This window comes from Streptomyces agglomeratus (genome assembly GCF_001746415.1).
Classification (GTDB): Bacteria; Actinomycetota; Actinomycetes; order Streptomycetales; family Streptomycetaceae; genus Streptomyces; species Streptomyces agglomeratus.
In genome coordinates this window covers 5127145-5183809 of sequence record NZ_MEHJ01000001.1, presented here as the reverse complement: position 1 = coordinate 5183809, position 56665 = coordinate 5127145, and the positions used below count along the sequence as shown (strand labels likewise).

The 56665-nt window shown below is 71.0% G+C and carries 51 protein-coding genes, 1 tRNA gene and 2 pseudogenes (2 of these 54 running past the window's edge); 22 read left to right on the top strand and 32 right to left on the bottom strand.

The genetic code is table 11. The features are described from left to right. From AS594_RS22560 to AS594_RS22515, 9 genes are all read left to right on the top strand, one after another. Nucleotides 1-259: the end of a 6-phospho-beta-glucosidase gene (locus AS594_RS22560; protein ID WP_069930706.1), read on the top strand. 1007 nt of this gene lie to the left of the window's left edge; only the last 259 of its 1266 coding nucleotides appear in the window; the start codon falls outside the window, past its left edge; it ends in the stop codon at nucleotides 257-259. Further along, nucleotides 250-1230, top strand: a complete 981-nt coding sequence (locus tag AS594_RS22555) for an N-acetylglucosamine kinase (RefSeq protein WP_069928721.1) — start codon at nucleotides 250-252, stop codon at nucleotides 1228-1230. The genes AS594_RS22560 and AS594_RS22555 overlap by 10 nt, the downstream gene beginning before the upstream one ends. Before the next feature lie 217 nt (nucleotides 1231-1447). Then, complete coding sequence (locus AS594_RS22550; RefSeq protein WP_420877821.1) at nucleotides 1448-2794, top strand: hypothetical protein; 1347 nt, start codon at nucleotides 1448-1450, stop codon at nucleotides 2792-2794. A 20-nt stretch (nucleotides 2795-2814) separates the two neighbouring features. Continuing rightward, nucleotides 2815-3834, top strand: coding sequence for a glutamate ABC transporter substrate-binding protein (locus tag AS594_RS22545; protein WP_420877820.1), 1020 nt, complete (start codon nucleotides 2815-2817; stop codon nucleotides 3832-3834). Nucleotides 3835-3969: 135 nt separating this feature from the next. Continuing rightward, nucleotides 3970-5253, top strand: coding sequence for a coiled-coil domain-containing protein (locus AS594_RS22540; RefSeq protein ID WP_069930704.1), 1284 nt, complete (start codon nucleotides 3970-3972; stop codon nucleotides 5251-5253). Further along, on the top strand, nucleotides 5250-8156 hold the full coding sequence (locus tag AS594_RS22530; RefSeq protein WP_079148734.1) for a serine/threonine-protein kinase: 2907 nt from the start codon (nucleotides 5250-5252) through the stop codon (nucleotides 8154-8156). Before AS594_RS22540 ends, AS594_RS22530 begins: the two co-directional genes overlap by 4 nt. A 3-nt stretch (nucleotides 8157-8159) precedes the next feature. Further along, the gene (locus AS594_RS22525; protein WP_069928717.1) at nucleotides 8160-9479 is read left to right on the top strand and encodes a PP2C family protein-serine/threonine phosphatase; all 1320 of its coding nucleotides are present in this window, start codon (nucleotides 8160-8162) and stop codon (nucleotides 9477-9479) included. Nucleotides 9480-9623: 144 nt separating this feature from the next. Further along, nucleotides 9624-10997, top strand: a complete 1374-nt coding sequence (locus AS594_RS22520) for a vWA domain-containing protein (protein ID WP_069935316.1) — start codon at nucleotides 9624-9626, stop codon at nucleotides 10995-10997. 66 nt (nucleotides 10998-11063) lie between these two features. Then, nucleotides 11064-12275, top strand: coding sequence for an FHA domain-containing protein (locus AS594_RS22515; RefSeq protein WP_069928715.1), 1212 nt, complete (start codon nucleotides 11064-11066; stop codon nucleotides 12273-12275). A gap of 55 nt (nucleotides 12276-12330) precedes the next feature. Here AS594_RS22515 and AS594_RS22510 read toward each other — a convergent pair whose 3' ends face one another. Beyond that, nucleotides 12331-13299: a methyltransferase domain-containing protein gene (locus AS594_RS22510; RefSeq protein WP_069928714.1), complete on the bottom strand. Its 969-nt coding sequence runs from the start codon at nucleotides 13297-13299 to the stop codon at nucleotides 12331-12333. A 150-nt stretch (nucleotides 13300-13449) separates the two neighbouring features. On the opposite strand from AS594_RS22510, the gene AS594_RS22505 reads away from it, so the two are divergent. Further along, a complete protein-coding gene (locus tag AS594_RS22505; protein ID WP_069928713.1) occupies nucleotides 13450-13854 on the top strand; it encodes a globin in 405 nt (134 codons plus the stop codon). Between the two features lie 409 nt (nucleotides 13855-14263). On the opposite strand, the gene AS594_RS22500 is transcribed toward AS594_RS22505, so the two are convergent. The 7 genes and pseudogenes from AS594_RS22500 to AS594_RS22470 form a co-directional block, all read right to left on the bottom strand. Continuing rightward, a complete protein-coding gene (locus AS594_RS22500; RefSeq protein WP_069928712.1) occupies nucleotides 14264-15010 on the bottom strand; it encodes a DUF8185 domain-containing protein in 747 nt (248 codons plus the stop codon). Continuing rightward, entirely contained in the window at nucleotides 15007-15486 is a 480-nt protein-coding gene (locus AS594_RS22495) for an acyl-CoA thioesterase (protein WP_069932310.1), read from the bottom strand. Before AS594_RS22495 ends, AS594_RS22500 begins: the two co-directional genes overlap by 4 nt. Nucleotides 15487-15488: 2 nt before the next feature. Further along, nucleotides 15489-17153 (bottom strand): energy-dependent translational throttle protein EttA, encoded by a 1665-nt coding sequence (ettA, locus tag AS594_RS22490; RefSeq protein ID WP_079144463.1) that lies wholly within the window; start codon nucleotides 17151-17153, stop codon nucleotides 15489-15491. Between the two features lie 149 nt (nucleotides 17154-17302). Further along, nucleotides 17303-18751 (bottom strand): Cys-Gln thioester bond-forming surface protein, encoded by a 1449-nt coding sequence (locus tag AS594_RS22485; RefSeq protein ID WP_069928710.1) that lies wholly within the window; start codon nucleotides 18749-18751, stop codon nucleotides 17303-17305. A gap of 159 nt (nucleotides 18752-18910) precedes the next feature. Then, nucleotides 18911-19372: pseudogene (locus tag AS594_RS41225) on the bottom strand (single-stranded DNA-binding protein). Between the two features lie 113 nt (nucleotides 19373-19485). Next, nucleotides 19486-21357 (bottom strand): GTPase, encoded by a 1872-nt coding sequence (locus AS594_RS22475; RefSeq protein ID WP_107393269.1) that lies wholly within the window; start codon nucleotides 21355-21357, stop codon nucleotides 19486-19488. 56 nt (nucleotides 21358-21413) lie between these two features. Further along, nucleotides 21414-23023: pseudogene (locus AS594_RS22470) on the bottom strand (dynamin family protein). Nucleotides 23024-23352: 329 nt separating this feature from the next. Here AS594_RS22470 and AS594_RS22465 point away from each other — a divergent pair. Then, nucleotides 23353-23428 (top strand) — tRNA-Arg (locus AS594_RS22465). Nucleotides 23429-23606: 178 nt separating this feature from the next. Here AS594_RS22465 and AS594_RS22460 read toward each other — a convergent pair. The 14 genes from AS594_RS22460 to AS594_RS22405 all read right to left on the bottom strand — a co-directional run bounded on the left by AS594_RS22460 (nucleotide 23607) and on the right by AS594_RS22405 (nucleotide 34415). Continuing rightward, the gene (locus AS594_RS22460; RefSeq protein WP_069935314.1) at nucleotides 23607-24995 is read right to left on the bottom strand and encodes a tyrosine-type recombinase/integrase; all 1389 of its coding nucleotides are present in this window, start codon (nucleotides 24993-24995) and stop codon (nucleotides 23607-23609) included. Continuing rightward, nucleotides 24995-25165, bottom strand: a complete 171-nt coding sequence (locus AS594_RS22455; protein ID WP_069935972.1) for a helix-turn-helix transcriptional regulator — start codon at nucleotides 25163-25165, stop codon at nucleotides 24995-24997. The genes AS594_RS22460 and AS594_RS22455 overlap by 1 nt, the downstream gene beginning before the upstream one ends. A 26-nt stretch (nucleotides 25166-25191) precedes the next feature. Then, nucleotides 25192-27045 carry an ATP-binding protein gene (locus AS594_RS22450; RefSeq protein WP_206281720.1) on the bottom strand — a complete coding sequence of 618 codons (1854 nt, stop codon included), beginning with the start codon at nucleotides 27043-27045 and terminating at the stop codon, nucleotides 25192-25194. Then, on the bottom strand, nucleotides 27042-27878 hold the full coding sequence (locus tag AS594_RS22445; protein ID WP_069935313.1) for a bifunctional DNA primase/polymerase: 837 nt from the start codon (nucleotides 27876-27878) through the stop codon (nucleotides 27042-27044). Before AS594_RS22445 ends, AS594_RS22450 begins: the two co-directional genes overlap by 4 nt. A gap of 88 nt (nucleotides 27879-27966) precedes the next feature. Next, nucleotides 27967-28491, bottom strand: coding sequence for a hypothetical protein (locus AS594_RS22440; protein ID WP_069935312.1), 525 nt, complete (start codon nucleotides 28489-28491; stop codon nucleotides 27967-27969). Between the two features lie 19 nt (nucleotides 28492-28510). Then, nucleotides 28511-28642 (bottom strand): hypothetical protein, encoded by a 132-nt coding sequence (locus AS594_RS47285; protein ID WP_276207413.1) that lies wholly within the window; start codon nucleotides 28640-28642, stop codon nucleotides 28511-28513. A 3-nt stretch (nucleotides 28643-28645) separates the two neighbouring features. Beyond that, nucleotides 28646-29254, bottom strand: a complete 609-nt coding sequence (locus AS594_RS22435; protein WP_069935311.1) for a hypothetical protein — start codon at nucleotides 29252-29254, stop codon at nucleotides 28646-28648. Between the two features lie 10 nt (nucleotides 29255-29264). After that, entirely contained in the window at nucleotides 29265-29453 is a 189-nt protein-coding gene (locus AS594_RS22430; protein ID WP_069935310.1) for a hypothetical protein, read from the bottom strand. Between the two features lie 6 nt (nucleotides 29454-29459). After that, on the bottom strand, nucleotides 29460-29741 hold the full coding sequence (locus AS594_RS41220) for a hypothetical protein (RefSeq protein ID WP_079148733.1): 282 nt from the start codon (nucleotides 29739-29741) through the stop codon (nucleotides 29460-29462). Nucleotides 29742-29881: 140 nt separating this feature from the next. After that, nucleotides 29882-32116 carry a cell division protein FtsK gene (locus tag AS594_RS22425; protein ID WP_069935309.1) on the bottom strand — a complete coding sequence of 745 codons (2235 nt, stop codon included), beginning with the start codon at nucleotides 32114-32116 and terminating at the stop codon, nucleotides 29882-29884. Between the two features lie 22 nt (nucleotides 32117-32138). Continuing rightward, nucleotides 32139-32525 carry an RRQRL motif-containing zinc-binding protein gene (locus AS594_RS22420; RefSeq protein ID WP_069935308.1) on the bottom strand — a complete coding sequence of 129 codons (387 nt, stop codon included), beginning with the start codon at nucleotides 32523-32525 and terminating at the stop codon, nucleotides 32139-32141. Then, nucleotides 32525-33619, bottom strand: a complete 1095-nt coding sequence (locus tag AS594_RS22415) for a DUF2637 domain-containing protein (RefSeq protein WP_079148732.1) — start codon at nucleotides 33617-33619, stop codon at nucleotides 32525-32527. The genes AS594_RS22420 and AS594_RS22415 overlap by 1 nt, the downstream gene beginning before the upstream one ends. Then, complete coding sequence (locus tag AS594_RS22410) at nucleotides 33616-34161, bottom strand: WhiB family transcriptional regulator (protein WP_069935307.1); 546 nt, start codon at nucleotides 34159-34161, stop codon at nucleotides 33616-33618. Before AS594_RS22410 ends, AS594_RS22415 begins: the two co-directional genes overlap by 4 nt. After that, a complete protein-coding gene (locus AS594_RS22405) occupies nucleotides 34158-34415 on the bottom strand; it encodes a hypothetical protein (RefSeq protein ID WP_069935306.1) in 258 nt (85 codons plus the stop codon). Before AS594_RS22405 ends, AS594_RS22410 begins: the two co-directional genes overlap by 4 nt. Nucleotides 34416-34577: 162 nt before the next feature. Between AS594_RS22405 and AS594_RS22400 the strand changes: the two genes are divergently transcribed. The 3 genes from AS594_RS22400 (at nucleotide 34578) to AS594_RS22390 (ending at nucleotide 37055) form a co-directional block, all read left to right on the top strand. Beyond that, nucleotides 34578-34940 (top strand): GntR family transcriptional regulator, encoded by a 363-nt coding sequence (locus AS594_RS22400; protein ID WP_240509076.1) that lies wholly within the window; start codon nucleotides 34578-34580, stop codon nucleotides 34938-34940. A 217-nt stretch (nucleotides 34941-35157) separates the two neighbouring features. Then, nucleotides 35158-36492, top strand: coding sequence for an NsdA family TPR-like regulatory protein (locus tag AS594_RS22395; RefSeq protein ID WP_206281719.1), 1335 nt, complete (start codon nucleotides 35158-35160; stop codon nucleotides 36490-36492). Between the two features lie 11 nt (nucleotides 36493-36503). Then, nucleotides 36504-37055, top strand: a complete 552-nt coding sequence (locus AS594_RS22390; protein ID WP_079148731.1) for a GNAT family N-acetyltransferase — start codon at nucleotides 36504-36506, stop codon at nucleotides 37053-37055. 155 nt (nucleotides 37056-37210) lie between these two features. Here the strand turns inward: AS594_RS22390 and AS594_RS43970 are convergent, their stop codons facing one another. Next, on the bottom strand, nucleotides 37211-37831 hold the full coding sequence (locus AS594_RS43970) for a hypothetical protein (RefSeq protein WP_141747178.1): 621 nt from the start codon (nucleotides 37829-37831) through the stop codon (nucleotides 37211-37213). 942 nt (nucleotides 37832-38773) lie between these two features. Here AS594_RS43970 and AS594_RS43965 point away from each other — a divergent pair. After that, complete coding sequence (locus AS594_RS43965; protein WP_141747177.1) at nucleotides 38774-39553, top strand: hypothetical protein; 780 nt, start codon at nucleotides 38774-38776, stop codon at nucleotides 39551-39553. Between the two features lie 311 nt (nucleotides 39554-39864). Here AS594_RS43965 and AS594_RS22375 read toward each other — a convergent pair whose 3' ends face one another. Genes AS594_RS22375 through AS594_RS22365 form a run of 3 tightly spaced genes read right to left on the bottom strand, consistent with a single transcriptional unit; the run spans nucleotide 39865 to nucleotide 43924 of the window. Continuing rightward, nucleotides 39865-40332 carry an anthrone oxygenase family protein gene (locus AS594_RS22375; RefSeq protein ID WP_069928708.1) on the bottom strand — a complete coding sequence of 156 codons (468 nt, stop codon included), beginning with the start codon at nucleotides 40330-40332 and terminating at the stop codon, nucleotides 39865-39867. Nucleotides 40333-40364: 32 nt separating this feature from the next. Beyond that, nucleotides 40365-41285 carry an ABC transporter permease gene (locus AS594_RS22370; protein ID WP_069928707.1) on the bottom strand — a complete coding sequence of 307 codons (921 nt, stop codon included), beginning with the start codon at nucleotides 41283-41285 and terminating at the stop codon, nucleotides 40365-40367. Next, nucleotides 41282-43924, bottom strand: coding sequence for an alpha/beta fold hydrolase (locus AS594_RS22365; protein WP_069935303.1), 2643 nt, complete (start codon nucleotides 43922-43924; stop codon nucleotides 41282-41284). Before AS594_RS22365 ends, AS594_RS22370 begins: the two co-directional genes overlap by 4 nt. A 119-nt stretch (nucleotides 43925-44043) precedes the next feature. On the opposite strand from AS594_RS22365, the gene AS594_RS22360 reads away from it, so the two are divergent. Next, nucleotides 44044-44466, top strand: coding sequence for a GNAT family N-acetyltransferase (locus AS594_RS22360; protein WP_069935302.1), 423 nt, complete (start codon nucleotides 44044-44046; stop codon nucleotides 44464-44466). A gap of 309 nt (nucleotides 44467-44775) precedes the next feature. Continuing rightward, nucleotides 44776-45954 carry a S8 family peptidase gene (locus AS594_RS22355; protein ID WP_167368037.1) on the top strand — a complete coding sequence of 393 codons (1179 nt, stop codon included), beginning with the start codon at nucleotides 44776-44778 and terminating at the stop codon, nucleotides 45952-45954. A gap of 61 nt (nucleotides 45955-46015) precedes the next feature. On the opposite strand, the gene AS594_RS22350 is transcribed toward AS594_RS22355, so the two are convergent. The 6 genes from AS594_RS22350 to iolC form a co-directional block, all read right to left on the bottom strand. Continuing rightward, entirely contained in the window at nucleotides 46016-46618 is a 603-nt protein-coding gene (locus tag AS594_RS22350) for a DUF4291 domain-containing protein (protein ID WP_069930701.1), read from the bottom strand. Nucleotides 46619-46809: 191 nt separating this feature from the next. Then, nucleotides 46810-48309 (bottom strand): CoA-acylating methylmalonate-semialdehyde dehydrogenase, encoded by a 1500-nt coding sequence (locus tag AS594_RS22345; RefSeq protein WP_069928703.1) that lies wholly within the window; start codon nucleotides 48307-48309, stop codon nucleotides 46810-46812. A gap of 31 nt (nucleotides 48310-48340) precedes the next feature. Then, nucleotides 48341-50221 (bottom strand): 3D-(3,5/4)-trihydroxycyclohexane-1,2-dione acylhydrolase (decyclizing), encoded by a 1881-nt coding sequence (iolD, locus tag AS594_RS22340; RefSeq protein ID WP_069928702.1) that lies wholly within the window; start codon nucleotides 50219-50221, stop codon nucleotides 48341-48343. Further along, a complete protein-coding gene (gene iolB, locus AS594_RS22335; protein ID WP_069928701.1) occupies nucleotides 50218-51108 on the bottom strand; it encodes a 5-deoxy-glucuronate isomerase in 891 nt (296 codons plus the stop codon). The genes iolD and iolB overlap by 4 nt, the downstream gene beginning before the upstream one ends. 27 nt (nucleotides 51109-51135) lie before the next feature. Continuing rightward, nucleotides 51136-52002 carry a Cgl0159 family (beta/alpha)8-fold protein gene (locus tag AS594_RS22330; protein ID WP_069930700.1) on the bottom strand — a complete coding sequence of 289 codons (867 nt, stop codon included), beginning with the start codon at nucleotides 52000-52002 and terminating at the stop codon, nucleotides 51136-51138. A 14-nt stretch (nucleotides 52003-52016) separates the two neighbouring features. After that, nucleotides 52017-53036, bottom strand: a complete 1020-nt coding sequence (iolC, locus tag AS594_RS22325) for a 5-dehydro-2-deoxygluconokinase (protein WP_069928700.1) — start codon at nucleotides 53034-53036, stop codon at nucleotides 52017-52019. A gap of 126 nt (nucleotides 53037-53162) precedes the next feature. Here iolC and AS594_RS22320 point away from each other — a divergent pair, with 126 nt between their 5' ends. The 5 genes from AS594_RS22320 to AS594_RS22300 all read left to right on the top strand — a co-directional run. Next, complete coding sequence (locus AS594_RS22320; protein WP_069928699.1) at nucleotides 53163-54074, top strand: sugar phosphate isomerase/epimerase family protein; 912 nt, start codon at nucleotides 53163-53165, stop codon at nucleotides 54072-54074. A gap of 239 nt (nucleotides 54075-54313) precedes the next feature. Next, nucleotides 54314-54511, top strand: coding sequence for a helix-turn-helix transcriptional regulator (locus AS594_RS22315; RefSeq protein WP_069928698.1), 198 nt, complete (start codon nucleotides 54314-54316; stop codon nucleotides 54509-54511). A gap of 331 nt (nucleotides 54512-54842) precedes the next feature. Further along, nucleotides 54843-55061, top strand: a complete 219-nt coding sequence (locus tag AS594_RS22310; protein WP_069928697.1) for a hypothetical protein — start codon at nucleotides 54843-54845, stop codon at nucleotides 55059-55061. Nucleotides 55062-55295: 234 nt separating this feature from the next. After that, nucleotides 55296-55610: a heavy-metal-associated domain-containing protein gene (locus AS594_RS41215; protein WP_079144464.1), complete on the top strand. Its 315-nt coding sequence runs from the start codon at nucleotides 55296-55298 to the stop codon at nucleotides 55608-55610. An 86-nt stretch (nucleotides 55611-55696) separates the two neighbouring features. Next, nucleotides 55697-56665 carry the beginning of a heavy metal translocating P-type ATPase gene (locus AS594_RS22300; RefSeq protein ID WP_069935301.1) on the top strand. 1383 nt of this gene lie beyond the right edge of the window, so 969 of the gene's 2352 nt are visible here — the first part of the coding sequence; its start codon is at nucleotides 55697-55699; its stop codon lies off the right edge, out of view.

The following is a 56665-nucleotide window of genomic DNA, read 5'->3' as shown; positions in this document are numbered from 1 at the left end:
GGTCATCGAGGTCCAGGCGCGGGTGGACCGCACTGGGGCCACGCCGCTGGCCGTGCCGGAGCTGGACCCGCTGTACGCGGGGCTCATCGCGAACGTGACGGCGTACGAGGACCTGGCGCTGGACGCGGCGCTGCGCGGCGGACGCGACCGCGTCTTCAGGGCGCTGCTCGCGCACCCGCTGATCGGCCAGTTCGAGTACGCCGAGGCGCTCACCGACCGGCTGGTCGCGCACAACCGGGAGCACCTGGCGTGGGCGTGAACGGGGCCTTGAGCACGGGCGTTGTCGCCATCGACGCGGGCAACAGCAAGACGGACGTGGCAGTGGTCGGGGCGGACGGTTCGGTCCTGGCCACGTCTCGCGGCGGAGGTTTCCAGCCGCCGGTGGTGGGGGTCGCGGCGGCGGTCGACGCGCTGGCCCGGACGGTCGGCCGGGCGCTGGCCGAGGCGGGGGTGACGGGCGCCGATCACGTCTCGGCGTGCCTCGCCAACGCCGACCTGCCGGTGGAGGAGGAGGAACTGGCGGCAGCGGTCCACGCGCGCGGGTGGGGGCGTACGACGGAGGTCCGCAACGACACCTTCGCGATCCTGCGGGCGGGGGTGGACGAGCCGCGCGGTGTCGCGGTGGTGTGCGGTGCCGGCATCAACTGCGTCGGCATGCTGCCGGACGGGCGCACCGCCCGCTTCCCCGCGATCGGCCGGCTGTCCGGCGACTGGGGCGGTGGCGGTGGTCTGGCGGACGAGGCGATCTGGTTCGCGGCGCGGGCGGAGGACGGCCGGGGCGAGCGCACGGAGCTGGCGCACGCGCTTCCGGCGCACTTCGGGCTGCCGTCGATGTACGCGCTGATCGAGGCGCTGCATCTGGGGCGGATCGCGCCGGCGCGGCGGCACGAACTCGCCCCGGTGCTCTTCGCGGTGGCCTCGGAGGGGGACCGGGTCGCCCGGTCGGTCGTGTACCGCCAGGCGGAGGAGGTCGTGGCGATGTCCACGGTGGCGCTCGGGCGTCTGGGGCTGCTCACGGAGGAGGCGCCGGTGCTGCTGGGCGGCAGTGTCCTGGCGGCCCGCCACCCGCTGCTGGACGACCGCGTCACGGCGCTGATGGCGGACCGCGCGCCGAAGGCGGTCCTGCGCGTGGTGACGGCGCCACCGGTCCTGGGCGCGGCCCTGCTCGGCCTGGACCGCACCGGGGCCCCGGCGGGGGCTCATGAGCGATTGCGCGCCCATTACGCGTGAGCGTCGCCGCGACCGCGGCCGGCAGGGGCCCGGCGGGGGAACCGGCGCGGTCCTCCCTGCGTATACATGAAGGGGAGTTCAGCACACGCCTTGATCGGCACAAGATCCAGTCAATCCTGGTGTGGATACCGGTCGCTGCGGCCATACTGCTTGCCGGGCACCGTCCCCCGTGCGAACGGAGCGACGGCAGACCGTCAATGACCGAGGGGGAGGTCACGTGGCACACCCGCCGAATGTGCGCGAGGCGCAACCGCCCACGCGCACCGCCTGGTCCGAGGGCGTGGACCGGCTGCGCGCCGGTGCCACGACCGAGCCCGGCCGGCTGCGCGTCATCGGCGCCCTCGTCGCCGCGCTCGTCGTCGCGTTCGGCGCGGTGACCGCCTGGGAGATCTCGGACCGGGCAGCGGCCGCCGACGACGTGGTCAGCCGCAGCCAGCCCCTGAGCGCCGACGCCGCGAACATCTACCGTTCCCTCGCCGACGCCGATTCCGCCGCCGCCAGCGGATTCCTCGCGGGCGCCCAGGAGCCGCAGGACGTGCGCGAGCGCTACGAGGACGACATCGCGACCGCTTCCGCGCTGCTCGTGAAGGCCGCCTCCAACACGGAGAGCACCAGCGCGTCCGGCCGCGAGATCACCACGCTCAACCGCCGCCTTCCCCAGTACACGGGCCTGATAGAACGCGCCCGTGCCAACAACCGCCTCGGCCTGCCCCTCGGCGGCGCCTATCTGCGGTACGCCAACGAGCGCATGACCACCGAACTGCTGCCCGCCGCGGAGCGGCTCTACAAGGCGGAGACGAGCAAGCTCGGGAGGGACTACGACGACGCCCGCGTCTGGCCGTTCGTCGGGCTCGGTCTCGGCGTCCTCGCGCTGGGCGGCCTCGGCTGGGCCCAGCGGCGCAATTTCCGGCGTACGAACCGGGTGTTCAACCACGGGCTGCTCGCCGCGAGCGTCGCCTCGGCCGTCGTCCTGCTGTGGCTCGGCGCGGGCCACGCCATGGCACGGGCCGAGCTGGAGGACGCCATGGCGCACGGCCAGGAGTCCCTCGAAGTGCTCAACGACGCGCGCATCAACTCGCTGAACGCGCGGGCGAACGAGAATCTCACGCTGGTCGCGCGCGGCGCCGTACTAGCCGAGGACGGTGAGCGCGACCTGTACGAGTCGCAGTACGCCGACGGCATGAAGGCCCTCGGACAGCGCCTCGCCCGGGCGAGCGCACTCGCCGACGACCCGCAGGGCAGCGGCCCCGTGACCGACGCGACCGCCAAGGCCGACGAGTGGCGCAAGCGGCACACCACCGCGCGCGCCACAGACGACGGTGGCGACTACGAAGGCGCCCTGGCGAAGATCATCGGTGACAAGGGCTCCACCGGGGAGTGCTTCAACGGCGTGGACGCGGCGCTGGAGAAGGCGCTCGCCCACGAGCAGGCGGAGTTCACCCGGGCGGCCGAGAGCGGTCGGGGGGCGCTCACCGGGCTGCCGCTCGGCGCCGCGATCCTGGCCGTGCTGGGCGCCGCCGGCGCCGTGCTCGGCATCGGCCGCAGGCTTTCGGAGTACAGGTGACACGGGCGGGAGGAGGCGCGGTGAGCGGAACGGGCAGCGGAGCCGGGGCCGGGCCCCGGACCGGCGTGGGCAGCAGGCTGCGCGGCTGGGGCGGCGTGGCCGGGATGGCCGCGGCCTGTGCGCTGACGGCCGCGGTGACCCTGCTGCCGCTGTCCCACGGTGCCGGGGACGGTCAGGGCGAGGCCGGGGGGCGGAGTGTGGCGCGCGCGGTGACCGCGCGGGCGGACACCTGCGAGGAACCGGAGCGCAGTCTGCGTCCGTCGACGGCGGACGGTCCCGCGATCGAGAAGATCAAGGCACGGGGCAAGCTGATCGCGGGCGTCGACCAGAACAGCTTCCGCTGGGGCTACCGCAATCCGGCCACCGGTGACCTCGAAGGCTTCGACATCGACCTGGTGCGCGCCGTGGCGAAGGACATCCTCGGCGACCCCGACAAGGTCATCTACCGCGCCATACCCACCAATCAGCGCGTCCTCGCCCTCCGGGAGGACAAGGTCGACGTCGTCGTCAGGACGATGACCGTCAACTGCTCGCGGATCAAGGACGTCGCGTTCTCGACGGCGTACTTCCAGGCGGGCCAGCAGGTGCTCGCCCCGAAGAAGTCGGCCGTCAAGGGGTACGACGCCTCGCTGGCCGGCCGGAAGGTCTGCACGGCGAAGGGCTCCACGGCGTACGACGCGCTGGCCGCGAAGTCGTTCGGCGCGAAGTTCGAGGGACTGACCGTGTCCAGCCAGCTGGACTGCCTGGTGCGGCTCCAGTTGGGCGAGGTCGACGCGGTGGTGACGGACAACGCCCTGGCGGCGGGCCAGGCGGCGCAGGACCCGGCGGTCGAGCTCAAGGGCGAACCGTTTACTCAGGAGTACTACGGCATCGCGGTGAAGCTCGGCAGCGACGACCTCGTACGCCGGCTGAACCACGTGCTCGACGACTACCGCGAGGGCGGCGACGACGGCCCGTGGATGAAGGCGTACGGCAAATGGCTGAAGGACGACCTGCCGGGCATAGAGAAGCCGCCGGAGCCGAAGTACCGGGACAATTGAGCCGGTTGGATCCTGGGCAGTGATTCCTGGGCAGAACGGCACGAGGCAGTACATCGGGGAAGCCGGAAGAGCGGGAACAGCGGAAGAGCGGAGAGGTGATCGATGAGCGTGGCGGCGGGTGCCACCGGGCCGGTGATGGACCGGGACGAGGTGGACCGCGCGCTGGCGCGGCTCGACGCGGAGTACGAGGCGATCGAGAGCTCGCTCCTCGCGCTCCAGGACCACGCGGGCCGCAGGCTGCTCGAAGGCGCCGAGCTGACCGGCACCACACTGGACCGCTGGAACGCCACCGAACCGGCGATCACCCTGCTGTGGTCGTACTTCGACACGTACACCGCCACCCTGCGCGCCGCCCGTGAACTGCGGTCCCGGCGCCGCTTCCCCAGCCGTCAGGACCTGACCGAGCTGACGGACATCCTGCGCGGCGAGAGCGTGACCGTGGCGGGCGGCCCGGCCGGGGGCACCACGCCGTCGATCACGGGCCCGGCCAAGCTCTCCGAGCGGCTCACGCTGGCGGAGCTGGTGTCCCGGATGAACGAGCTGTACGCACGGTCCCTCGACATGATCGTCACGGCCGACGCGGTGTGGTCGGCGCTGCCCGCCCGGATCGACCTCCTCGCGGCCGAGCTCCAGCGCACCCGGTCCCTGGCGCACTCGGTCGGCGTACGCCCCGGCGAGCACCCGTCGGGCGACGACCTGGAGTCGATCACCCGCGAGCTGGCGACACTGCGCGCCCAGGTGGTGACGGACCCGCTCGCCTTCTGGCGTCCCGGCCTGGGCAGTTCGGCGCCGGGCGGCGGCCGCCCCGACACCGAGCGCTACGACCGTGCGGCCCGCGCGCTGGAGGAGGTGCGGCGCGAGATCGACGCCGTGCTGACCGTACGCCAGGACGCAGAACAGCGTCTCGTCCGGCTGCGTGACGTGCTCTCGCGCGCGGACCGCACGCTCACCGAGGCGAGGTCGGCGCGCGGTGAGGTGCTGGCGAAGATCGCCGCGTCCGAGGTGCCGGCCGTCGGCGGCCCGCCCACCGCGCTCCAGGAGCAGCTGGTGCTCGCGGCCGACTACCGCAGACACGCCCAGTGGCACCGGCTCTCGCCGCTCCTGGAGTCCCTGGAGCGCGAGGCGGAGAACGAACTGCTGCGGGCGCGCGAGTCGTTGACCGCCGTCACCGCGCCGCTGGCGGTCCGGGCCGAGCTGCGCGGCCGGCTCGACGCGTACAAGGCGAAGGTCGCCCGGCACGGCATGGCGGAGGACCCGCTGCTGATCGAGCGGTACGACGCGGCCCGCCGCATGCTGTGGAGCGCGCCGTGCGACCTGCGGGTCGCCGAGCAGGCGGTGCTGCGGTACCAGCAGGCGGCCGCCGAAGTCCTGGTCCCGCGCCGGACCGAGCCCAGCGACCACACGGGGAATCCCTCATGAGCCAGTGTCAGCGCCCCGGATGCGAGGGCTCGTACGAGGACATGGGCGGCGGCGAGTTCTACTGCGACACGTGCGGGCTCGCGCCGGTCGTATCGGCGACGGGGTCGTCCCGGTCCGAGCGCGGTCGAGACCTCGGTGCGGGGATGCTGTCGTCGCCGCCGACCGGGATGGCGGCGGGCGGCGGCCGGAGCGCCGGGGGCGGCGACAGCTCGTCCGCGCGCAGCGGCTCGCGGGCCTCGGCGCGTTCCTCCTCCCGCTCGTCGCGGTCCTCGACGTCGCGCCGCTCGGTCTCCGGGCGCCTCTCCCGCTCCCTGTCGGGCACCTCCGCGTCCCGTTCGGTCTCGGTCCGCAGCTCGGGCGCGCCGTCCGGGTCCTCCGGGCGCAACCGGCTGGGCGCGGGGCTGGTGTCGGTCCCGGACGTGCCGCGCCCGGACCCGCAGTCCGCGGTGATGACGAACCCCGAGGTCCCGGAACGCAAGCGGTTCTGCTCGCGCTCCGACTGCGGTGCTCCGGTGGGGCGTTCGCGCGGGGACAGGAAGGGCCGTACGGAAGGCTTCTGCACGAAGTGCGGCCACCCGTACTCCTTCGTGCCGAAGCTGGCCGCCGGCGACATCGTGCGCGGCCAGTACGAGGTCATGGGCTGCCTGGCGCACGGCGGCCTCGGCTGGGTCTATCTGGCGGTCGACCGCGCGGTGTCCGACCGGTGGGTGGTGCTCAAGGGGCTGCTCGACACGGGTGACCAGGACGCGATGGCGGCGGCGATCTCGGAGCGGCGCTTCCTCGCCGAGATCGAGCACTCCAACATCGTCCGCATCTACAACTTCGTCGAGCACCTCGACCAGCGCACCGGCTCCCTGGACGGCTACATCGTCATGGAGTACGTCGGCGGCAAGTCGCTCAAGGAGATCGCCAACGAGCGACGCGACCCGGCGGGCAAGCGCGATCCGCTGCCCGTCGAGCAGGCGTGCGCGTACGGCATCGAGGCACTGGAGGCACTGGGCCACCTGCACAGCCGCAATCTGCTGTACTGCGACTTCAAGGTCGACAACGCCATCCAGCAGCAGGACCAGCTCAAGCTCATCGACATGGGCGCGGTCCGGCGGATGGACGACGACGAGAGCGCGATCTACGGCACGGTGGGCTACCAGGCGCCCGAGGTCGCGGAGGTCGGCCCGTCCGTCGCCTCCGACCTCTACACGGTGGCGCGCACGCTGGCCGTGCTGACCTTCGACTTCCAGGGCTATACGAACGTCTTCGTGGACAGCCTGCCCGACCCCGGCCACATCGAGGTCTTCCAGCGGTACGAGTCGTTCTACCGGCTGCTGGTCCGGGCGACCGACCCCGATCCGGCGCGGCGGTTCGCGTCGGCGGCGGAGATGGCGGAGCAGCTGACGGGCGTGCTGCGGGAGGTCGTGGCGCTCCAGACGGGGCGGCCGCGTCCGGCCCTCTCGACGCTGTTCGGACCGGAACTGCGGGTGCCGGACACGCAGTTGTTCGCGGAGCTGACGGGAGATGTCTCGCAGCTGGGCGGCCGGGTCGTCCCGGCGGGCCGGCGCGCGCGGCGCGCGGCGGCGGGCACCCCTGCCGTACCGGCGCCCAGTGGCGGCCCGGGCGCGGGGCCCGTTCCGCTCGGGCCACCCGCTCCCGGCGGGCGTGCGGGTCTGGCAGCCGTCCCGGCCCAGGGCTCGGCGAGCGGCGCGTTCCCCATGGTGGTGGCAGCCGCCCCGGCCTTCGGGGGCCCCGCGCCCCTGGGCGGCGGTCCGGGCGCGGCGGCCGTCCCCGGGCCTGGTGTGCCCGGCGCGTACGGGACCACGGGCGCCGGGGCCGTGGCGCAGGGCGGCGGCGCCGGGGACGGTGTGGCGTACCCCGCCACCCAGGCGGCCGTCCCGGCTCCGGTCACCGTGCCGGGAGCCGTCGCGCCTCCGGGGGCCGCTCCCGGGGTCGGGCCCGGCGGCGTACCCGCGCTGTCCCCGTACCTGGCGCCGCTGAAGGCCGGGGCGACCGCGCTCGCGCTGCCGGTGCCGCGCGTCGACCCGGACGACCCCAACGCCGGGTTCCTCGCCGGCCTGCTCGCGTCCGCGCCCGCGGAGCTCATCACCGCGCTCCGGTCCGCCCCGGGCGACTCCGTCGAGCGCCGGCTGCGCGAGCTGCGGGCCCGGCTGGAGATGGACGAACGGGCGACCGCCGCCGAGGCGTTGCACACCCTGGAGCTTGAGCACCCCGACGACTGGCGGGTCGTCTGGTACCGCGGGATCGCCTCCCTCGTGTCGGGCGACAACGAGCACGCCGCGCTGGCTTTCGACGCGGTCTACGACGCGTTCCCCGGCGAGGCCGCGCCCAAGCTCGCCCTGGCCGTGTGCGCCGAAGTCCTCGGTCAGCTCGACAACGCCGCCGAGTACTACCGCCTCGTCTGGGCCACCGACCCGAGTTACGTGAGCGCCGCCTTCGGGCTGGCCAGGGTGCAGCTCGCCGCCGGTGACCGGCCCGGGGCCGTACGGACGCTGGAGTCCGTGCCCGAGGCGTCGATCCACTACACGGCCGCCCGCGTCGCCGCCGTACGGGCGCGCCTTCGCCGGCGCGCACCCCAGGACGCGACCCTCGTCGACGACCTGACGGCGGCCGCCGCCCAGGTGGAGGCCCTGGAAGGCTTCGGACTCGACGCCGTCCGCCGGGAGCAGCTGTCCACCGAGGTGCTGGGCATGGCGCTGGACTGGGTACTCTCCGGTGGGCACGGGGCTCGCCCCGTGCGGACCGCGCTGCTCGGCAGCCAACTGGACGAGCGTGGCCTGCGCTTCGGTCTGGAGCGCTCGTACCGGGTACTTGCCCGGCTCGCCCAGCGCGGCGAGGAGAGGATCGACCTGGTGGAACGGGCCAACCGTTTCCGCCCCCGGACCTGGGTGTGAAAGATGTCGCAGATGCGCCAGCCGCCTGCTGAGCCGACCTGTCCCGGCTGCGTGGAGCCGGTGGAGTCCGGCGACTTGTTCTGCGGGGCCTGCGGGTACGACCTGGCAGCCGTCCCCCGGACGCCGGAGGACCACCCCACGGTGGCCATCACGGTGGCGCCACCGGCCGCCGGCGGCTCCGCCGGGCCCGGCCCCGAACTGCCGCTCGCGGCCGTACGGTACGACGATCCGCCTCCGGCGGCGCCCGGCATCGGCGACTTCGAGCTCGCGGCGCCGGTGCCGCCGCCCGCACCCGTACCCGCGCCCGCACCCGCGCCCGGCGCCCAGCCGGAGCCGCAGCCCGTCGACCCCCGCTGCGTCGCCCCGGAGCCGGCGCCCGCGCCGGGCACGGCCGCCAAGGTGTGCGTCGCGTGCCGGACCGGCCGGATCGACGCGGACGGTTACTGCGAGAACTGCGGCCACGCCCAGCCCCGCGAGCGCGACCACATGGAGCAGGAGCTGGACGCGGTCGCCGCCGTGAGCGACCGCGGGCTGCGCCACCACCGCAACGAGGACGCGTTCGCGGTCTCGGCGGCGGCCCTGCCCGACGGTTCGCCCGCCGTCGTCGCGATCGTCTGCGACGGCGTGTCGTCGGCGACCCGCCCCGACGAGGCGTCGGCCGCCGCCGCGACGGCCGCCAACGAGGCGCTCCTGGAGTCCCTGCCGCGCGGCACGCACCCGCAGCAGGCGATGCACGAGGCGATCGTCGCGGCGGCCGAGTCGGTCAACTCGCTGGCCGACGAGACCGGTCCCGCGGACCCCGACCCGAACCGCCACACGAACGCGCCCGCGTGCACCCTGGTCGGCGCGATCGTGGCGAGCGGTCTGCTGGTCGTCGGCTGGGTCGGCGACAGCCGCGTCTACTGGGTGCCCGACGACCGCACCGCGCCGCCGGCCCGCCTCACCGAGGACGATTCGTGGGCGGCCCAGATGGTGGCCGCGGGCCTGATGAACGAGGCGGAGGCGTACGCCGACGAGCGCGCCCACGCGATCACGGGCTGGCTCGGCGCCGACGCGTACGAACTGGAGCCGCACACCGCGTCGTTCAAGCCGGACCGGCCGGGCGTCGTGGTGGTGTGCACCGACGGCCTGTGGAACTACGCGGAAGCGGCGCACGAGATGGCGCGGGCCGCACCGGCCGATGCCGCCGTCCGGCCGCTGCACTGCGCCCAGGTGCTGGTGGGGCACGCGCTCGACGGCGGGGGCCACGACAACGTAACAGTGGCCGTGCTGCCGTTCGCCATGCCGGAGCAAAGGGCAGGATCGGCCTACGGCACGGCGTAAGGCCCGCATCCCGATCACGCCCTCACACCTTCACACCCGTCACTGACTCACCGACTTCACCGACTGCACCGACTGCACCGACTTCACCGCGTGTCGCCAGACGGGGTGGAGCCGGGACCGTCCGTCCCGAGGAGCCGATTGACCATGGCCAACTTCGCCAAGTCCCGTGTGCCGCAGTTCTCCGTCGACGTGTACCAGAACGAGTACCTGCCGGAGGGCGGCCGTGACGTCAACGCGATCGTCACCGTGACCTCCACCGGGGGCGGCACGAGCGGCGCGGCCGCGCTCCTGACGGGGGCCGGGGCCTCTCCGGCGCACATACCGGCGGGACAGCAGCCCGGCGTGCCGAACGCCGCGGTCGTGATCATGGTCGACTGCTCGGGCTCGATGGAGTACCCGCCGACGAAGATGCGCAACGCGCGCGAGGCCACGGCGGCCGCCGTCGACACCTTGCGCGACGGCGTCGACTTCGCGGTGGTCGGCGGTACGCACCAGGCCAAGGACATCTATCCGGGCAACGGGCGCCTCGCGACGGCGAGCGCGGTGACCAGGGCGCAGGCCAAGGAGGCCCTGTCCAAGCTGAACGCGGGCGGCGGCACGGCGATCAGCACCTGGCTGCGGCTGGCCGACCAGCTGCTCGCCGAGTCGGACGCCCCGATCCGGCACGGCATCCTGCTGACCGACGGACGCAACGAGCACGAGTCCCCCAGACACCTCCTGAACGCGCTCGAAGCGTGTGCGGGCCGCTTCACCTGTGACGCGCGGGGCGTCGGTACGGACTGGGACGTCAAGGAGGTCACCGGCATCGCCTCGGCGCTGCTCGGCACGGCCGACATCGTCGCCGACCCGCGTGGCCTGGCGGCGGACTTCACGCAGATGATGGAGAACGCGATGGGCAAGGAGGTCGCGGACGTGGCGCTGCGGCTGTGGACGCCCGTCGGTGTGGAGATCAAGTTCGTCAAGCAGGTGGCGCCGGTGGTCGAGGACCTGACCGGGCGCCGTACCGAGGCGGGACCGCGCGCCGGGGACTACCCGACGGGCTCCTGGGGCGACGAGTCCCGCGACTACCACGTGTGCGTACGGGTGCCGGAGGCCGGTATCGGCCAGGAGATGCTGGCGGCCCGGGTCTCCCTCGTCCTCCCCGACCCTTCGGGCGGTACGCCGCAGACGCTCTCCCAGGGGCTCGTACGGGCAGTCTGGACGGACGACATGGTGGCGTCCACGTCCATCAACCCGCAGGTGGCGCACTACACAGGTCAGGCGGAACTGGCACAGGTCATCCAACAAGGTCTTAATGCCCGCAAGTCGGGTGATTTCGATGGAGCCACGGCGAAACTGGGGCGCGCGGTCCAGCTGGCGGCGGCTTCGGGGAACGCGGACACGGCGAAACTGCTTTCGAAGGTGGTGGATGTCGTCGACGCGACGACGGGTACTGTGCGACTCAAGGCGAAGGTCGCGGAGGCGGACGAGATGACCCTCGAAACGCGCTCGACCAAGACAGTTCGCGTCAAGAAGTAACCAAAAAGCTGCGAGAAGTACCGATTTGCGGCCTTCGGGCCGGACGAGAGAGGGGGAAGCGCCGACATGCCGACCTGCCCGAACGGACACCAGTCGGGATCCGACGACTGGTGCGAGGTCTGCGGCCATCGCATGGCCGGCGCCGTGCCGCCGCCTCCCCCGCCGCCGCCCGCCCCCGGCTACGGCTACCCGCAGGGCCCCGGCCCGGGTGCCCCCCAGGGCCCGGGAGCCGCCCCCGGCTCGGGCTACGGTTTCCCGCCGCCCGGCCCGGACGCCACCGCCCAGGCGGAGATCTGCCCGCAGTGCCGCACCCCGCGCGAGGCCATGGCCCCGTTCTGCGAGGAGTGCCGCTGGAACTACCTGACGAACACGGCGACCTCCTACACGCCGGTCGCCCCGCAGAACTCCCGCCCCGGTCCCGGTGGCCCCGGCCCCGGCGCCGGCCTCAACCTGCCGCCCGGCTTCCAGGCGCAGCAGCAAGGACCGCCTGCCCCTCCCGGGCAGGCGGGGCAGGCCCGGGATCCGTACGAGTACCAGCCCTCGCGCCCGTCGCAGATGAACCGGCCGGCCGAGCCGCTGGCGCCGGAGCAGTCCGGCGGGCAGGCGCCGCCGCAAGCCTTCCAGCAGCAGCCGCCGTTCCAGCAGCAGCCGGGTCCGCCGCCGTCGTTCCAGCAGCAGGCACCGCCCGCACCGCCGGCGCCCCCGCGGCGGGACCGCGGCGGTGACGACGACTGGATGCTCCCCCCGCCGTCGCAGCAGCAGCCACCGCAGCAGCACCAGCAGCAGCCGCCCCATCAGCAGTCACAGCCGCCGCAGGGGCAGCCCCAACAGCAGCAGCCCCCGCAGCAGCACTACCAGGCCCCCGCTCCGGCTGCCGGATGGACCGCGACCGTGGGTCCCGACCGCGAGTACTTCATGGCGATGATGCAGCGCAGCGGCCCCGACGCCGCTGGCCTCAACCTGCCCGCGTACTCGCCCGAGCAGCAGCGCCCGCTCACCGGCAACCAGGTCACCATCGGCCGCCGCCGCCACAGCACGGGCGAGGCACCGGACATCGACCTGTCCGTACCGCCGGAGGACCCGGGCGTGTCGCACCAGCACGCGGTCCTGGTCCAGCAGCCCGACGGCTCGTGGGCCGTCGTCGACCAGAACTCGACGAACGGCACGACCGTGAACGGCGCGGAGGACCCGATCCAGCCCTACGTCCCGGTACCGCTCCAGGACGGCGACCGCGTCCACGTGGGCGCCTGGACGACGATCACGGTCCGCCGGGGCTGAGCCGGCCTCCTCCGGGCGGTCGCGCCGGGCGGCTCCTCGCCGGGCGAGGAGCCCGCTAGGCAGCTGCCCGCAGCGGCCACGCGTACGGCCCCTGCGGATCGTCCAGCCACGCCCACTCCCCCTCTTCGGAGATCGTGACACCGAACCGCTCCCTGGGCGGCCGTTTCTCCCGGTGCCACAGCGTGAGCGCCTCGTGCGGGTCCAGGCTGCCCGCCGTCAGGGCGAGGAGGAACCGGAACAGGTCGTTCTCCAGCGCCCGGCGCGGCAGCCCGCCCAGTTGCCTGGGCGCCGGCTCCGCCGTCCCGCCGCGCAGGGGGACGAAGTACGCCGGAGTGTGCAGGAAATGCCCCTCCGCGTGCGACGTGTCCCGTACGTCGAGCGCGATCAGTCCCGTCGCCAGCGGCGCCAGGATCCGCGCCCCCGGCCGGCACTGCGCGAGCCAGGCGCGCGGCACCGACGGCAGGGCGCAGGTCGCGACGATCCGGTCGAAGGGCGCCCGCGCCGGGCAGCCGAGCGCCCCGTCGCCGGTGACGACCGCCGGGCGGTATCCGGCCGCCTCCAGGTGCCTGCGCGCCGACTCGGTGATCTCCGGATCGAGGTCGACCGTGGTCACCCGCTCGTCGCCGAGACGGTGGCAGAGAAGCGCCGCGTTGTAGCCGGTGCCCGCTCCGATCTCCAGCACGGCGTTCCCGTCCCGTACGTCCAGCTCCTCCAGCATCCCGGCCATCAGCGACGGCTGGCTGCTGGAGGAGACCAGCTCGCCCCCGCTCATGCGGGTCGCCAGTGGCGTGTCCGAGTAGACCCCCCGCAGCCACCGCTCACGCCGCTGCGGATCGGGGTCCTCGCCCCACAGCCGCTGGTAGCCCCGCGGGCCGGCCGCGAAGTAGTACGGCACGAACAGGTGCCGCGGGACCTCCGTGAAGGCCGCGCGCCAGGCGGGGTCGCCGAGGGCTCCGGCCGCCGCCAGCTCCCGTACCAGCGCCGCACGGGCCCCGGCGTACATCTCCACGTGAGGTGTGCCCATACGCCCACTCTCGCGCGGCGCGCGCCGCGAGGCGAGTACCCGGGGGCCGCGGGCGGGGCACCCGGGGGCGCACGGGGGCGGTGGGAGGGCCGTGGGTGGGCGGGTCCTAGTCCTTAGGTCGTCGGCCGGTGCGTCTGAGACGATGGACGCGTGAAAGAGATTCCGCGCGGCACGCTTCAGGAGCAGACCTTCTACGAGCAGGTCGGCGGCGAGGAGACCTTTCGGCGCCTGGTGCACCGCTTCTACCAGGGAGTCGCGGAGGACCCGCTGCTGAAGCCCATGTATCCGGAGGAGGACCTGGGCCCCGCCGAGGAGCGGCTCGCCCTCTTCCTGATGCAGTACTGGGGCGGCCCTCGTACGTACAGCGACAATCGCGGCCACCCGCGCCTGCGCATGCGGCACGCCCCGTTCACCGTCGACAAGGCCGCCCACGACGCCTGGCTCAAGCACATGCGCGTCGCCGTCGACGAACTCGGGCTCTCCGCGGAGCACGAGCAGCAGCTGTGGAGCTACCTGACGTACGCCGCCGCTTCGATGCTGAACACCGAGGGCTGAACCCGGGCGCTGAACACGGGGGCTGAACACGGGCGCTGAACGCCGAGGCGGAACGCACACACCGGACGCGGGGGCCGAACGCCACCGCCTCTCCGTCCGTCGCCGGGCGGCTCGGCCCGGGTACGACGCGATTCTCTTCGGTGGCCGGGCAGTTCGAGGTGCGGGTCACGGCCCTGCGCCCCACCACACCGGCGCTGCCCGGCGAAGGCTTCCTGCTCGTCAACGCCGCCGGCGGGCGCGGCGCCCACCAACCGGGGCCTCTTCCGGCCCAGCTGTTCCAGCCGGGCGGCCCAATGCGGCGAAGGCGGGCCATCGCAGCCCGCCCGGCTCTTGAGACGGAATCGCGCGGCGACGCGCCGGGATCACGCGTCTGTCCCGGCACCGGCGTCCGCGCCTGCACCGTCCGCACCTACACCGGGGCCACCGAAAGCACCCCGAGCCCGGCGCGGCGTACCGCGATCGAACCGTACGGCGTACGCAGGCGGAGCCAGCCGCCTGCGGCGAACAGCGCCACCGCGCCCGGGTCCGTGCCCGGTCGCCCGGCCCTCAGGAAGCCCAGCGACTGGGCCGCGTGCACCGCCCGCAGCGGCAGCTCCGTCTCGCCCAGTGTCCGGGACCAGATCTCGCGCCCGATGCGGTCACGGGCGACCCGCGTCCGCTCCTCCGGCGCCAGCGCCTCGTCCCGCGCCCGGAACTCCGCGACGGCGGCCGCGACGACGCCGCGCATCGCGTCCGGATGCGGCAGGCCCGGAACCTGCCGCCAGCCGCCACGCGGCGGCAGCACCCCGGCCCACGGCGGTCCCGTAACCGCGTCGGGCACCACGACCACCCCGGTGGCCTCCTCGATGCCTTCGAGGAGCTCCCCGGCGGAAACGGTCACGTCCAGCTCACCGGCGCCATCACGATCACCGGTCCCCGCAACCGCCCCGCCACCGACCACGGCGGCTCCCGCCCCGGCCGCCACGGCGAGCCGGGACGTCCGCACGGCCAGCACCTCGAACGACGGCGGGCGTCCGAAAACGGCCACCGCTCCGGCACCGGCCTGGAGCCGTACCGCCGCGGCCCGGTCGTAATGGATCAGCCGCGCGAGGAAGGCGGCGAGATCCGCCGCCTCCCCCGCATCGGCCAGCAGCAACCGCCGCCTGAGCGCCGTCATGCCGCGACAGCCCCCCGCGAAGCCCGCCCGCCGGCACGCGCGGAACGGTCGCCGCCGTCGTCCAGGTACTCCTGGAGGAACGCCTTCTCCTCCGCCGAGATCCGCCGCGGCCGCGCCGCTTCGAGGTCGTACGGCACGACGACCGTCGAGGCGCGCACGTACACGCGCTCGGAGCCGTCGGTGTCCGTGTCCTTGACCTCGTACGCGATCGTCAGCGACGCCGCGCCGATCTTCGTGACCCAGGACTCGATGGTCACCGGCTCGTGCCGGTGGACCAGCGGCAGCTTGTAGTCGATCTCGTGCCGGGCCACCACGGACCCGCCCGCGAACGACGGAGAGCCGTCCCCCGGCGCCAGCCGGAACATGAAGTCGATCCGCGCTTCCTCCAGGTACCGGAGGAAGACGACGTTGTTGACGTGCCCGAAGGCATCCATGTCCGACCAGCGCAGAGGGCAGCGGTAAATGTGACGCGACAAGATCAGCCTCGCGTCAGCTTCTTGTACGTGGCGCGGTGCGGCCGCGTCGCGTCCGCGCCGAGCCGCTCGACCTTGTTCTTCTCGTACGACTCGAAGTTGCCCTCGAACCAGTACCACTTCGACTCACCCTCGTACGCGAGGATGTGCGTCGCGACCCGGTCCAGGAACCAGCGGTCGTGGGAGATGACCACGGCCGCGCCCGGGAACTCGAGCAGCGCGTTCTCCAGCGACGACAGGGTCTCGACGTCCAGGTCGTTCGTCGGCTCGTCGAGGAGCAGCAGGTTGCCGCCCTCCTTGAGCGTCAGGGCCAGGTTGAGGCGGTTGCGCTCACCACCGGACAGGACACCGGCCGGCTTCTGCTGGTCCGGGCCCTTGAAGCCGAAGGCCGAGACGTACGCCCGCGAGGGCATTTCGACCTGGCCCACGTTGATGTAGTCCAGCTCGTCCGACACGACGGCCCAGAGGGACTTCTTCGGGTCGATGTTGGAGCGGTTCTGGTCGACGTACGAGATCTTGACGGTCTCGCCGACCCGGATCGCGCCGGAGTCCGGCTTCTCCAGACCCTGGATCATCTTGAACAGGGTCGTCTTGCCGGCACCGTTCGGGCCGATGACGCCCACGATGCCGTTGCGCGGCAGCGTGAAGGACAGGTCGTCGATCAGGACCTTGTCGCCGAATGCCTTCGACAGCTTGTCGACCTCGACGACGACCGATCCGAGACGCGGGCCCGGCGGAATCTGGATCTCCTCGAAGTCCAGCTTCCGCATCTTGTCCGCCTCGGCGGCCATCTCCTCGTACCGGGCGAGACGCGCCTTCGACTTGGTCTGGCGGCCCTTGGCGTTGGAGCGGACCCACTCGAGCTCTTCCTTGAGCCGCTTGGCGCGCTTCTCGTCCTTGCGGCCCTCGACCTTGAGGCGGGCGGCCTTCTTGTCGAGGTACGTCGAGTAGTTGCCCTCGTAGGGGATCGCGCGGCCGCGGTCGAGCTCCAGGATCCACTCGGCAACGTTGTTCAGGAAGTACCGGTCGTGGGTGACGGCGACAACGGCGCCCGCGTACTTCGAGAGGTGCTGCTCCAGCCAGTTCACCGACTCGGCGTCGAGGTGGTTGGTGGGCTCGTCGAGGAGCAGCAGGTCGGGCGCCTCGATCAGCAGCTTGCAGAGCGCGACACGGCGCTTCTCTCCACCGGAGAGGTTCGTGACGGGCCAGTCGCCGGGCGGGCAGCCCAGCGCGTCCATGGCCTGCTCCAGCTGGGCGTCGAGGTCCCAGGCGTTGGCGTGGTCGAGGTCCTCCTGGAGCTTGCCCATCTCTTCGAGCAGCGCGTCGGAGTAGTCGGTCGCCATGAGCTCGGCGACCTCGTTGAAGCGGGTGAGCTTGCCCATGATCTCGGCAGCGCCGTCCTGGACGTTCTCCAGAACGGTCTTGGACTCGTCGAGCTTCGGCTCCTGCATGAGGATGCCGACGCTGAAGCCGGGCGACAGGAACGCGTCACCGTTGGACGGCTGCTCCAGTCCGGCCATGATCTTCAGCACCGTGGACTTACCGGCACCGTTGGGACCCACCACACCGATCTTCGCTCCCGGCAGGAAGCTCAGCGTGACGTCGTCAAGGATCACCTTGTCGCCGTGCGCCTTGCGCGTCTTGCGCATCGTGTAGATGTACTCAGCCAAGAGAAACCGTCCGGCAATCGATGTGTGGGCAGATACACCCCATCTTGCCTGACGTCCACCCCGCGACGGAAACGGGTATGGCAACGGCCCCGGTGCGCCAGGGCGAAACGGGGCCGTGTGACGGTTCGGTCACCGGGGGTCGTGCGGTGTCACTCGTCGTCGGAGGCGGGCTGCTTCTTGCGGACGAAGAAGACGGCGGCGACGCCGAGGACGATGAAGACGACCGCGATACCGAGGATCATCGGCGTGGCGTTGGAGCTGCCGGTCTCGGCGAGGTCCAGCCCGTCGGCGGTGGTGAGGGCGTCACCACCCAGGGCGGGGCTGGGCTGGTTCCGGGGCTGGTCCATGGTGCCGGTGCCGGTGCCCGCGCTCGCGGCGGGCGCGCCGGAGGTCTTGCAGGCGAGGATGCCCTTGAAGTTCTTCTCCAGGCCGCCGGGTCCCTCGATCGTGAAGTCGTACGCCTGGTCCTCCTGGACGGGGACGGTCACGGTCCGCGACGCGCCGGGCGCCACGGTGTGCCTGGTGTCCAGGAGCGCGAAGCTGAACGGCTCGTCGCCGTTGTTGGTGGCGGTGATGTCCACGCCGCCCTTCGCGCAGTTCTTCTCGGCGGACAGCGCCGGGACGGCGCCCTTCTTCGCCCAGGTGGCGGTGGCGCCGGCGGAGACGGTGGATTCGCTGGAACCGGCGAGGATCTGCGTCTGGCTCTGCGTGACCCCGGCGAAGGCCCGGCCGACCGGCACCGACGTGGTGGCCTGGACGGTCAGTGAGGAAGTGCCGTCGGCCGCGTCGGCGGGGACGTCGAAGTACAGCCGGCTGCCGTCGGCGGCCGTGGTGAGGGGCTTGCCGTCCTTGCCGACGACCTTGACTCCGCTGGCGACGGCGTCCGCGGGCGGGACCACGGTGACGCGGCCCGCGTTGGTGCGTACGGTCACCGGGCCGAGCTTCTCGCCCGCCCTGCCGGAGACCGCGCCCGGCTCCAGGGTCAGGGAGGCCCTGGGCTCGGCTGCTCCGCGGGCCTTCTTCTCCAGGAAGTCGGCGAGCTTCTCCGCCTTCGGGTCGAGCGCGTCGACCTCGGCGTGGTCGGAGTACCGCCAGATCGCGACCTGGGTGCCCGCCGCGGCCGTCTGCTCGGTGAGCGAGTCGACCCCGGCCTGCTTGGCGAGCGCGCTCAGGTCGTCGACCTGCGGGTACGAGTGCTCCAGAATCCAGCGGATCTTGCCGGCGTCACGGTTGGTACCGAGCGATGTCTGGTCCCAGGACGTCTCCAGGTACCTGGCCTGCTCCTGCGTCGGCCGGTGGGCGTCGACGCTGTACGTCTTGAGGGTGCCGCCGCCGTCGACGGTCATCTCGAACAGGCCGGCGGGGATCTGCTGGTCGCCGTCCGCCGTGCGCAGGACGGCCGTGTCGAAGGTCTTCAGCCCGTCGAGCGTGGCGGCCGCACCGCCCTGGTGCTGCGGCGCCTCCTGCGCGGCGGCGGGCCCCGACGCGGCCAGGGCCCCCGCCGCGAGGAGACCCGAAGCCACCGCCGCCACGGCGAGACGGGCGGAGCCCCGCCCGCGTACGGCGAACGCGGAGAAAGCAGAGAAAGCAGAAAACACAGAATTCCCCTTCGGGCGAGGCCCTTTCGCGTGGTGCGACCGTGGGGGGAGTGCCTCGCCGGCAGACTCAAGTGCCCCGTGAGTATGCGGAAATCCTAGAGAGGGCGGCAACGACAGTTCCCTGTCATACCGTCAGATAGCCATTCCGAATCGGAATCGTTATCCCCCATCACCTCTCCGGGCCGACTGTGTCGACAAATCACCGTAAGAATCAGCCGAGTTGCGTCCTTCCGTCACCGGCCGCCGGGCGAGTGCCGGGTCCCCCTTCACGACCCGTCTGAAGGCCGACGTCCCGAGTGTCATGTCGTGTCCGACGGACAGGGCCTCGATGTCCGCCGAGAATCTGCGCTGCCCGTTCTTCTCCTCGTCGCGGACCCTCAGCCGGCCGTGTACGAGCAGTGGCTCTCCGATGGACACCGAGCCCGCCAGATTCGCCGCCAGCGACCGCCGCGCCCACACCGTGTAGAAGCTGGAGTGCCCGTCCGCCCAGGTCTCGTTCTGCCGGTCCTAGTACCGCGCCGTCACCGCGAGCCGGAAACGCGCCACACCGCCCGTCACCGAATCCCGGTAGTCCACGGCTGTCGCCGCGTTTCCCGCCAGCGTCACCCAGGTGTCGCTCATCCCGATTCCCCCTCCAGCTCCGGTCCCGCCCGGCCGCCCTCGTCCGGTCGGAGCGAGCGGCTGACCGGTCCCATGCTGGACCGGCGGCGGCGGGGCCCGCCGGAGCCTGTGGACTACCGGCCGGTTGTGGACAAGCCCGTCACCGCCACGTACTGCTCCCGCACCTCCCAGTACCGCATCAGCTCCGCCGACACCGGGTCCAGCACCCGCGCCCGGCCGCACGCGGCGGCCGCCTCCCGAAGCCGCCGCTCGGCGTCCTGCCCGTACCGCCGCGCCGGACCCCTGGCCGCCACCGAGCACGCCCACTCCACCAGCGGGCCGCCGACGATGCCGGCGAGCATCACCAGTACGGGCGGCAGCAGCCTCGGCTCCAGAACGCCCACGATCTGGCCCACCAGCCACAGCCCGCCGAAGAGCTGGAGCAACGTCATCGAAGCCTGGGTCAGCACCGCCGCGGGCCACCACGCGGGCTTCGGCGGCCTGCCCCGTGGCACCCCCGCCCGTACCGCCAGTACGTCCAGTTCCTCCGGCAACCCGGCCGCGCCGCGCACCGCCGACTCCCGTACCGCCTGTGCCCAGGGGGCGGGCAGTCCGGCGGCGGCCTCGTCGGCGACCGTACGCACGGCCTGCTCCACGCGCTGCCGGGCGGTGATCTCCTCCTCCTGGCCCTCGGCCGGGGGCCGGCCGGAGATCGGGTCGATACCGGACCCCAGGGCGCGGTGGGCCTCGTACCAGCGCCACAGCCGCAGCCAGGGCGTCCCGCACGACTGGCCGGCGTTCCTGCGCCACTCGCGCTCCGCCGCCTCGCCGACGGCGGCCGCTCCCACCGCCGCGGCGAGCCGGTCGGTGAAGTCGGCCCGGGCCCGCTCGCCGAGCTCCGGCGGCCGCCTGCCGTCGGCGACGTAGACGGGGCGCAGCCGGGCCGCGGCGCCGTCCACGTCGGCGGACAGCCGCCGCGCGGCGGCGCCGCGCTCCTGCACGAACTGGCCGAGCATCTCGCGCAATTCCCCGACGCCCTCCCCCGTGAGCGCCGACAGGGCGAGGACCGTGGCGCCCGGTTCGCCGTGTTCGCCGAGCGCCATCCCGTCGTCGTCGAGCAGCCTGCGCAGGTCGTCGAGGACCAGGTCTGCGGCGTCGCCGGGCAGCCGGTCCACCTGGTTGAGCACCACGAAGGTGACCTCCGCGTGCCCGGCGAGCGGCCTCAGGTAGCGCTCGTGCAGCACGGCGTCGGCGTACTTCTCCGGGTCGACGACCCAGATCACGGCGTCCACGAGGGTGAGCACCCGGTCCACCTGGTCCCGGTGGGCGGTGGCGGCCGAGTCGTGGTCGGGCAGGTCGACGAGTACGAGCCCGTTCAGCGCCTCGTCGCGGAAACCCGGCGGCGCCGGCCTGCGGCGCAGCCGTCCGGGGATGCCGAGCCGGTCCAGCAGTCCCGCGGCGCCGTCCGTCCAGCTGCACGCGATGGGCGAGGACGTGGTCGGCCGGCGCAGCCCCGTGTCGGAGATCTGGACGCCGGCGAGGGCGTTGAAGAGCGTGGATTTGCCGCTGCCGGTGGCGCCGGCGACGGCGACGACGGTGTGCCGGGCGGAGAGCCGCCGACGGGCGGCAGCTTCGTCGAGTACGCGGCCGGCCTCGGCGAGGGTGGCCGCGTCGAGACGGGTACGGGAGAGGCCGACCAGTTCGCGCAGGGCGTCCAGGCGGCCGCGGAGCCGGCCGCCGTAGGCCCCGCCGGACAGCAGGCCGTCGTACTCGTCGTCGGCCTCCCGCGACCCGTCGGACGGCGCCACCACGGGCGGCGCCGCCTGCCCGGACTGCTCGCTCCGGGCCGCGGCGCGCGCGGCGCCCCGGCGGGCGATCAGCCCGTCGTCCCACCGTCCGGGGGCGGCTCCCTCCACACCGGTGACGCCGCCGTCCCCTCCCACGCCGTCCAAGCCCTGTGCACGGTCCTCGCCGGCCGCGCCGTCCATGTCGGCGGCGCCGTCCATACCCGCCACGCCGTCCATACCGTCCATGCCGTCCGTCACAGCAGTCACGTTCGCGATCACTTCTCCTTTTGCAGCACGGAGAGCGCGGCGATCAGCGCGGCCTGCGGCTCCGGGGTCACTTCGAGGGCGTCGATCGGCGCGAGCCGGCGGTCCCTTTCGGCATTGAGTACGCGTTGGATGTACGTCGTGAGGAGCTCCCCGCCCTTGTCGCGCAGCCGGGTCGCGGCGACGGCGCCGATCCGCTCGGCGAGCCGTTCCCCGGCGGTGCGGGCGCGGCGGCCGCCCAGCAGGGCGGCGGCGAGCAGGGCGGCGACGGTCTCCGCGTCGGGCGCGGGCGGCCGCTCCAGGTCCCGTACCTCTTCCTCCGCGAGCTCTTCGAGCACCCGGCGCCAGCGCCGTGCGGCGATCCCGATCCGCTCGCCCGCCTCGCGGTCGGGGGTGCGGAAGGCCACGGCGCCCGCGGCGGGCTCCCGCCGCCATGCCTCGTGGACGGCTTCGTCGGCGGCGGCGACGGCGCACTGCAGCAGCGCGGTGAGGCTCGCGACGAGCGAGTCCAGAAGCTCACCCGCCGAACTGTCCAGCGGATATCCGCGCCAGCGCGTGAGGGCGTCGCCGGACATGACCGCGCCGCGCTGGAGCCTGCGGCGTACCCGCGTTCCCTCTTTCTCGTACGCCTCCTCCACGTCCCCGGACAGGCGTACGGAGGCGGCGTACTGCGCGGCGACGGCCCCGGCGAGTTCGGGCATCCGGGCGTTGAGCGACTCGATGACGCCGGTCGCGGTGCGGCCGACGGCCTGCTGGCGGGCCGCCGGGTCGTGCACACGGTGGGCCAGCCAGGCGCGCAGCGGCTCGACGGCGGTGGAGGGCAGCAGTCCGGTTCCGCCGCCCGCGGACTCCGGCAACTCGGGGATGGTGAACCGGGGTACGTCGCCGAGTCCGGCCTTGGTGAGCAGCGCGGCGTACTGCCGCGACACCTCGCCGATGACCTGGTGGGGCACCCGGTCGAGAACGGTCACGAGGGTGGCGTCGTACTCCTTCGCGGTACGGAGCAGGTGCCACGGGACGGCGTCGGCGTACCGGGAAGCGGTCGTCACCATCACCCACACGTCTGCGGCGCAGATGAGCTCGGCGGCGAGCACCCGGTTCCCGGCGACCAGTGAGTCGATGTCGGGGGCGTCGAGGAGGGCGAGGCCGCGCGGCAGGGTGCCCACGGTCTCGACCCGCAGTGTGTCGCCGCCGTCGGCGTCCTTGTCCGCGCCCGGCGGCCCTCCCACCGCCTCCTCCTCACCCTCCTGCCGGGGCAGCCATACGCGGGTGAGCTGCGGAAGAACCCGCAGGTTGGCGAACCAGTGGTGATCGTCCGGGTGGCAGACGAGCACAGGGGTGCGCGTCGTGGGGCGCAGGACGCCGGCCTCGCTCACCCGCCTGCCCACGAGTGAATTGACGAGGGTGGACTTCCCGGCTCCGGTGGACCCGCCGATGACGGCGAGCAGCGGCGCTTCGGGCTGTTTCAGCCGTGGCAGCAGATAGTCGTCGAGCTGCGCCAGCAACTCGATCCGTGTCTGCCGCGCGCGGGGGCCCCTGGTAGGGGGAGCGGGAGGCGCACGGCGGCGACACGGTCGCGCAGGGCGGAAAGTGCGTCGATCAGCTGAGGCCGTGCGTCCAAGGTCACCACATGCGAAGAATGCCCAATTTTGGAGCCTTTTAGAAGCCTAAAGGCTTCTAAGCGCGCTTATGCGCGCCGATTGGCGGTGAGGAACGGACGGTACGAGCGGGGCACAGGCATAACGAGTGCACAACACCCGGGACGGGAGACGTCAAAAGCGGTGCGAGATTCGCACTCGCCTGCGATTATCAGGTTCGCTTCACTGAACCTCCACATCGTGCCACGCAGGTGAAGCAACCGGCCCCAGGCGATCGGAGCCCTATCCTTGTCCCCGGCAAGGTCCAGGTCCCTTTCAGCCAGGGGCTCAAGGCCACCGAGGCCATGATCCGGCCCCCGTAGCTCAGTGGATAGAGCAGGCGCCTTCTAAGCGCTTGGCCGCAGGTTCGAGTCCTGCCGGGGGCACCACCGCCCAGCCCTCCCCCGTGGAGGGCTTTTTTGCTGGTCAGCGGTCGATCCCAGCACGCACGCAAGAGCCGGGCCGCCCGCCGACAACGTCGGGGAGGGTCCGGCGGTATCCGGCTGTCACCGGGTTTCTACGGGTGGCCACGGAGAATGCGCGGTGACGTTCTCCGTGGCCACCGGATCAGCCTTCCCCGTGCCGCTCCTCAAGGTCCGGCGTGGCCTCGATACGCTTCTGGTGATCCTTGAGCTGCCCAGAGATGCAGCGGGCGTACGTGGCGAGCAGCACAGGCACGCTGTTGCCCGCCCACTCTGCGACCTGCGCCGGCGGGACCCCGTTGTTGAGCCACGTGGTCAGGCAGGTGTGCCGCAGGTCGTAGACCCGCCTACCGAGCGGCGATGCGCACTCGTCGGCAGTGAGGACCTTCTTACGAGCCGTGCCCCACGCCCGGCGGAAGACTGAGCCCGCCAGCAGGCCGCCCTTCTCCCCCGGGAACAGAAGGTCGCCGGGCTTCAGCTTCTCGGTCTTGATGTGCTCACGCAGGATCCGAGTCAAGGCAGGACGGCAGGGCACATTGCGGGTGTCACCTGCGGCCCGCCCTTTGAGTCCACGCTCCTCATGAACCTCCCCTGTGTCGGTCCACTGCTTTCCCACCTCCGGTTGGGCCGTATGGAACAACAGCTCACTCCACTGGTCTTCGTCCTCTTCGTCCGGCAGCACCGCGTCGCGTACGTACATCGCCACAGCCTCCTCCGGGCGCGGGCCGGCGTAATAAATCGTGGCGAGGAATGCGTGCAGGCGCCGCCCGCCGCGGGTGCGGCGGCGCACCCACCCGAGCAAGGCCGCGGCTTGCGTGGGGTTGATCAGGCTGCGCTTGTCCACCGCAGAAGAGGTCTTCGGGGCCGTCCCTCTCCCCTTTGGCAAGGGATTCGACCTCAGGACCTTGTGCTTCACCGCGTACTCCATCGCGACGTTCATGATCCGGCGGTGGCGCTTGATGCACGACGCTGCTGCGGGCTTGCCATCCAGCTTGGTGGCCAGGGCGTTCAGGACCTCTTCGACCTTCTCCGGATCCTCCCACGCAGCCATCGTCAGAGTGTTGCGCTCAACCCATCGAAGAATCGCAGCCACGTCCGGGGGTGCGTCGTTGCGTCGCTTCGTGTTGAAGGCCCATTCACGCAGAGCCGTGCGTACGTCGATGGGCTTGAACCCAGTCGGCTCCGTACGCAGCAGCGCGATGGTCGCCGTCATGAACGCCTTGGCTACGTTCTTTCGGTTGTTCCCAGACGTGTGTAACCACTTGGCGTCGACGAACTGAATCGCGAATTCGTACCAGTTCGTCGCGCTAGCCCCGGACGTGTGTGAGACCGGCCGCCCCGTGGCGAGGCTGAAGGCCTCACCCCGGCGGGTGGCGCTGACCAGCTCCGAGCGGAAGGCGTCCGCTAGCGCCCGGGTGGCAAAGGGCGCCCGCTTCTCCTGCCCGTCGAGCGTCCACCGGACCGTGTACGTGGTTCCTCTGGCGCCCTTGTACGTCGCGGTCTTCCAGACCTTGACGTTGTACGTGCTGTCCATCAGTCCCTGTCCTCCCGGTCATCAAGCCAGTTGTTCAAGTCGCCACGGCGGATGCGGAGGTCACCGTTCGGGAGCTTGATGCAGCGTGGTGCGCGCCCCTTCTGACGCCAGTCGTAGAAGGTCGATCGGGAGATCTGGAGCTCTTGGCAGAGCTCGGTCAGCGTGAGCATCGCCCGTGTCCCGATGGTGGAAGTCGTCACTGGACAGACCTCTCAATCGGGTCGCAGCAGGGGTGAGTTGTTTCACCCGCTGTGACGAGTGCCGGGTCGATGGGCGTGTGGCAGCCGTCGCAAAGGACGGTGGATGTAGAGATGTGCTGCAACGCAGCGCCCGGAGCGCCCGCAGCACCCGACAGGTCGAGCTCGCCCTGTTCAAGCGGGGCGGGGGATGCGGGCGCTGTCGCGTTCACAGCACCCGGTTCAGCACCGGCAGCACCCGAGGGCGGGCGCTCGCGGGTGCTGGTGGGCGCTGTCCGGGTGCTGTGCGCTTCCGCAGCACCCCGGCGTTTGTGCTGGTCAGTGGTAGCCCCGGGCGCTGTGGGCGCTCCGGGTGCTGGAATGCAGCTTGTCTCCACTGAGGTCAGCCGGTAGAGACGCGAGCGGTTGCCGGTGGGCTCACGCTGCGTGTCGTCGACGTCAATGCCGATGGCCCGCAGGGCGGGGGCAAGGCGCTTGAGTTGGCCACCCGCGCGGGTGGCGTCCTTGGGCCACTTCTTCGGCAGCTTCTCGGGTATGACGACCTTGCCGAGGATGTCGGCGGCTGTCATGCAGACCCCGGCAGGGCCGGCGGCCCGTACGAGGTCGACAACGGCGCGGGCGAAAGGCTCGCCTTCGAGGACGTCGGCGACCGCGTCGGCGGCGGTCGCCCGATAGCTGCCCTGGGTGTCCCACCCCGTGACATGGTCGACGGCCGCGAGTACACGGGCGAAGTCGGCCATGCGCGGCCGGGCGGTGAGCTGGACGTCGGGCAGTGCCCGCAGGACCCGTGACAGAAGGTCGAACAGCGAGGCCAGGATGCTGGGGTGAGCGTCGCGATAGGCGCGATCCAGCTCGGCTTCCTCACGCCGGTTCCGGTCGGGGATGGTGTGCAGCTCAATGGTCAGGAGACGTTCGGCGAGGTCGCCCGCGAGGGCCCCGGCGTCGATAGTGGTCATGGCCAGCACCCGCCGGAATTCGAGGACGACGACGTCGTCGTCGGTGTAGAGGGCGCGGTCGACAATGCCGTCACCCGTGACCGCGCGGCACAGTGCGTCGGAGAACCAGTCCGGGATGTACGAGACGTTGTCGATGCACAGCGCCCACGAGTTGAAGGCCTGCGTCGCCCACGACTTCACATCCCGGGGCGCGGTGCGCTTCGGCGCGCCGGACGGGTCGACAATCCCGATGACCATCGCCGCACCCTTCGACTTTCCGGTGCCCTGTTCCCCTCGGAAGGTGAGGATCGGGTGCGGCAGGTCCGGGATGAACGACGCCACCAGCCATGCAACAAGCAGGTGAAAGCCTTCCTCGCTGGTGTTCATCAGGTCACGGAGCTTGGCCAGGCCGTCACCCTCGCGGACTGGCATAGGCAGGATCTTCATCGCCCCAGAGCGGCGGAAGAGAACCGGGGAGCGGGGGCTCCTCTCCCAGCCGTCCGGGCTGATGAGGACGCAGCGACCGTCAGCGCTGGCGAGGTCGACGACGATGTGCTCCCCGTGGCGGGCGGTCCGCAGCTGCGGCGTGCAGGGGTCGGCGACGGCCGCGATGCCTTCTAGGACGGTCATCGCGTCCGCGAGTGCGGACTGTGAGGGCACATTGCCGCCGGTTGCCTCCGTGTAGAGGCGGGCGAGCTGGGAGCGGAGGCCGGCCTTTCCACGCAATGGCAGGGCGATGTTCGGGCCACCCTGAGTCACGGCGTAGGGGCGACCGTCGTCGGACATGAAGACGTCGAACCGTTCCCGGGCGAGGGCAACAAGCTGGGAGGCCTGCGAGGGCCCCTTGCCCCGCTCGGATGCCTCAGAGTCGACGCCGTTCTTGGACAGGAGTTCCTTGGCTTTGGTCTCGCTGTTCATCGCCCGCCCCGGATCTTGCGCTCTGCGGATGCCACGGTGGCGCGGGCTTCACGCTCGGACAGCCCCACGCTGACGGCCGCGTCGACGAGGGCGGCGGCAATTCCGGCGGCCGCCTCGCTGCCGCGCTCGTAGGCGCGCAGGGTGGCCCAGTACAGACGGTTGTTTCGCTCGCCCTCAGGCGCGTCCAGCACGGTTTTCACGAGACCGACGGCGCGGCGGCCGGGCGCTTGTGCGGGAAGCCGGACCGGCGCTGGTGTGGGCTTGGGCGCGAGGACGTCGGCGAGCCAGCCGGGCAGGGCGGCCGGGAGAGTGTCGTGGACGGTCTGGTACGGGTGGCCGTCGACCGTGCTGCCTGCGGCTACGACATATCCGCCGACCGCGCGGGTGTCGACCTTCCAACCGATCTTGCCGCCGGTGTTCCGCAGTTCGAATCCGGCAGGAGCGGCGAAGTACAGGTGCGTCCCACCGCTGCGGGTCCGCACGGTGAACGTGTTTCCCGGATAAGGCTGTTCGTGGCGTTCGCAGAACGCGGCGAACACGTCAGTGCCGTCGGCAATGCCGGGCAGAGCCCAGTCCGCCGGCGGCAGGTCACTCGGCCCCTTGGGGGTGTCGAGGTCGACGACAACCAGGCCAGAAGGGCCGGTGGCCAGGCCAACATTGAACGAGCCGGACCGCCAGCATCGGGTGATGCGCTCGGCTTCGATGGTGGCGCGGTCCTGCCAGGCCCGCACGGCCGGGCGCTTACTGCCCGGCGTGAGGGGGAAGACGTGCCAGCCACGGGCGGCAGCGTCAAGCGCTGCCCTGAGCTGTCCGTCGGGGGTGCGGTGAGGCATTCTGAAGCTCTCCTGATTCAGTGATTGGGACGGGAGAACCGTGGGCGGGTGCCGTTCCTTGGCCGGAGACACCCGCCCACGGGCGTCGCTACTGGTTCCGCTGCCAGATGGCGTATTCCTGGCGGACGTATCCGCGCGGGTCGCGGATGCTGTCCGGGTGATCCGGCGTGTACGGGCCGCCCGTTCCGCTGGAGGCGAGGCCCGCGCCGCTGTCGACGTCCAGCAGGCGCCGGGCCGCCTCGGTTGCAACTTCCGCCGCGTCGGACGGGTCGTTGAGCCCACGGCCATCGGCTTCACTCAGCGCGATGCGGTCCAGGACGGCGGCCTTGCGGAGCCAGAACTCCCTGACGTCCTGCGGTCCGATCGGCCACAGCGCCTCGCGGGCGCGCTCTGCGGTCCATCCGATTTCGCTGATGATGCTGGGGGCCGTCGCGTACGCGGCCTCGGGTGTCGGCCACGCCTGCGGGCGGTGTTCGGCGGTGATGTACAGGCGGGTCTTGGTGCCGTCGAACGTCTTGCTCTGCCGTACGGCCCCGGTGGTGAACACCATGGACAGGGCTTCGGTGACGGCGGGGATGTCGGAGTCGGTGCAGATGACGCGGATCTCGAACATGGCTCTCCTTGGCGGGTTGCTACTCGCAGGTGCAGTCGGGGTTTTCGCTGGAGCCGTCGGCGCCGCAGTCGCAGCAGTGGGCGTACGGGTAGGGCTCGCTGTCGTCGCTGGGGGCGCAAAGTTCGCAGTCGATGAAGTCGTCCTCGTCCATGGCTCAGTTCTCCTTGGTGATCTCGCTGGTGGGGAGTTCGGGCAGTCCGGCGCGGGTGAGCACGGTGGGGTCGAAGCCGGGCAGGGCAGCCCGGGTGGTGAGGGCCTGGGCGAGGGCTTCGGCGTAGGCGGCGCCCTCGCGGGCGACCTGGATCTGTGCCCCGGCGCGCAGGGCTTCGACGCGCTCGATGTGGCCGTGTTCCTCGCGCCGTTCGGTGGTGTGCCGGTGGTGGGCGACGCTCTCGCGGTGGTCGGTGCGCCAGTAGCGGGCCGCGATGCCGTACGCGACCGTGGTGGCCAGCGCCCACAGCAACAGCGGCAGCGAGATGCCGTCGGCGTATCCGGCAACCCCGGCCAGAGCCAGCCCGCCGGACGCGGCGAACGCGGTACCGGCAATGACGGAATCCCCGGCCCGTCCGGCAGAGGCGAAGGCGCCGGCCGCCGCAGCCCCGGCGGCGAGCACGACCATCAAGGCTGCGTTGCCGACGCTGTGTTCAGCGCCGTTGGCGTTCCAGATCCTGCCCAGGATCAGAACGGTGGTTGTGGCTACGGCGGGGGCCGCTTTGGGGGCGGTGAAGGTGAGCCAGTGGCGGGCGACGATGGGTTCGTTCATGGCCAGCCTCCTAGAGGTTGCCGAGGGCGTCGACGACGGCGGTTGTCAGGTCGTTCATCGGCTTGGAGGCTCCGGTGGAGGCGAGGTAGAAGCCGAACATCATGGCGATGAAGGCGGACCCGTAGCCGAGGGACTTGGAGCGCAGGAGGAAGAACAGGACGAGTCCGAACAGGGCGACGAGGGAGACGGTGATGGCCATGGGTGGCTATCCCTTCTGGGCGGGGTGTTTGGGGGTGGGGGCGGTGCCTTGGCGGTAGGTGCGGGCCCACTGGTTCCACAGGTGTCGGCCGCGCCGTATGCGGATGCCGTGGCCGTTGCAGCGGCGGCAGTGCTTGCCGCGCTTGGGCCGTCCCTTGCGGTCGTGGGTGAGCTGGAAGCCGAGTCCGTCGCACTTGCGGCAGCGACCGAATGGCTGGGCAGCGCACACGCAGGCGTAACAGAGAGTGAGAAGGATCAGGAGGGCGCTAGCGAGCGCGGGAAGGGTCACGAAGGGCCTCCAGGGTGAGTTTCGGGGGTTTCCGCAGGTGGGCCGCTAGGTGCTAGCGACCTGATCAGGGTGGGTTTGGGTCGCTAGCGAGGTTGCTAGGTCTAGCGAGGGGGCTTGCTAGACCTAGCAACCTCTGCGGGCTACTTCGCGGCTCGCTTCTTGTTGCGCTCCGTGACGGCGTCGATGATGTGCTGGCGCTCGATGCCGCGGCGGTTGGCGCCCTTGCCGCTGTCGGTCTTGCCCCACACCTGGTCGGTCTTGATGCCGTAGGGCTTGAGCGCGGCAGCGAGCTGGTCGGCCTTGGCGCGGCCCTCCAGCGCGGCCCACTCGCCGTAGGCGTCCGGGTTCAGGTCCGCGAGGCGGTCGACGACGGTCTCGGACCAGACCTTGTCTTCTTTGCGGCCCAACACCGCGGCCACGTCGGTCAGGATCGCGTCGCCGTTGTGTACGGCGGCGACCTCTCCGGCGGCGTCGCCGGACAGGGTCCCTTCGTCCTCCCGCAGGGCGCGGGCGCGGGTCAGGACGCTGTCGGCGTCGCGGCCGTCGGCAAGGTAGGTGCGGACGATCCCCGCCTCATCTGACATGCCCTTGAGCAGCCCCACGCCCTTGTGGGACTTGAGCAACCGGGATGCGTCCAGGCCCTCGCTGTAGGAGCCCGCACCGAGCACCACGTCGGAGACCTGCCAGGAACCGACCCGCAGGGAGAAGCGGGCCTGGTGCTGGTCGCGCAGGACCGACGGGCAGGCGGTGTCGTCCGGCTTCTGCGTCGAGTTCATGACCGAGACGCCGACGGCCGGCGCCACGCGGGCGAGGTAGACCAGCAGCTCAAGGACGGTCTTGCCGTGCACGGGGTGCTGCAAGTACTCCTGCACCTCGTCCACGACGACCAGCGTGAGCGGCATGTTCAGCTTCTTGTCCCGGCTGATCTCCGGGGTGAGCTTGCCCTCGGGGCAGATGTGCAGCGGCAGTTCGGACAGCCGGTGGTAGCGGTCCTCCACATCGGCCTTCAGCTCCATCAGCGCGGCGACCAGTTGCTCCACCGGGTCGACGCCGTTGCGGGGCACGATGCCGAAACCGATGCGGTGCGCGACCTTGGCGAACGCGCGCCAGTCCGGCGACGCCTTGCCGTCGAAGACAATGAGCCGCACATGCGGGTCCAGCGCCGCAGCGAGGGCGATCGTGCGGGCAGAGAACGTCTTGCCCTGCCGGGGAACCGCTCCGACCAGCAGTGACAGCCACAGCATCGATGCCATGACCGGGTTGCCCCGCTCGTCCACGCCCCACGGGAACGGCTGCCAGAAGTCCACCCGCGTCGCGCCCAGCAGCGGTGTGCGACCGGAGGGAACCGCGAGCGGGTCACGGTCGGCAATCCACATCGACACCCTGCGCTCCGAGGACAGATCAGGGTCCAGGAACAGTTGGGTGGCCGCGATGTCGATGCCGGACGCCAGCGCCTTGCGTTTGGCCAGAGCATCCGCGAACGACTTGCCGTACGGCAGGTCGACCACGACGCGCCAGCCGTCCCCGTCCCGGCCGATCGGCCGCGGGAAAGCAATGCCCTGATCCTTCACGGTCAGCCCGGCCGCGGTGAACGCCCGCGTGATGATGTCCGACGACAGCTTGCGCCTGCGGAACGTCACCTTGGCCCGGTCGATCAGCGGCCGGTCGGCCGGCGCCCCCGCGAAGCCGAGCACGCTCGTCAACGCCGCCACCGACAACATCAGCAGCCACGACGGGGCTATGACGTACAGCGTGAGCGCGGCAACCAGGCCGACGAACCCGCTCACGGTGGCGATGACGCTACGCAGCTTCACCCGCGCGTCCCGCTGCCGCGACAGCTTCAGGTACTCGCCCGCATCCTCCGCACGCACGGCCGCAAGGCGGACCGGCAAACCCTCTGCGTCGGACACCCACCGGCCGACCGCAGTCGACCAACGCCACGCACCGCGCGGCGAGTAGGCCAACAGCTTCGGCGTGTAGACGCAGGGCAGGCGTAGCGCGTGATACCCGACCATCGTCGAGTAGTGCCGCACCGCCCACTTGCGCACTGCGGCGCGCTGGTCGGGCAGCTTGACCCAGTCGGGAAGGACGGTCGGCCGCGCCTTGTCGTGGGCTTCCATCCATTCGCTAATGGACGGCGGGTACTTCTCACGCGGCGGGTCGACCGGATCGCCCTCCGACACTCCGTCGTCGTCCTCGTCGGCGGTGTCGTCGGGGAGCTCCGCTTCCCACTCTCCGGGCTTGACCTCACCCGGCGCGGTGGGCTCGTCCTGGGTCTTCTTGCGGAGTGGAAACGGCAGCACGGCCGCCGTTTCCTCGCTGGTCTCAGTAAGGTCCGGCTCTTCCGACTGGTCGATGGTGTGGATCTCAGACACAGTGGGGCTCTCCTTCCATGGGTTAGGCGGCGCGCTGTTCTTCGGGATAGGCGCAGGTCACGCACATGCCGAGCGAGGTCGGAATGCAGTAACCGGCGTCCGTACGGCAGTTGGGGCAGGTTCGGCGGGCGAGCATCGCTTTCGCGTGGGCGGCCCACTTCGCCGGGGTCATAGGCCGTACCGGCTTGGCCTGGTCGATGCGGTAGAGGTAGGCGACCGACACCCCGGCCTTACGACGACGGGAGCGGCGCATCACCTGCGCGGCGACTGCTTGCCCCCCGGGGCGTAAGCCGCAGGCGCGGAGCTGGCGGCGGGTGGCGTAGCCGTCCGGGGCTAAGCGCCACGGGAACGTGGGTATCCCGTGCTTCGCGCCGGATGGGTCGTAGCACTTGCCGAATGCGGCCGACATCAGGACTCGCTCCCGGCCGGTACAAGGTGCAATCCGGGCCGCTCGCCCGCAGACTGCGGCGCGCTGCCCGCGAGCTGTTCCTTCGCCTCGCGGATCCGGTGACGGCACCAGGTCTCGCCGCGCCCGGACTCTTCCGCGAGCTCGCTCCACTTCGCCTCGCGACCCGCGCGCAGCCGTTCAAGAGCCCACTCGCGCGCGTCGTCCTTCTCCTGCGGAACGCTCGCACGTGCGGTCTGCGCGGCCTGTACGCGGGCCGCCGCAACCTGCTTGCGGCGCGGCTTGGGCTCCCGCTTCGCGGGCACGTTCGCGGCCGGGGGGTTGTTGGGTGCAGCCTGCTGCTTTACCAGGCTCACCCGCCCGACAGCGGGCTCACTCGCGGGCAGAGCCGGGGGCTCATCAGGGGTGGGCACAGGCTCGACTTCGGGCGCGACGGCGGGGGTGAGTTCCCCGAGCTTGAGCAACACGCGCGTGCGGCGCGGGGTCTTCGAGCGCCACCGCCGCCCGTGCGTCTGCCGCAGGTCCGCACGCGCGAGTTGCCGCTCGCGCTCGCGCTCCAGCGCCTCGCCGTACGAGGTGATCTCCCACAGCGTCATCCGGCGCCACAGCGCGAAGGTGGAAGGGAAGGCGAGCAGCCACCGCGAGCGGCGGATCTTCTCCATCCGCCGCCCGGTGACCGCACCGATCCGTACCGCATACACATGTGCGGCGATCTCAGAGAGGACCACCCACAGCAGCGGCATCGTGCCGTGCGCGAGCTTCGCAGAGAGCGAGTGCCCAGCCGCGACGTTCAGCCAGCACGTCACCAGCGTCAGCGCCCACGGCACGAACCGAACCCAAGCGAGCGGCATGTTCATCCGGATCAGCAGAAGGTTCGCCGCGGTGAACACCGGGATCGCGACGTCGATGCCGATCGGCAGCATCCACGGAGTCCCGAAGTCCCAGCGCGCGGCCGCAGCCGATACAGCGTCGAAAGACGACGCGAGACCCAGCACCCCAACCCCGGCAGCCGTCACCGCGACCGCGCCCAACAGGACCCGCTCCGCCTTTGCGAGGGCTGGCACCGCGTTGCTCACACTCGTTGCCGTCCCGGTCATGCCGCCGCCTCCTTCGTAGATCCGGTGGTGCGCAGACGACGGTCCGCGGCGGTGTTCGCGTGCCGGCAGGCGTCGCACGCCCGCTCGCCGTTGCGGCGGTGCTTCTGGTAGCCGCGGCGGGTACCGCACTTGACCGGCCTCCGCTTTGACCCGGCGGGCGCGGGGGCCGCAACAGCTACGGCCTCAGCCGGGGCGGCCGGGGCGGTTCGCTGGTAGATCGCGTATCGCTGCTCGGGGCTCTTGCCGCCCCGGATACCGAAACGCATGCTGTGGCCGGCGTCGCCCTCGCTCGCGAGAGCGTCGGCGAGACAGGCCGCCACGACCGGGCACTGCGCACAGATCTCACGTGCCAGCGCAGCCGACCGGCGGTCGCCTCGCTCCGGGAAGAACAGCTCCGGCTCAATCCCCTTGCACAGCGCGGCCTTCAAGCCCGGATCCGGCGCGGGGTCGAAACCGAGCGTCACACCGGCGGCCGCCCCGCCCGACAGATGCGCAGACCTCGTCCCGGCGATCACGGGCAAGGTCTTGCCGGTACGGGTCATCGCTTGCCCCGCTTCCGGTCGCCACGGCCGCGCAGCAGGGCTGCGGCGAGCTGAGCGGCCCCTGCCACCAGCTCGTCCGACTCCCCCGCCTCGCGCAGCTCCGTCAGCACCTCGCGCGCCACTGCAAGTCGTACGCGCCTGTCCGGGCGGGCTTCGCTAGGCGATCCGGTGAATAACTCCAAGTCGATGCCGAGCGACAGCTCAGCGAAGTCATGGGCCGACATGGCCTCATGACCGGCAACGAACGCTTTCATCGCCACTCCAGTTCGTGATTGGGACTGGATCTCTGATGCAGCGGCCGCCGATCCCTTGGCCGGAGACGGTCGCGTGTGAACTAGTTTGAGCTTGTTCAAGCTAGAGCACAAGCCCCTTGAGGCATCTCGTTCTAGTTCGAGCTGCCGGATACGCTCAGAGGCATGAGCATCGATCCGGATGACCCCCGCCTGCCGTCCGTGCAAATCGCTGACGCGATCCGCCAAGACATCGCTGACGACCTGCTGAAGCCGGGCAAGAAGCTGCCCACGCACAAGCAGCTGTCGGAGCGATTCGGGGTCGCGACTCAGACCGTTCAGAACGGGCTCCGCATCCTTCGCGACGAGGGCCTCATCAGGTCCGAAGGTGTAAGAGGAAACTTCGTCACTGACGACGCACAGCCACCGCGTACGAGACCGTCCGGCGAGCAAGACAAGCCGAGCGACTTCGAAGCCATTCGTGCGGAAGTTGAGCAGCTCAAGGAGCGCGTCGCAGCGCTCGAAGCTCAAGCCCAACGAGGCCGATAAGGCCAGCGTGGGCGGCAACTTGTGTGGTGCCAGCGGTTCCTGAGTCATCGTCGGTTCCTCCTGACGACGACTCTCAAATAGGCCACCATGACCACACGAGGGCCAGACATGGACCGCTGGCGGACATGCAGCGGACCGGAACCGGACCGCGTAAGGACGCAGCTCCGTCATCGATCGACACTGAGGACATGTAAGGCACGCGACACAGGGAGGCGCCGTGGCCGGCACCGCGAGTAGGAGCAGCCGGGAACCACGAACCGTGCTGGAGCACCTGCTCTGGCAAGAGGACCGCACCTACGAGGAGATCGCCACGGAGTTCGACCGCCGGGCACGGCAGTTGAACGAGGACGCGACGCTCAGCACGCGGCATCTGCGGCGCCTCGCGAGCGGCGAGCGCAGCAACACCACCCCTGTCACCCGCCGTGTCTTGCAGGCAATGTTCGGCAAACCGCTGAACGAGTTACTCCGCCCCTGGGAAGCAACAGCCTCTTCAGCGGAGCGGAGGCCCTCGGGCCTGGTGGTCGCGACCGGCCAGCCCGACCTCGACAAGGAGCTGATCAGCTTGGCAGCGCGACGGGCAAAGGCCTTCGCCCTCACGGCGAACCAGGGGAACCTCACGAGAGAAGTGATGGAACAGATCCACGACGACGTACGCCAGCTCGCGACGGACTACCCGCAGCGCCCTCTCTCCGAGCTTTTGGGCGACCTGGTGCAGACCCAAGAGACCCTGTACACCCTGCTGGAAAACCGCCAGCGCCCCGAGCAAGCCAGGCAGCTCTACTTCCTGACCGGCGTGACCAGCGGCCTCCTCGCGAAGGCCAGCCACGACCTCGCCGACCCGCATGCAGCACTCACCCAGGCTCGCACCGCCTATCTCTGCGCGGAGAACGCCGACCACAACGGCCTGCGCGCCTGGATCCGCGGCCTTCAATCCCTCATCTCGTACTGGGCCGGACGCCTTCACGAATCCGTGAAGTACGCCCAGGCCGGAGCCCAATTTGCCACGCTTGGCCACAGCACAACCGCGGTCTGGCTCCCGGTGAGCGAGGCACGCGCGTGGGCCGCCCTAGGCAACGCTGACCAAACCCACTCGGCGATCCGCCGAGCTGAAGACGCGTGGGAGACCGTCCGCCCCGACGAAGTCGACGAGCTCGGCGGCATGTGCACCTTCGGCCGCTCCCGCCAGATCTACTACGCAGCCGACGCCCTCGCCTGGCTTCCCTCCGAAGCCGGGGCCGCACAGGGCTACGCCGCGCGAGCGGTAGAGGCGTACGCCGACACAAGCGACCCGGAATGGTCCTTCGGTGACGAGGCCGGCAGCCGCACCGACCTCGCGATCGCCCGTATCAATCTCGGCGAACTCGAAGGTGCCGACGAAGCGGTGAGCCCGATCCTCGAACTGGCCCCGGAGAACCGCATCAACGGCATCGTGAACAGCGCCATGCGAGTCCACAACGCGCTCAGCCAATCCTCGCTCTCCGTCCCCGGCAGCGAACTGCAAGAGCGCATCGAAATGTTCACCCGTACCCCGCTCAAGTCCCTCCCCCGATGAAGGAGTTCCCCATGACGGCCCCCCTCCGCATCGAGGGCGACGTCGTTGCCCTGCGCGACTTCACCCTCGACGACGTCGACGATGCGCTGAAGATTGTCGGCGACGACCGGGTGACGAGCTGGCTCTCCTTCGACAGTAGGGATCGCGACGGCACCCGATCCATGCTCGAAGGCGCCGTCAGCCGCGCCCGGCAAGAGCCGCGCAGCGAGTACTACCTCGCGATCGTGGTACCGCCCAGCGACCATGTCGTCGGGTTCTGCCGCATCGGCTTGAGCGGCGTCCGCGCTGGCAAACTGGGGTACGCCACAGCCGCTTCCGAATGGGGTAAGGGCTACGCGGCCGATGCGGCACGCACGATGATTCGCTTCGGCTTCCGCGCGCTGGGGCTCCACCGCATCAGCGCAGCAATCGGACCCGACAACCTTGCCTCAATCAAGCTGGTCGAAAAGCTCGGCTTCACTCGCGAGGGCATCCTCCGCGACCACGTCTTCACCAATGGCGCGTGGCGGGACAGCGTCCTGTTCTCAGTCCTCGAACAGGAATGGGTCACGGCCGACTCATAGCGCGGGACGCTCGCATGGGGCGCATCCTGCTATCGGTGCGCCCCACATGCATTTCGATTCATGCTGAGTGAGTGCATCACGGTCGCCAGTCGAGCGTTGGCTAGGGGCACTGCCCGGGGAATCACGCGACTGCCAGCTCGTCGCCCTCGGGCGCTTCAGGCGGGTGGAGAGCCACCCTGGCCTGTTGTGACCACGGCGGTCAATGTATGAGTACCTGCTTGCAGCGCATCCGCAATCTCTTCGGCACGGGCTCGTCTGGCCTTCCGCCCCCACCCGTCATACTCTCCAAAGCGGATTGACCAAACAGCCAGTTGTGGCGGACTACGAAGCACGAAGTACTTAGAGAAGGCATTCTTGAATGCCTGGCTAATTCGATTGTCGACCCAGTTGACCCATGGGGACTCGGACTTTCCGACAAGGACAGAGGCGATCGCGGCCACGATAGCTCCGCTAGCGGCTGTGATGATGCCCTTCTCTTCCGGCGTCGCCTTTTCGCCAGGTGCAAACGTGGCGGCAATCAGGATGATCGCGCCGGCCCCGATGACGGCAAGGAAGAAAGGACCCAAGAAGCCCCATTCCATCAAGCGTACGGAACCCTTAGGGCGTGTACGTACCATACGCTTTCCAACCAAGAACATGGCTTGTCCGATACCGGCTATGACTAGAGGGATAGCAACGACACCCCAGAGCGCCTGGTAGAACACAAAGGCCCACCCGGCACCCAAGAGCGCGATCCCAAGCGTGGTGAACGCGTTAAGGAACGTTGCTTTCGTCATTCTGCGTAGCCGATGCGGTAGCAGTGCTCCTGCCTGTGAGTGCAGCAATAAAGCAAGTAGCCCTCCCTGCCGATCGGCCCCCAGAAGGGCTTGGGAGGTTCGTCGGCTTGACACTCCCCATCCTGAACGAGGGCCGCAACAGCGTACGCTCCCGGAATAGGGTAAGGGGGAACGCCATGCTGTCGCGTCAACTCCCAAAGCTGGTTCAGCTCCATTTGAGCCTGGACTCCCTGCTTGCCGCGCAGCTTCCTGTAGTGGCCCTGTTTTGCCATCACTGCGTGGTACCGGCTACGGCGCTGCTTAACACTCATTGCGCCTCCTCTCCAACTCAACCGACGGTATTACGAGAGAACGTCAAGTGGTACGGCTCGCTACTAGGTTCCCACGGACTCTCCTACCTGGCATCTCGACGGCGGCGCGATTGACCATTATCCGACGTTGAGAAATAAACTTCCTCCGGTTGGAGGTGGATAACGCGCCGGCTCCGTACCAAACCGTGAAGCCGACCTGGCTTCCCCGCGCGAGCGCAGCAGCATAAGCCAGCTGCCCATCGACAACTGGTCCCGCACGTCGACCGTCTTTCAAGTCGACGATCTCGACGACGCCGGAGCGAGTCTGCCGCATGTTCTGGCGGGTACCCCGGCCGGCACGTCTGGTGGAAGTGGGCGGACCGTCCGGACAACCCACTGGAGCGCTGCCCGCATCCACAGCTCTTCCAGTCCTGACGTCTATGGCTGACATCAACGACAGCACCCAACCCGATCCTCGAGCGCCTCGGCACAGCAATCGCAAGGCCATGCTTGCGTGCACGGAGGGCCAGCGGTCGAAGTCCTAGAGCAGGTGTCGCCCATCCGGCCCGCCTCCGCTGGCACTCAGCCACCCCCTGGGCAGCAATGGTTGCCTACTGTTCCGGTGCCACATCGGCGGCGTACAGTCCAGCAAGTGCGCTACAAACAGAAGGCGTTGCCGCCCACCCCTGGCAAGTTCGCGAATGAGAAAGAACTCGCCGCGTTCGTTCTCGACAAGATGGCACAGTGGTTCCACATCGAGGAGCAGGTTAAAGGGCGTTACTGGACAGGCGAAAAGACGCGAATAGATGCTGTACTGCGCCCCCAAGATCCAGACCCTTGGTTCGATGAGAACCCCGCCTTCGGTGTCGAGTTCAAGAACCTGTCTGCCAACTCCAGCGTGAGTGACCGTTACGGGTGGGTTGCTCAAGCGGTTGCGTACACCCACTGCGAATGGGACGGGTATGGAAGTCTGGCAATCTTCTTGTGCCCGTCACCGCTAGCTTGGATACTGTCCCGCGCCGAGGACCTCGCGGTTGCACGACAGAAACAAATCAGCCCTGAAATGCTGGAGAAGGAACGACAACGGGTCCGTGATTACGGTCGCCGGTTCGGCAGAGAATACACCGATGCATACATCGAGCGCGAAGCTCTGCTCGCTCACAGGCGCCGAATCGGCGAGTTCAACTACGAAGATTTCACGGCTCGCGCTGATGGATACGCAAACGCCGACGAGCGGCAGCGAGAGCATGACCTCCGAGTTGCGATAGAGCTGACCCACCTTCTCGGGCAGTTAAATGTCGGCGAGCTCATGCCCTACGAGGGCGATGGATGGATGCTCACGCGGTCCGGCGACAGGCTGTGGAGCGAGCACAGAGGTGTGCCAGGTGTTCCTTACAGCTTGCGGCCCCGGATCGGATCTCAGAGGCGCTAGCCACACGCGCTCCTCACCCCACCACTGGAAAGCGCTGTCGGGGATCGACACTCGCCAGGCTGCGGAACCCCGCGTTCCGGTGGATGGGCGGTGATAAAGGCTGCACGAGGTACCTATTGAACCTCTAAGCAGCAGGTCAAAGCCGTGATCACACCGAAGAGGATCAGTCCCTTCTAAGCGCTTGGCCGCAGGTTCGAGTCCTGCCGGGGGCGCTTCACTCCGTACGACAGCCGGCCCTCCCCCCGCGGAGGGCTTTGCGCTGGACGGCGAGGGGCACCGCACGCACGCAGGAGCCGGCCCGGCCTGCGGCGTCAGGTCAGCGCGGCGCCGGCCGTCAGGGCGAAGCCCGCCGTCACCAGCAGGGTGCGGACCAGGTGCAGGCGGTTCCAGCGCGTCTCGAAGGCGGCGCGGGCCTCGCGGTCGGTGGCGCCCGTCCGCTCGGAGGCGGCCAGGGCGTTGTTGAGCGGGATGTTCCCGGTGATCGTGACCAGGTGGTTGAGAACCACCAGAGCGAGACCGGCCCCCAGCAGCGCCCACCGCGCACCCGACCTGTCCTCGTCCGGGACCGCCAGCGCGGCCGCCGGGAAGGCCACCGAGGCGAGCATCGCGGAGACGAACACGCCGCGCGGTACTTCCTCGTTGATGCGCCGCATCGCCGCCACGAACTGCTCGTCCGTCAGCCGGGCGAGGGCGGGCATGACGCCGGTGAGGAAGATCAGCATGAAACCGGCGTAGAGCCCCGTGGCGATGACGGCGAGGACGATCAGGAGAGTGGCCATGACCACATCATGGCCGCACCCGCCGCCCCCCGTCAGGAAACGATGTCCTTGCGGCTGAATCCCCGGAAGGCCAGGGCGATGAGCACCACGGCGTACGTCACCGACACCGCCGCCCCCTTGAGCATTCCGCCCCACTCCAGCTGCGGCTGAAGCGCGTCCGCCCACGCGAACTGCCAGTGGGCGGGCAGGAAGTCGCGCCAGGAACCCAGGGCCGTCACCGCGTCCAGCACATTGCCCACGATCGTCAGGCCGACCGCGCCGCCGACCGCGCCCAGGGGGGCGTCGGTCTTCGTCGACAGCCAGAAGGCGAGCGCCGCGGTGACCAGCTGGGAGGTGAAGATGAACCCCACGACCAGCGCGAGACGCGGTACGGCGTCCCCGGCCGGCAGCGACCCGCCGGTCGGCAGCTCCAGCGGGCCCCAGCCGTACGCGAGCGACCCGGTCACCAGCGCCACGGCCGGCAGCAGCACCATCGCCCCCAGGCTGAAGGCGAGCGCCACGGCGAGTTTGCTCCACAGCAGCCGGGCTCGGGGCACCGGCGCCGCCAGCAGGTAGCGCAGCGAGGACCAGTTGGCCTCGGAGGCCACGGTGTCGCCGCAGAACAGCGCCACCGGCACCACCAGCAGGAAGCCGGCGGACACGAACAGGCACGTCGCCGCGAAGTTGGCGCCGGACGCGGTGGCGGTGTCCATCAGGGTCACCCGGCCGCCTTCGGCGCTCGGTGTACCGCCGATCGCGAACGCCGCGATGAGGACGAGCGGCAGTGCGCCCAGTATCAGGGCCATGACCATCGTGCGCCGCCTGCGCCACTGGCGCATCGCCTCGACGCGCAGCGGGAGCGTGCGGCCGGCCCGGTAGCCGGGGGCCGATGCGGTGGCGGGCCCCGGGGAGGAGTCCTCGGCGGCCCCGCCGACAGGTCCCGCGGTGGCCGGTCCGACGGTGTTGGTGCTCATGCTGACGAGCCTCCGATCAGGGTGAGGAACGCGTCCTCCAGGCGACGGTTCGGACCGACACCCGTCAACGGGACGTCGAGGCGGACCAGTTCACCGATGAGTGCGCTGGGCGATGCTCCGTCCAGCCGTACGAGCAGCCCTGCGTCGGTGCGTACGGCGGACCCGATGCCCGGCAGCGCGCCCACCTTGTCGGCCAGCGCCTCGCTCACCTCGCCCTCCGTCGTCACGAGCAGCGTGTCCGTCCCGCCGGTGATCTCCGCGACCGGGCCGGCCTGCATCAGCCGGCCCCGGTCCATCACGACGAGATGCGTGCAGGACTGCTCGACCTCGGACAGCAGGTGGCTGGAGACGATGACGGTGCGTCCCGCCGCCGCGTACCGGATCATCACGTCCCGCATCTCGCGGATCTGGGGCGGGTCGAGGCCGTTCGTCGGCTCGTCGAGGATGAGCAGGTCCGGCATCCCGAGCATGGCCTGGGCGATGGCGAGCCGCTGCCGCATGCCCTGCGAGTACGTGCGCACGGCGCGCTCCAGCGCGTCGCCGAGGCCCGCGATCTCCAGGGCCTCGTCCATGCGGGAGTCCTCGGGGGGCCGGCCGGTGGCCTGCCAGTACAGCTCCAGGTTGGCGCGCCCGGTCAGGTGCGGCAGGAAGCCGGCGCCCTCGACGAACGAACCGACGCGCGACAGGACGGGAGAGCCCGGCGCGATGGCGTGGCCGAAGACCCGGATCTCGCCCTCGTCGGGTGTGATGAGGCCCATGAGCATGCGCAGGGTGGTGGTCTTGCCCGCGCCGTTCGGTCCCAGGAGGCCGAGGACCTGGCCCTTGTCGACGCGGAAGGAGAGCTCGCGCACGGCATAGCGGTCGGCGGACTTGGCGTACTTCTTCGTCAGGCCGGTGATCTGCAACGGCACCTCGGCGAGCGCCGGGTCCGGCGCGGGCGCGGCGGACCGCCGCCGGGCGGTGAGCAGCAGCGCCAGGGCCAGGGCGACGCCGATCGCGGGCAACCCCCACACCCACCAGGGCAGCGGGGCCGCCTGGGTCCGCACGCCGGAGGCGGTGGGCACGCTGAGCAGGCCGTCCCCTTCGAGGGAGACGGAGTACGCCGCCGGGTCGGCCGGGGACGCGTACCCGAGGTCGGTGGCGGCGAGCACGACGCGCAGCCGGTGCCCGGCCCTGATCTCGTGGTCGACGGCCGGGAGCCGCAGCTCGACGGTGGCGCCGTCCTTCGCACCGGCCCCGGTGACGCGGACGGGCGAGACGAGCTGGGAAGGCAGCACCTGCCGGCGCCCGTCCGCGCTCACGTCGTACACCTTGCCGAACAGGACGGCGTCGTCGCGGTCGGACTTCACCCTCACCTTTACCGTCGGCGATCCGGTGATGCGCAGGCCGGAAGTGAGCTTCGCGGTCTCGAAGCGGGCGTTCTGGCCGGGGAAGTCGAGGGAGAGCCCCATGCCGAGCCCGGACAGCTGGGAGAGGGCCCCGACGCCCGGTACGGCGGAGATGGCGGGCGGGTTCGCCCCGGCCGGGTTGGTGAAGTGCTGTGCCCGCGCGCCTCGCGCGAGCTTCAACTCCCGCTGCCCGGCTTCGAGACCGGGGTAGCGGTCACTCGTCGCCCCCCTCAGCCGGGCCGCGCCGTCCGTGGAGTCGACACCTCCGGTACGGGTGACACGGAAGGCCGGCCCGGTGTCCACACCCTTGTCGTCCTTCAGGTAACGGTCGAACCAGCGGGTGATCCGGCCCTCGACACGGGCCTCCTCGCTGTTCCCGCCGTCGTGCCCGCCCGCGATCCAGTCGACGGCGACGGGCGCGCCGTTGCCGTCGACCGCCTTCGCGATGGCGTCGGCGTGGCCGAGGGGGAAGAGCGAGTCGTTCTGTCCCTGGACGATCAGCGCGGGCACCTTGATGCGGTCGCCGACGGCGGACGGGCTGTGCGCCGTCAGCAGGTCACGGGCGGCGGCGTCCGGCTTTCCGGTGACGGCGACCCGTTCGTACATCTCGCACAGCCGCTTCTCGAACTTGTCGCAGCCGCCGCCCGTGTTGATGAACAGTCCGGCCCAGAGCTTCTTGAAGACCCCGTCGGGGAAGAGCGCGTCGGCCAGGTTCCAGTACGTGATGCGGGGTGCGACGGCGTCGACCCGCTTGTCGTGACCGGCGGCGAGGAGCGAGATGGCTCCGCCGTACGACGAGCCGCTGACGCCGACGCGCGGATCACCGTCCGCGTCGAGCCGCACCTCGGGGCGCTCGGCGAGCCAGTCGATCAGCCGCGACACGTCCTTGACCTCGCCGTCCGGATCGTTCAGTCCGATCTTTCCGGTGGACCGGCCGAAGCCGCGCGCGGACCAGGTCAGCACCGCGTACCCGTCGCGGGCCAGCTGCTCGGCCTGCGCCTGTACGTCGCGCTTGCTGCCGCCGAAGCCGTGGCCGAGGAGGACGGCGGGCCGTTTCCCGGACCCTGTGCCCGCCGTGAAGAACGAGGTGTCGATTCTCACCCCGTCCATGCCCATGATCCGTTCCTCGCGGTGCACGGCGGGCGCGTCGCTGTCGGAGGCGACCGCCGTCCAGGTGCCGCCCCCGACGAGGACGGCACCGGCGACGGCCGCTGCTGCGAGCGCCCGGCTGCGGGGAATGCGTAGCTTCATAACTGCACCCTAGGTGCCGGTTACGACAGCCGAAGCTGCCCCCGGACGGAAGTCTGTGGAGTACTCGAGGAGTACGGGGCGAGCGTCCTGTACCGCAGCGGGAGTAGTGAGGGAGCCCCATGGACATCCGACCCGTCGTCCGGCGCGCGACGACCGTGGCCGAACTGACCGCCGCCGAGCACCTGTACGATGGCCCGGCCCGCCCGGAGTGGGCCGAGCGTTTCCTGGCCGCGCCCGGCCATCTGATGCTCGTCGCGTACGTCGACGGGGAGCCGGCCGGGATGGTCTCGGGCATCGAGATGAGCCACCCGGACAAGGGCACCGAGATGTCCCTGTACGAATTGTCCGTCGCCGAGGCTTTCCGGCGGCACGGCATCGGCCGCACGCTCACGCGGGCGCTGGCGGAAGCCGCGAAGGAGCGGGGCTGCTACGGCATGTGGGTGGGCACGGAGCGCGACAACGAGGCGGCGCGGGCGACGTACCGGTCGGCGGGGGCCGGGGACGACGGCGATTTCGCCATGCTCACCTGGACGTTCGACTAGGGGACGAGTGCGGCGGGGCGCGTGCGGCGGCCCCGGCGGGGGCGCGCCGCGAGGATCACCTTTGGCTTGAATCCGCCCGCAGTACGACCTTGTGAACTTGTGCCCCGCACGAGACCCTGTGCTGCCGCCACGAGCATCGCGCCGCACCACCGCGCATCAGCGCGCCAATCCGCACCACCGCGCATCAGCACACAAACCCCGCAGCACCGCGCATCAGCGCAGGTACCACGCACCAGCACCACCCGTGCAAGAGCCCGCACCACCCCGCAATTGCCCGAGATCCGGTCAACGAAAGGTCAGGTGCACGACATGAGACGTACTCTCCGCCGCGCAGGGGCCCTGATCCCCGTCATAGCCCTCGCAGCCGGTCTCCAGCTCGCCGGCCCTCCCACCGCACAGAGCGCGCCCACCGGAGACCTCCGCCTGGCCCCGGCCCGGACGGCGGTCGAGAACAGCTGGATCGTCGTCCTGAAGGACGGCACGACGCGCGCCGCCGACCTGGGCGTCACGCCGAAGCACGTCTACCGCAGCGCCCTCAAGGGCTTCTCCGCCACGATGTCCAAGGCGCGGGCGGCGGAACTCGCCTCAGACCCGAAGGTCGCGTACGTCGAACAGGACTCCCGGGTCCGGCTCAGCGAGACGCAGACGAACGCCACCTGGGGCATCGACCGCGTGGACCAGCGCAACCTCCCGCTCTCCACGACGTACACCTACAACACCACCGCCTCGAACGTCTCGGCGTACATCATCGACACCGGAATCCGCACCTCCCACAGCGAGTTCGGCGGCCGCGCCACGGTCGGCACCGACACGGTGGGCGGCGGTCAGAACGGCCAGGACTGCCAGGGCCACGGCACGCATGTCGCGGGCACGGTCGGCGGCAGGACGTACGGCGTCGCGAAGGCCGTGAAGCTCGTCGCGGTGCGCGTCCTGGACTGCGCCGGCTCCGGTACGAACGCGGGCGTCATCGCCGGCGTCGACTGGGTGACGGCGAACGCGCAGAAGCCGGCCGTGGCGAACATGAGCCTGGGCGGCGGCGCGAACACGTCCCTCGACAGCGCGGTGAAGCGGTCCATCGCCTCCGGCGTCAGCTACGCCGTCGCGGCGGGCAACGGCAACTTCCTCGGCTGGCCCGCCAACGCGTGCAACTACTCCCCCGCCCGCGTCCCCGAGGCCATCACCGTCGGCGCGACCGACAGCGGCGACCGCCGCGCGTCGTTCTCCAACTACGGAACGTGCCTGGACCTGTTCGCGCCGGGGGTCGGCGTCACCTCGGCCTGGAAGGACAACGACACGGCCACCAACACCATCTCCGGTACGTCGATGGCCGCCCCCCACACCGCGGGCGTGGCCGCCCTCTACGTCTCCGCCAACCCCACCGCCACTCCGGCCCAGGTCCGCGACGCCCTGGTCAACAACGCCACCCCCAACAAGGTCGGGGACCCGCGCACCGGCTCGCCCAACCGGCTCCTGCACTCACTGTTCTAGCCCGCGTGACCCTTCCCCGGGCGATGCGGCCACGGCCGCGCCCGGGGAGGGCCCACCGCGGCTACGCGCCGCCGCCCAGGTGGGCCAGCAGTTCCGCGCCCGCCGGGTAGGCGCGTTCCTCCGGCAGCAGGCGCTCGGCCGCCGCCGTGTCCCCGGACCTCACCAGGGCGTGCACCTCGTGGGCGAGCGGGGTCACATCGGTGACGGACACCGTCCACTCGTCCGCGTACCGCCCGGCCGCCCTGCCCGCCAGGCCCAGTTGGAGCGAGCGGTACGGAAGGGGGTTCAGCCGTACGTCGCGCTCGGGGTCCCACTGCACCCGGGCGGGCGCCTGCCTCAACTCCTGCTTCCAGGCGGCCTGGTCGGAGTGGAGGTCCGGCGAGTAGTGCGACAGGCACGCGTTGCGCAGGGCCCACTCGAAACCGTCGCGGGTGATCTCGACCGCGAGGACCGTCTCCTGGTCCTGCTTCAGTCCCCAGCCGCAGCGGTACATCATCCACAGGAACGACGGCTTGATCCACGTCATCCGGTCCCGCTTCCAGGCAGCGGGGAAGCGTCCGTCGCGGGCGGTGGGGACGCCGATCGCGGGGGCGTACGCCTGGTAGACGGTGACGGTGGTGTCGGTGTGCAGCGCGCGTATCTCGCGCATGGGGCGGTGCGTCATGCGGCCAGCCTGCCGCCCGGGGACGCGCGCCACCACCGCATTTCGCGGGGACGGAGACGAAAACCCCCGGGGCGGCCCCGAGATGTACTGCGTACGCCCGGTTCGGACGCGTCGGGACCCCCGTCGGCCGTGGCGGCCGGCGGGGGTCCCGAGGTGTGACCTGATCAGGGGCGCAGGCGCCCCCGGCGGGATCAGTGGTTGCGCGGGAAGCCCAGGTCGACGCCCGCCGGGGCGTCCGCCGGGTCGGGCCAGCGGGTCGTGGTGACCTTGCCGCGGGTGTAGAAGTGGATGCCGTCGTTGCCGTAGATGTGGTGGTCGCCGAAGAGCGAGTCCTTCCAGCCACCGAAGGAGTGGTAGCCGACCGGCACCGGGATCGGCACGTTGACGCCGACCATGCCGGCCTCGATCTCCAGCTGGAAGCGGCGCGCGGCGCCGCCGTCGCGGGTGAAGATCGCGGTGCCGTTGCCGAAGGGCGACGCGTTCATGAGGGCCACGCCCTCTTCGTACGTGTCGACGCGCAGCACGCACAGCACCGGGCCGAAGATCTCGTCGCGGTAGGCGTCGGAGTCCGTGGAGACCTCGTCCAGGAGGGACAGGCCGATCCAGTGGCCGTTCTCGAAGCCCTCGACCGTGTGGCCGGTGCCGTCCAGGACGACCTTGGCGCCCTGCGCGGCCGCGCCCGTGACGTACGAGGCGACCTTGTCGCGGTGGGCGGCGGTGATCAGCGGGCCCATCTCGGACTCCGGGTCGTTGCCGGGGCCGATCTTGATCTTCTCGGCGCGCTCGCGGATCTTGTCGACCAGTTCGTCGCCGATCGCGCCGACCGCGACCACCGCGGAGATCGCCATGCAGCGCTCGCCGGCCGAGCCGTACGCCGCCGAGACCGCCGCGTCGGCGGCAGCGTCGAGGTCGGCGTCCGGCAGCACCAGCATGTGGTTCTTCGCGCCGCCGAGTGCCTGGACCCGCTTGCCGTTGGCGGAGGCGGTCTGGTGGATGTAGCGGGCGATCGGCGTGGAGCCGACGAAGGAGATCGCCGCCACGTCCGGGTGGTTGAGCAGACCGTCGACCGCGACCTTGTCGCCGTGCAGGACGTTCAGTACGCCGTCGGGCAGCCCGGCCTCGGACGCCAGCTCGGCGAGCCGGACCGACGGGGACGGGTCCTTCTCGCTCGGCTTCAGTACGAACGTGTTGCCGCACGCGATGGCCAGCGGGAACATCCACATCGGCACCATGGCCGGGAAGTTGAACGGCGTGATGCCCGCGACGACACCGATCGACTGGCGGATCGAGGACACGTCCACGCGGTTGGACACCTGCGTGGACAGCTCGCCCTTGAGCTGCGTGGTGATGCCGCACGCCAGCTCGACGATCTCCAGACCGCGGGCGACCTCGCCCAGCGCGTCCGAGTGGACCTTGCCGTGCTCGGCGGTGATCAGCGCGGCGATCTCGTCGCGGTGGGCGTCGAGCAGCGCGCGGTAGCGGAAGAGGACCGCGGTGCGGGCGGCGAGGGAGGAGGTGCCCCACGACGCGTACGCGGCCTTCGCCGACGCGACGGCGGCGTCGACCTCCTCGACCGAGGCAAGCGCGACCTGTGTGGTCACTTCACCGGTGGCCGGGTCGGTTACCGGGCCCCAGTTGCCCGACGCGCCCTCGACGGTCTTGCCGCCGATGAAGTGGTTGACGGTCTTCATCCCAGTACTCCTTGTTGTGCAGCGGGGGCGGTCAGAGATGGCGGCGTCGCGCAGCGGCTTGACGGTCGTACTCCTCCCGGGCCTTGACCGTCGACGGGCGGGTCGCGGTCTCGGCCACGGGAACATCCCACCACGCCTGGGCGGCGGGCGCGCCCGACACTGTGTCGGGCGTTCGCGTCTCGGCGTAGACACATGTGGGTCCGTCCGACCGGCGCGCTTCCGTGAGGGCTTCCCGCAGGTCACGCACGGTGTGGGCGCGGATGACCCGCATCCCGAGGGAGCCGGCGTTCGCGCCGAGATCCACGGGGAGGGGCGCGCCGGTGTACGTGCCGTCGGGCGCCCGGAAGCGGTACGCCGTACCGAAGCGCTCGGCGCCGACGGACTCGGAGAGGCCGCCGATGGAGGCGTAGCCGTGGTTCTGGAGGATGACGACCTTGATGGGGAGGCGCTCCTGCACGGCGGTGACGATTTCGGTCGGATTCATCAGGTACGTACCGTCGCCGACCAGGGCCCACACCGGCCGGCCCGGTGCGGCGAGCTGCACCCCGATGGCGGCGGGGATCTCGTAGCCCATGCAGGAGTAGCCGTACTCGACGTGGTACTGGTCGCGGGAGCGGCAGCGCCACAGTTTGTGCAGGTCGCCGGGGAGGGAGCCGGCCGCGTTGATGAGGATGTCGTCGTGGGAGACGAGGCTGTCCAGTACGCCGAGGACCTGGACCTGGGTGGGCCGGGCGTCTCCGTCGGTTGCGGCGTACGCGGCCGTCACGCGGTACTCCCAGCGCGCCTTGGCCTCGCGGTACTCGGTGACGTAGGCGTCGGGGACGCGGTGGCCGTCCAGGGCGTCCGTGAGTGCCCCGAGGGCGACGCGGGCGTCGCCGACCACCTGCTGGGCGCCCATCTTGTGGGCGTCGAAGCCGGTGATGTTGAGGTTGACGAAGCGGACGTCCGGCTTCCGGAAGAGGGTCGCGGAGGCGGTGGTGAAGTCGGAGTAGCGGGTGCCGACGCCGATCACCAGGTCCGCGGTACGGGCCAGCTCGTCGGCGGTGGCGGTGCCCGTGTGGCCGACGCCGCCGACGTCCGCCGGGTGGTCGTACGGCAGCGAGCCCTTGCCCGCCTGGGTGGAGGCGACGGGGGTGCCGGTGGCCTCCGCGAATGCCGCCAGGGCCTGCTCGGCGCCGCTGTGGTGGACTCCGCCGCCCGCGATCAGCAGCGGACGGCGGGCGGCGCGGAAGGCCCGTACGGCTTCGGCGAGTTCGCGCTCGTCCGGCTCGGGGGCCCGTACCCGCCAGACGCGCTCGGCGAAGAACTCCTCCGGCCAGTCGTACGCCTCGGCCTGCACGTCCTGCGGCAGCGCGAGTGTGACGGCGCCGGTCGCGGCGGGGTCGGTGAGGACGCGCACGGCCTGGAGCGCCGCCGGGATCAGGGCCTCGGGCCGGGTGACCCGGTCGAAGTAGCGGGAGACCGGACGCAGGCAGTCGTTGACGGACACGTCACCGGCGTACGGGACTTCGAGCTGCTGGAGGACGGGGTCGGCGGGGCGGGACGCGAAGGTGTCGCCCGGGAGGAGGAGCACCGGCAGGTGGTTGATCGTCGCGAGGGCGGCGCCGGTGACGAGGTTGGTGGCGCCGGGGCCGATGGAGGTGGTGACGGCGTGCGCGGAGAGGCGGTTGCTCTGGCGGGCGTAGCCGACGGCGGCGTGCACCATGGCCTGCTCGTTGCGGCCTTGGTAGTACGGCATGGCGTCCGAGCCGGGTTCGAGGAGCGCCTGGCCGATGCCGGCGACGTTGCCGTGGCCGAAGATGCCCCAGGTGGCGGCGATCAGGCGCCGGCGGCTGCCGTCGCGCTCGGTGTACTGGCGGGCGAGGAAGGCGACCAGGGCCTGGGCGGTGGTGAGGCGGCGCGTAGCACTCATGAGTCCAGCTCCGGTCCGTACAGCGGCAGTCGGGGGTCGACGGGCTGCGACGGCCAGGCGTCGCGGATCCAGCCGTGGTCGGGATGGTCGCGGATCAGCCACTCCCGCTCCTCCCCCGGCCCCGCCATCACATTGAGGTAGTAGAGGGTGTGGCCGGGCGCGGCGATGGACGGGCCGTGCCAGCCGTCGGGGATGAGGACGGCGTCGCCGGTGCGGACCTCGGCGAGGAGGTCCGTACCTCCGGGGCGGGACGGCGAGACGCGGTGGTAGCCGAGACCGCTGTCCTCCCTTCGGGTGCGTTCGACCTCGAAGTAGTAGATCTCCTCCAGCGCGGACTCGACGCCCGGCTGGTACTCGTCGTGCTTGTGGGGCGGGTACGACGACCAGTTCCCGCCGGGGGTGAGGACTTCGACCGCGATGAGCCGGTCGCAGGCGAAGGTGTGGGCCGCCGCGAAGTTGTTGACCTGGCGCGAGCAGGTGCCGGCGCCGCGCAGTTCGACGGGTACCTCCGGCGCGGGACCGTAGCGGGCGGGGAGTCGTCGCTCGCACCTCGCTCCTGCCAGGGCGAAGCGGCCTCCCGCGCCGGAGGCGATCCGGGCGTGGGCGTCGCGCGGTACGTACGCGAAGTCGGTGACCGAGCCGAACACGCTCGGCCTGCCCAGCAGTTCGAAGCTCTCGCCGTCCACGTGTACCGTACAGCCACCGCTCAGCGGCAGCACGATCCACTCGCTGTCGCCGGCCGCGAGGGTGTGGGAGCCGCCGGGCGCCAGCTCCAGTACGCGCAGGCCCGCATAGCTCCACCCGGCCCGCTTCGGGTCGATGTCCAGGGCGTACGGACCCCGCGCGGCGGCTCCCGCGCGGAGTACGTGCCTGTCGTTGTCCGTCATGCCCTCTCCCTACCCGTCGGCCTCGCGCTACAGCAGTCCCACGGCCGTGTCGACCGCCCCCGCCACGTCCCCGTCGGCCGGATAGAGCAGCGACCGGCCGACGACCAGCCCCTGGACGGTCGGCAGCCGCAGCGCGTCGCGCCACTTCTCGTACGCCGCGTCCTGGTCCGCGCCGACCTCGCCGCCCAGCAGCACGGCAGGCAGCGTCGAGGTCTCCATGACCCGCGCCATGTCGTCGGGGTCCTGCGTCACGGGGACCTTCAGCCAGGTGTACGCGGATGTGCCCGCGAGGCCGGACGCGATGGCGATGGAGCGGGTGACGGCCCCGGCGCTCAGATCGTTGTGGACCTTCCCGTCCACCCGGCGGGAGATGAACGGCTCGACGAAGACCGGCAGCCGGCGTTCGGCCATCGCGTCGATCGTGCGGGCGGTGGCGTGCAGGGTGTCCAGCGAGCCGGAGTCGCCGTAGTCGATGCGCAGGAGCAGCTTGCCGGCGTCGAAGCCGCGGCGCTCCAGGTCCTGGGCGCGGGGGCCGGTGAACCGGTCGTCGAGTTCGAAGGCGGCGCCGGCGAGGCCGCCGCGGTTCATGGAGCCGATGACGACCTTGCCGTCGAGGGCGCCGAGCAGGAGCAGGTCGTCGAGGATGTCGGCGGCGGCCAGCACGCCGTCGACGCCGGGACGGGAGAGGGCGAGGCAGAGCCGCCTCAGGAGGTCGGGGCGGGCGGCCATGGCGAGTTCGCGGCCGCCGGCTCCGAGGGCTCCGCGGGCCGGGTGGTCGGCGGCGATGATCATGAGCCGCCCGCCCGGACCGATCAGGGGCCTGCGGGGGCGGCGGGCCGCGGCCTCGGCGATCGCCTCGGGGTGGTGGGTCCGTACCCGTACGAGGTCGGGGATGCGCAGGCCGGTGGTCACGAGGTGGGCTCCTGCGCGGGGACCCGGCCGCCGGCGAGGACGTGTTCGACCTCGGCCGGCCGGGGCATGGCGGACGAGCAGGCGATGCGGGAGGCGACGATGGCGCCGGCGGCGTTGGCGTACCGCATGACGCGCTCCAGGTCCCAGCCGCTGAGGAGTCCGTGACACAGGGCCCCGCCGAAGGCGTCGCCGGCGCCGAGGCCGTTGAGTACGTCGACGGCGACGGGGGGCACCTCGGCCGTCGCACCGTCGCGGCGCACGGCCAGCACGCCCTTGGGGCCCTGTTTGACGACGGCGAGTTCGACGCCGGCGGCCAGCAGGGCGCGGGCGGCGGTGTACGGCTCGCGCTCGCCGGTGGCGACCTCGCACTCGTCGAGGTTCCCGACGGCGACGGTGGCGTGACGGAGGGCTTCGGCGTAGTACGGGCGGGCTTCGGTCTTCTTCCAGAACATGGGGCGCCAGTCGAGGTCGAAGACCGTCGCAAGAGGCGCGCCACCGGCGTCGCCGCCCACACCCGCGTCACGCGCACCGCGCGCTTCCAGGGCCGCCAGCGTTGCCGCGCGGCTCGGCTCCTCGCACAGGCCCGTGCCCGTCATCCAGAAGATCCGGGCGGAACGGATCGCGTCCAGGTCCAGCTCGGGGGCCGACAGCTCCAGGTCCGGCGCCTTCGGCTGCCGGTAGAAGTAGAGCGGGAAGTCGTCCGGCGGGAAGATCTCGCAGAAGGTCACCGGGGTCGGCAGGCCGGCGACCCCCGTCACCCACCGGTCGTCGACCCCGAACCGCCGCAGCTCCTCGCGCAGATACGCGCCGAAGGGGTCGTTGCCGGTACGGGTCACGATGGCCGTGCGGCGGCCGAGTCTGGCCGCCGCGACCGTCACGTTGGCCGCCGAGCCGCCGAGGAACCTGCCGAACGTCTCGACCCGGGCCAGCGGGACCCCCGCCTCCAGCGGATAGAGGTCCACCCCGATCCGGCCCATGGTGATCAGGTCGTACGGTTCGTACGAATTGGGCAGCATGCGCGTCCCTCCGGTCCGGCGACTGAACCCAGGTCTAGTGGGCGCCGCCGCGCCCTGTCAACACTTTGTCCTTACATTCGGACGAACCCTTGACACGTTTCCGGACCGCCGGGAAGGCTGACGCCCATGACCCCTCCTGCACCCGCCCCCACCCGCATCCGGGTCGGTTCCGCCCCCGATTCCTGGGGAGTGTGGTTCCCCGACGACCCGCTTCAGGTGCCCTGGGAACGCTTCCTCGACGAGGTCGCCGAGGCCGGTTACCCCTGGATCGAACTCGGCCCGTACGGCTACCTCCCGACCGATCCCGCCCGCCTCACCGACGAGACGCGCCGCCGGGGACTGTCCGTCTCGGCCGGCACGGTCTTCACCGGGCTGCACAGGGGGCCCGAGGTCTGGGACGCCACCTGGCGGCACGTCGCGGACGTGGCGGAGCTGACCCGGGCCATGGGCGCGGAGCACCTGGTCGTCATCCCGTCCTTCTGGCGGGACGACAAGACCGGCGAAGTACTGGAGGAACGCACACTGACGCCCGCCCAGTGGCGGACACTGGCCCGGCAGACCGATCGGCTCGGGCGCGAGGTGCGTGAGCGGTACGGGCTGAAGATCGTCGTCCACCCGCACGCGGACACCCACATCGACAGCGAGGAGAACGTCACCCGCTTCCTGGACGCGACCGACTCCGGCCTGGTGTCGCTGTGCCTGGACACCGGCCACTACGCGTACTGCGGCGGGGACAGCGTCAAGCTCATCGAGACGTACGGGGAGCGGATCGGCTACCTCCACCTCAAGCAGGTGGACCCGGAGGTCCTCGCCGAAGTCGTCGCGCGGGAAGTGCCGTTCGGGCCCGCCGTCGCGCGGGGCGTGATGTGCGAGCCGCCCGCCGGGGTGCCGGCGCTCGAACCCGTACTCGCGGCGGCCCGGCGGCTGGACGTCGACCTGTTCGCGATCGTCGAGCAGGACATGTACCCGTGCCCGCCGGACAAGCCCCTGCCCGTCGCGCGGCGCACGCGCAGCTTCCTGCGCTCCTGCGGGGCCTGACCCGCCGCCGGGGACCCTTCGCGGGGCGTCACAGGTGTCACGGACGTCACAATCGTCGGCCTCCTGTCACGCATGTCCGCGTTACGCGGTTCTTCCGTCACAGGCGGACGACAGCCCTCCCCCGATCGTCACTCTGCGTCGTTCAACGGACACAGGCTGAGTGATCGCCAGCGTTCGCGCCCCAGCCCCCACGACGGCCCCCCGGCTGCCGCTGGGGCGCACGCAGGGAGGTGCCACAGATGACTGACCACAGGCTCTGGTCGTACAAGGAGATCGCCGCGCACATCCGCGTCCAGCCGGACACCGTGCGCTCGTACCGGAAGCACGGGCTGCTGCCCGCGCCCGACCACGTGGAAGGCGGCAAGCCCTACTGGTACGCGGACACCATCCGCACGTGGGTGTCGCGCCGGCCGGGGAACAGAGGCCGTAAGGAGTGAGAACCGCGCGGCGTCGGCCTCCGGTGCCGCCGAGGCCGACGCCGCGCCCGGCCGCGCCTCATCACCTGCCGACCCCGCCACTAAATGCCGTTTTCGCTTCACCTGTGCCTCGATACACCGAAGATGCAGACATCTCACGTCATCTCATTTCTGATATGCCGCGCGACTCATTTGCGAGGCAATTTCATGGGGGAAAACTGCACGTCAGGGGGATAGTGTGGCGCCGAAGTGTGCACCGGAAGGAGACTCCGGAGTAAGTTGCCGGGCCGTCCGCGAGCGTGATTGCATCCGCTTCGAGAACCCCATTTGCAGGTAAAAGAAAGGGCGATTGATGCGCAAGAACTTCACCTCCGAGGTCGAGACCGGCGAGCTTTCCGACAGCGCGCTGGACAACATCTCCGGTGGTCTCGCGAGCGCGGGCGCCGACGTCGCGGGCCACGGCGCCTGCCTGAGCGTCGGCGACGTCGCCGGGGCAGCCCAGTCCGTCGCCGCCACGCTTCCCCTTTCGCAGGTCACGGGCCTCGTCTCGGTGCAGACCAGCGGCATCTGAGCACGACGCGGACAAGCTTTTCCGAGAACCCCCGGGACTTCGGTTCCGGGGGTTCTCGCGTGCGTCCGGGCCCGTCCCCGGCGCCACTCCGTCGACCCTCGCCCCCGAATCACCACGAGAGACGCTCGCTTCATACCCCCTAGGGGTATAGTCTGGGCAGTGTCGGGAAGTCACGGAGTCCCCGCGGCTTCCTCGCGCACCACGACCGCGTACACCTTCGAGAGGGAGAACGACATGAGCGCCGAGACCGAGACGAAGACCGAGGCCACCGCGACCGGCTCCTGCTGCTCGCCGTCCGGCTCGTGCCACGGCACCTCGGGCGAGGTCCAGGTGGGCGCCGTCACCACTGTCTACCAGGTGAGCGGCATGACCTGCGGCCACTGCGAGGGTGCCGTCACGGCCGAGGTCTCGGAGATCCCCGGCGTCAGCTCGGTCGAGGCCGTCGCCGCCACCGGCCTGGTGACGGTCGTCTCCGCCGCGCCGCTCGCCCCGGAAGCCGTACGCGCGGCCGTCGACGAGGCCGGTTACGAGCTGGTCGGCCAGGTCTGAACCGAACGGCCGTTCCCCGGCCGGGCCATACGGGACCAGTTCATACTGGCTCCCGTACGGCCCGGCCTGTTTTCCTGGAGCGGCGGATGACCAGCACAGCGCAAGAAGCGTCCACACCGGCGCCGGCCCCGGCGGTCGCGGCGGCGCCGGCCGTGGACACGTCGCAGGTCGAGCTGTCCATCGGCGGCATGACCTGCGCCTCCTGCGCCGCGCGCATCGAGAAGAAGCTCAACCGGATGGAAGGCGTCTACGCCACCGTCAACTACGCGACCGCGAAGGCCCGGGTCAGTCACGTCGACGGGGTGGGCGTCGCGGACCTCGTCGCCACCGTCGAGAAGACGGGTTACACGGCCGAGGTGCCCGCTCCTCCCGCCCCGGCCCGGGAGCAGGACCCGTCGGCCGAACGACGCCGGGACGACGACGCCCGGCTCGCTTCGCTGCGGCAGCGCCTCCTGGTCTCCCTCGTCCTGTCGCTGCCCGTCGTCGCGCTCGCGATGATCCCCTCGCTCCAGTTCGACAACTGGCAGTGGCTCTCGCTGACCCTTGCCGCACCGGTCGTCGTCTGGGGCGGGCTGCCGTTCCACCGGGCCGCCTGGGCCAACGTCCGCCACGGCGCGGCCACCATGGACACCCTCGTCTCCCTCGGCACGCTCGCCGCGTTCGGCTGGTCGCTGTGGGCGCTGTTCTTCGGGCACGCGGGCATGCCGGGCATGCGCCACGGCTTCGAGTTCACCGCGTGGCCGGGCGCGTCCCAGGGCGCCGACGGTTCTTCGGCGATCTACCTGGAGGTCGCCGCCGGGGTCGTCACCTTCATCCTCCTCGGCCGCTACCTGGAGGCGAAGGCCAAGCGGAAGGCCGGTTCCGCGCTGCGCGCGCTGATGGAGCTGGGCTCGAAGGACGTGACGGTGCTCCGGGGCGGTACGGAGGTGCGCATCCCGGTCGACGGCCTCGCGGTCGGCGACCGGTTCGTCGTACGCCCGGGCGAGAAGATCGCCACCGACGGCGTGGTCACCGAAGGCACCTCGGCGGTCGACGCCTCCATGCTGACCGGAGAA

What these genes read in the sequence shown, in the direction of transcription:
- AS594_RS22315 (WP_069928698.1), top strand. Translation starts at nt 54,314, where the DNA reads ATGACTGACCACAGGCTCTGGTCGTACAAGGAGATCGCCGCGCACATC.
- AS594_RS22515 (WP_069928715.1), top strand. Translation starts at nt 11,064, where the DNA reads ATGCCGACCTGCCCGAACGGACACCAGTCGGGATCCGACGACTGGTGC.
- AS594_RS22500 (WP_069928712.1), bottom strand. Translation starts at nt 15,010, where the DNA reads ATGACGGCGCTCAGGCGGCGGTTGCTGCTGGCCGATGCGGGGGAGGCG.
- AS594_RS22525 (WP_069928717.1), top strand. Translation starts at nt 8,160, where the DNA reads ATGTCGCAGATGCGCCAGCCGCCTGCTGAGCCGACCTGTCCCGGCTGC.
- AS594_RS22310 (WP_069928697.1), top strand. Translation starts at nt 54,843, where the DNA reads ATGCGCAAGAACTTCACCTCCGAGGTCGAGACCGGCGAGCTTTCCGAC.
- AS594_RS22475 (WP_107393269.1), bottom strand. Translation starts at nt 21,357, where the DNA reads ATGGACGGCGCCGCCGACATGGACGGCGCGGCCGGCGAGGACCGTGCA.
- AS594_RS22360 (WP_069935302.1), top strand. Translation starts at nt 44,044, where the DNA reads ATGGACATCCGACCCGTCGTCCGGCGCGCGACGACCGTGGCCGAACTG.
- AS594_RS22350 (WP_069930701.1), bottom strand. Translation starts at nt 46,618, where the DNA reads ATGACGCACCGCCCCATGCGCGAGATACGCGCGCTGCACACCGACACC.
- iolB (WP_069928701.1), bottom strand. Translation starts at nt 51,108, where the DNA reads ATGACGGACAACGACAGGCACGTACTCCGCGCGGGAGCCGCCGCGCGG.
- AS594_RS22520 (WP_069935316.1), top strand. Translation starts at nt 9,624, where the DNA reads ATGGCCAACTTCGCCAAGTCCCGTGTGCCGCAGTTCTCCGTCGACGTG.
- AS594_RS22345 (WP_069928703.1), bottom strand. Translation starts at nt 48,309, where the DNA reads ATGAAGACCGTCAACCACTTCATCGGCGGCAAGACCGTCGAGGGCGCG.
- iolD (WP_069928702.1), bottom strand. Translation starts at nt 50,221, where the DNA reads ATGAGTGCTACGCGCCGCCTCACCACCGCCCAGGCCCTGGTCGCCTTC.
- AS594_RS22510 (WP_069928714.1), bottom strand. Translation starts at nt 13,299, where the DNA reads ATGGGCACACCTCACGTGGAGATGTACGCCGGGGCCCGTGCGGCGCTG.
- AS594_RS22355 (WP_167368037.1), top strand. Translation starts at nt 44,776, where the DNA reads ATGAGACGTACTCTCCGCCGCGCAGGGGCCCTGATCCCCGTCATAGCC.
- AS594_RS22430 (WP_069935310.1), bottom strand. Translation starts at nt 29,453, where the DNA reads ATGGCCATCACCGTCTCCCTCGTCGCCCTGTTCGGACTCGTCCTGTTC.
- AS594_RS22435 (WP_069935311.1), bottom strand. Translation starts at nt 29,254, where the DNA reads ATGAACGAACCCATCGTCGCCCGCCACTGGCTCACCTTCACCGCCCCC.
- AS594_RS22440 (WP_069935312.1), bottom strand. Translation starts at nt 28,491, where the DNA reads ATGTTCGAGATCCGCGTCATCTGCACCGACTCCGACATCCCCGCCGTC.
- AS594_RS22450 (WP_206281720.1), bottom strand. Translation starts at nt 27,045, where the DNA reads ATGAACAGCGAGACCAAAGCCAAGGAACTCCTGTCCAAGAACGGCGTC.
- AS594_RS43970 (WP_141747178.1), bottom strand. Translation starts at nt 37,831, where the DNA reads ATGACGAAAGCAACGTTCCTTAACGCGTTCACCACGCTTGGGATCGCG.
- AS594_RS47285 (WP_276207413.1), bottom strand. Translation starts at nt 28,642, where the DNA reads ATGGACGAGGACGACTTCATCGACTGCGAACTTTGCGCCCCCAGCGAC.
- AS594_RS22400 (WP_240509076.1), top strand. Translation starts at nt 34,578, where the DNA reads ATGAGCATCGATCCGGATGACCCCCGCCTGCCGTCCGTGCAAATCGCT.
- AS594_RS22455 (WP_069935972.1), bottom strand. Translation starts at nt 25,165, where the DNA reads ATGCTCACGCTGACCGAGCTCTGCCAAGAGCTCCAGATCTCCCGATCG.
- AS594_RS22390 (WP_079148731.1), top strand. Translation starts at nt 36,504, where the DNA reads ATGACGGCCCCCCTCCGCATCGAGGGCGACGTCGTTGCCCTGCGCGAC.
- AS594_RS41215 (WP_079144464.1), top strand. Translation starts at nt 55,296, where the DNA reads ATGAGCGCCGAGACCGAGACGAAGACCGAGGCCACCGCGACCGGCTCC.
- AS594_RS22370 (WP_069928707.1), bottom strand. Translation starts at nt 41,285, where the DNA reads ATGAGCACCAACACCGTCGGACCGGCCACCGCGGGACCTGTCGGCGGG.
- AS594_RS22375 (WP_069928708.1), bottom strand. Translation starts at nt 40,332, where the DNA reads ATGGCCACTCTCCTGATCGTCCTCGCCGTCATCGCCACGGGGCTCTAC.
- AS594_RS22420 (WP_069935308.1), bottom strand. Translation starts at nt 32,525, where the DNA reads ATGTCGGCCGCATTCGGCAAGTGCTACGACCCATCCGGCGCGAAGCAC.
- AS594_RS22320 (WP_069928699.1), top strand. Translation starts at nt 53,163, where the DNA reads ATGACCCCTCCTGCACCCGCCCCCACCCGCATCCGGGTCGGTTCCGCC.
- AS594_RS22460 (WP_069935314.1), bottom strand. Translation starts at nt 24,995, where the DNA reads ATGGACAGCACGTACAACGTCAAGGTCTGGAAGACCGCGACGTACAAG.
- AS594_RS22540 (WP_069930704.1), top strand. Translation starts at nt 3,970, where the DNA reads ATGGACCGGGACGAGGTGGACCGCGCGCTGGCGCGGCTCGACGCGGAG.
- AS594_RS22410 (WP_069935307.1), bottom strand. Translation starts at nt 34,161, where the DNA reads ATGACCCGTACCGGCAAGACCTTGCCCGTGATCGCCGGGACGAGGTCT.
- AS594_RS22405 (WP_069935306.1), bottom strand. Translation starts at nt 34,415, where the DNA reads ATGAAAGCGTTCGTTGCCGGTCATGAGGCCATGTCGGCCCATGACTTC.
- AS594_RS22530 (WP_079148734.1), top strand. Translation starts at nt 5,250, where the DNA reads ATGAGCCAGTGTCAGCGCCCCGGATGCGAGGGCTCGTACGAGGACATG.
- AS594_RS22365 (WP_069935303.1), bottom strand. Translation starts at nt 43,924, where the DNA reads ATGAAGCTACGCATTCCCCGCAGCCGGGCGCTCGCAGCAGCGGCCGTC.
- iolC (WP_069928700.1), bottom strand. Translation starts at nt 53,036, where the DNA reads ATGCTGCCCAATTCGTACGAACCGTACGACCTGATCACCATGGGCCGG.
- AS594_RS22415 (WP_079148732.1), bottom strand. Translation starts at nt 33,619, where the DNA reads ATGACCGGGACGGCAACGAGTGTGAGCAACGCGGTGCCAGCCCTCGCA.
- AS594_RS22445 (WP_069935313.1), bottom strand. Translation starts at nt 27,878, where the DNA reads ATGCCTCACCGCACCCCCGACGGACAGCTCAGGGCAGCGCTTGACGCT.